Here is a 57671-nt window from a genome sequence, read left to right as displayed (position 1 = left end):
GTGAAGAAATACGAAGTGATTCGACAACAATCATCTACAACAAAGGGCGATTCGAAAAAGCTACGGCATCTCCATTCAATTTCTAAGTTTTTTTCCTCGGCTTTTTTTTCTGTTTCTATTTTTCCCTGTGGTTCCTTTCCTTTGTTTTGACCCCACTCTGAATTTGTGTAAAAGATTATTTTATTTAAATCAGGGTAATCACGTTTAGCTTTTTTAATCGTTTCTATTATGTCATTTTTGTGGTTAGATAATGCAGCATCATAAAATTTAGCTTGCCAACCAACATTAACTCCATTTGAAGAAATTGGATTGGTTTCTATCGCCGATTGGTTTTTATAACGAAAAATTCCGGTTTTCACACTAAATTCATTGCAAAAAAGTAGATAACACATCCACTCAAAAGTATTTTGTGGATTTTCTGAAAATTTTGCTTTAAATATATCCCAGTCAGTTTTAATCAATTTTACTTTTCCTTTTTGACTATTAACTGATATTAAGCGGATAAGATTTGTCAGCAATACCTTAAAATCAGCTTTAGTTCTAAATCTGAGGCCCGCTTGATGCTGCCTAACTACTCTTATGCGGTAGAAGCGACATATAAGACTCCCCCTGCTTCATAAGATACCTATTTTGCTTAAAATAAAACGTGAAAATATTGATTTGTATGGAATTAAAACTACCATGAGCAATATAAGGCGTCAACGATCATAAAATGTCAGACTCCCCCTATCTTCTTGATTTGATGAAGCAGCGAATACGCTAAAAACATAATAGCTATAAACTAAACAGACATAATTTTTACGCTCTGTATCAATTTCACATCAGCTACATTCTTTTCTTGAACTTGGCGATAAGATATAAAATCTCGATTACGTATCGCTGAAAGGATAAAAGATGATGAAAAAAGTACCTGCACTGTGTTTAACGACTGCACTGATCGCATCGTCTTCTCTCTGGGCAGCCGAACCAAATACAACTACAGCGAATGCAAATACTGCAACGGCTGAAAAAACGTTACCTTATGGTGACAACCCTAGTCTCGGTCGAGTATTGCTGTATAAAACAGGGAAAGGGCTACAAAACTTAGGTGATTCAATTCAAGGTGCATCAGAAAACACCTCACAAAAAATGAGTGAGAGATGGAAAAACACCAAAGAATATACCGCTGAACAATCTGAAATCGTTCAGGAACAAACACAAAAAGCCAAACAATACACTGCTAAAAAATGGCAAGACACCAAAGATGCGGTGGTTGGTACAAATGATGGACATGTTCCTATTGAGCGTGCTGAACTTAGTCAGCCATCATCAAACTAAAAATAAAAAACCTCTAATCAAAAGTTAGAGGTTTTTTAATAATAAGAGAGATTTAAGCTGTTTCAGTTTCCAACTTAACCTGATGATCAATCAGATATTCATTTAAATTAAAACGGCTGAGTTTCTGACGCATCTTAAACGTTGTCCACGGCCATACCGTACTATTGCGCCCGTTCCGATCAATGAAATAACTCTGACAACCACCCTTGTTCCAGACAGTGGTTTGCAAAGCTTCTTGTACGCGTTGATTAAAATCAGCCATACGCACAGGATCGGGTTCTATAGTTTTGATATTGTTTTGAATCGCTTGTTTTAACGCATCCATAATATAGGTGAGCTGCGCTTCAATAATGATGAAAGCTGAAGAACTCACCGCAATATTCGGTCCAAACATCAAAAAGCCATTCGGGCAATCTGCCACCATAGTTCCCATATAACCTTCTGGACTGCCCTGCCATACATCAGACATAGTTTGTCCATAACGGTTATAGACACGCTGTGCAATTGGCGGTTCAGCCACCTCAAAACCCGTCCCAAGAATGATCACATCAGCCTCAAAGCTTGAACCATCACTGGCAATCAACTGCTTGCCTTTGACTTCGCTCAACGCACCTGCGACAACATTGACATTGTCTTGGGCTAAGGCTGGATACCATTCATTAGATTGCAGAATGCGTTTACAGCCGATCACATAATTTGGCATCACTTTAGCGCGTAACTCAGGGTTTTTGATACCCTGTTTGATATGAAATTCAGCAATACGCTGTACTTGTCGCATCGCAGCATTGCTTTGTAATCCACCATTTAAGGTTTCAAAGATGCCATAGACTGAACCTCGCATTACCGACTGAGTGACAGGGACATATTTAAATAAAGTTTGAATGGCACTTGGCAGTGGCATATCAGATTTTGGTAATACCCAATGCGGTGTACGTTGAAATACTGTGAGTTGTTTTACCAAAGGCTGGATCTGCGGCACAAACTGAATTGCAGATGCGCCTGTACCAATCACCGCAACACGTTTACCTGCTAAATCTAAGTCATGTCGCCAACGAGATGAATGGAAAATCTCACCTCCAAAATCTTTCAGACCTTTTACATTTGGGATCACAGGTTCATGCATTGGCCCACATGCCATGATCGCAAATTGTGAATGGAATTCACCTTGATTGGTTTTGATAATCCAACACTGTTTAACATCCGACCATGTTGCAGCTAAAGCTTCTTGATTGAAATGAACATGAGGTAAAACTTTATATTTCTGCGCAGTGTTCTGTAAATATTGTTTGATTTCCGCTTGTCCCGCGAACACTCGGCTCCATGTAGGATTCGGCTCAAAAGAATATGAATACAATGCCGACGGCACATCACAGGCACATCCCGGATAGGTATTTTCACGCCATACACCACCCAGTTCATTGGCTTTTTCGAGCAAGATAAAATCATGAATACCCGCTTGTTTGAGTTTAATCGCAGCCCCTAAACCAGCAAAACCACCACCGATTACAATCACTCGATAAAATGGCACAGTCTTCGACTTGGTATTCATGACTCGTTTTCCCTTATTTTCATTCCGCATACAACATGGCATAAACTAAAAATAAGTTCATTAACCGGACTGACCTTTCCGATGGTCATTTTTGATACAAATTGCTCATTATATTTTTATCTTTTCCAAAGAATTCATTATAAATTTACATGGCCATTTCAAAAACTAAATTGAACTTAACTCGCTTTGCCGACACACTGAAATGATTGATATCTATAGAACTGGAATTTCGCATATGAATGTAACGCCGTTAAAAGCACTTTTATTTTCAATCACCACAAGCCTTATCTTTACAGGCTGTTCTTCCTCTCCGATCCAGACAACTACAGCTACTCAAATTTTAGAACAAGTTCAAAATATCGAAGCAACCCCTACGACCGAAAACAATACCGCTCGACTCATCCAACAACCCAAAAATTGCTTCATCGAATTCACAGGCAATTTTGAAGGAGGGCAAGCTGTGGAACATTGGATTTTTAACCGTCAAGGCTTAATTTCAGCGAGCACGAATACAAAACAGTATTCGGATAATCTAAGCTCACCAACTCAAACATCCGCCATATTTAATATTCAAGAACCAGCCATTCAAGCAAATTTTAAGAAGCTGCAAAGTAATTTTAGTGCTGACAATTTAGCTAAATGTCATTAATAATTAAAAAAACTCGTTGCAGATTAAGATCATGCAACGAGTTATGGCACTTTTAAACGTACTCTAGATCAATTTAAACTATAAAAAATTAACCTTAATTGGATGATAAGCCGTTACTTGCAGCCAATACATCAATACGCGGGAAGACCAAACCAGTTCTCGTATCGGTAACTGACTTGCCTGTGACTCTCAAGCGATGAATAGTTTGATCAATGCTTTCCGTTGGACTCACACTATTGGCACGCAACAATGCTATCGCCCCTGCCACATGCGGTGCAGCTTGTGATGTTCCACCTTGTGTCTCACCACCTGCGGTAATCAATGCACCTGGTGCGAGTAAAGTGACCAGTGAACCACCATTGCTGAAACAAGTAACCTTATCCGCATTTGTAGTTCTATCAGTACAATTACTCCACGCTAAACTTCCCAGATTACTATCGTATACAGCACCTACACTCACGGCACCTGCCACACATGCTGGTGAAGATATCCCATCAGCAAATCCATCATTACCAGATGCGACGACAGGAACAACCCCGGCTGCACGTGCATTGGCAAAGGCAGTTGCGTAACTACTGTTTTGGCATTCTGAGGTATATTTCACTCCAGGCACGCCCAAACTCATATTAATCGCTTTAATATTATAGGCTTGAGCATTATTTACTGCCCAATTTACACCTGCGAGAATATCACTATCATAGGCTGTGCTGGCCCATTGTCCTTGGGATCTGACCTTTCTAAATGCATCAATACCAATGATTTTGGTTTTAGTCGCAACTTTAGCAACAATTGCAGCAACATTACTGCCGTGCCCATCATCATCTAGACTCCCATCATCGGGTGCACTATCAAAGGAATACACCACACGACAGGTTGCGCTAGGTGTATTCACTGCAGTACAGCCAAAATCCGAGTGTTTGTAATTCACCCCAGTATCAATCACCACCACACTCGAACCTTCTCCTGTAAAGCCATTAGTGGCAGCTTGAGGTTGATTGATTAAAGGTAAGCTTTGCATCGTGGTCGGTGTATTTTTACGATTCGGATATACCCCTTTGACCGAAGGATCATTTAGAACCTGAGCCAGTGTCTTTCGGTCTTGAATTCGATAGAGCCCCATCGGTATTCCATTGAATTCACGTAACGTCTGGAAACCAGAAGCTTTAGCAAATTTTGCTTTAAACTGGGTTTTTCCCTCAGCAATATAACTCCGCTTTTCCGCACTTGGGGAAATATGAGAAAAATTCGTCTCATATTCAATGAGTAAATCATTTGACTCATTGTTCACCAAAGCGTTAAGGTCAATCTTGCCTTTGGCAACTTTAGCTAAAGCTGTTGAATCCAACTGTTGCTTTAACTGAGTTGCGCTTAGTCCTGCTGCTGCATGGGTACTGTATAAAATACATAAACTTAGTAATAATAAGGTTTTATTTTTCAATTTTTATCTCCATTGTTCTTGGATAAAGAACAGCTATCACTGATGGTCTTGGATAAAGACCATGCAATGATTAAAGTGTTTTAATTTGATTTGCTGGATCTGTTTCTGGATCTATCGGTTGAATCGCTGGATCACTTTTGGTGTTATAAAATTGAGCCTCCTCATCCGATGTATCAGTTTGATTTAAAGTTGTTGTTTTAATCTTTGTTTGGCTCACCTCCTGCTGGTTAAATGGTTTGGAAGAAACTTCAAGATACTCATCTTTTATCTGATGGATATACAGATCATTTGATGAAGTCAGTGGATCAGATGGCTGGAAATAAAGCACGATTACGCCCAATCCAACCAATAAGAGTAAAAATGCTGCAATCATTTTCATTTATAAGCTCCAATGTTTCTTTTACTGCTTATTGCAAGGTTTTGTTTTAATCATCTATTAACCAATAATTATTAACATTAATATTCACATTAATTTTCATATTTTACAAACATTCAAATCAGTTAAATGCAAATTGTTATAACGTTTGGCTTTTAGACGGCGATTACCTCAAAGTAAAAATGGTTTGAGAGATGAAAAGTTTTCTGTCTAGATCAAAATATTTAATAAAAATCCGAAATAAATTTTCCATGTTTTTATACCAAGCAATAAAAATGCCATTTTTTCATCTAATTTAAAGTTGAGTTAAAAGAGCACAACACGCCTCTTATTTTTTAATTTTTCTTATCAAAGTGGCTGAGGATAGGACCTACTCATTTATAAAATATTTCTTCATTTAAATTTTACTTAAAATTATATATTTCACATATTTATGGGTTTAAGCATTCTCCACAATTTATCGCTAAAGTGTGTTTTTGCTGTAACGTGCTTGTAAAGTTTTGCTGAAATCCATAGCTTTCTCCTTTTTGATCGCTATGATGCAATTGCGATTACGAAGTGCCTTGATGTGGCACATCACTAAAGGAAACCGCAATGAAAAAAATGATCAAAACAGCTATCGTGACAACAACTATCCTTGCTTCTGCATCTGTTTTTGCACAAAACGTGGGTGCAAATGCAAGTGGCTCAGCACAAGTTTCTGTACAGCCAAACGGCTTAATTAAAGGCGTTACAGGTGCAGTCAAAAATACAGCACAAGGTGTAGGTCAGGCAGCCAATCATGTTGGTCATGCCGCTGTAAATACTGGGGTTAATGCTACCCAGAAAACAGTGGGAGCTGCTGCAAATGTTGGTTCATCTGTTGTACATACCACTGGCACTGCCGTTAAAAATGGCACCAACTACGCTGTAGATAAAGCAGTGGATGGTCGCGCTTTAGCTGCTGAAAAGACTGCGGATGTTAAACAACGTATCGAAGCAAGAAAATCAGCGCATGAAAATCATGCTGCTGACGGTAAAGCCATTTCTGCTGAAAAGCGTGCAGAAGCAAAACAACGTTATCAAGAGCGTAAAGCTGAGACAAAATCAGTTGGTCTAAATACTCAGGCTGGCGTTCATGTTGGTAACTCTTCTGTACAAGCACAAACAGGTCTAAATGCAGACAAGAAACAAGCACAAGCGGGTGCGAATGTTGGCGTAAAAGTATTAGGTGTAAATGCAAATGTGAACACCAATGCTAAAGTGGGTGCAAACTAAGCTCACCTATTCAACAAAAAAAGCCTTTTGACGATTCAAAAGGCTTTTTTATTGCTTCGGATTTCTCATTTAGACCAAATGTAACTTGGTCTGTTCATCCACATTATTTTCAATAAAATGAGTTAAGCCGTGCCCATCACAAGACAAAGTCAGTTGCTTATAACTCACACTGCAAAATTCAGCATATTGCTTAAAAATCAAGGGAGTTTGATCCAAAGGCAGTGGGTCACCCAAAGCGATCAATTTATGGATACCACGATCATTCATCGTCAATAAATAATGGTCACCATTCAATTCCAACTCGATCAAGGCAGTGCTTTTCCCATTTAAAGGGAGCAAATATTGCGACTGTGCAGCAATCACATCTGCTGTATAGCTTTCGAGTTTTAAGCTCACCAGATTAAAAACCAAGAATTCCTGCTGTCCTGTGCTAATTTTTGGACTGCCCGCCCCATTTTGTTGCACAAAATGGGGTAATGCACCTAATTTTACTAAATTCTGCTCAGTTCCTTGTTTCAATCTAAACAATTGCTGCACGAGTTTTTGTTTCATCGTCGCATCAAAGTAACGTTCATCTAACTGGAGATCATTCTTTTCTAAAATCTTCAATAAAGCATGATGATGTCGAGGCAACAAAGCATCAAGCACATGGCGGTAATAAAACTTGCTTTGCTTCTTAACTTGCCGAACCCGCTTATAGAAATAGGTAATATCAAATGGTTTTTCTACAAAATCATTGAGTAATTCCGAACTCGCCAGAACAGAAAGTGCCTCATGTCCTGTAAAGGGCAAATGAATCACATGCATCTGAGGCAATAATGGTTTAATTTTTAAAAAATGTTCTTTGTCTTCGGCAAAATACGGATCATAGACAATAATATATTCACGAGATGAATCGACTTCATCAGGTTGAATTTCCATATGTTGATGAATTGATCCATCAAAAAATTCTGCATAACGGCGATCTTGTACCACATCAGGATCAATGGTGTATTGCGGTACGAAAGCAACAATTTTTTGCATATTCAATAAATTTGAATATTTAATGGCGGCATAGCCACCCATCGAGCCACCGTAGCCCACTCGCTCTTTAAACTGTGCTAAAAACGGTTGAATCTGTTGCTGCATGTTAAGCATGCTACTTTTAGGAAACCATGTTTTCTGCTTCGGCATGATGCCGATCACGTTATATTGATATTTTATTAATGATTTTTCAGCATTGATGGACATGCCTTTAGCGCGACTAATCAAATCGCCAAACGAAACTACTAAAGTATCACTTGAACCTTTTAAAAAAATAACGCGAATATGATCATCTTCAAATATTATTTGTTTATCCATGCTCACACTAAAAAAAGATCCTTGATGGGAATCAACAAATACTTACTTTGCCAATCCAAAATTGCGGAGTATCTTATTTTATAGAGATCCGGCAGATTAAAAAGCGCAAAAAATGACACAATCCTTACATCCAGCTGCACAGAAGGGCTTTAGTTTAGGGGCTGAACTCTATCAACAAGTGCGCCCCAATTATCCACAAGAAATAGGGGTTTGGCTGCAAGATCGACTCCAAATAGATGAAAATTCCACTGTTATCGACTTGGGTTCTGGGACTGGCAAATTCTTACCTTACCTCTTACAAACTCAAGCAAAAATTATTGCAATCGAACCTGTAACAGAGATGTTACAACAACTACAACAGAGTCATCCTATGGTGATTTCACTGCAAGCATTTAGTGATCAATTGCCGTTGGAGAATGAATCAATAGATGCCATTATTTGTGCACAATCTTTTCACTGGTTTGCAAATTTAGAGACACTGACCGAAATGCATCGTGTGTTGGCACCCTCAGGGCATTTAGGCCTGATTTGGAATCAACGTGATGTTGAAGTCGATTGGGTGAAAGCCCTAGCAAATGAGATTGCACCATTCGAAGGTGATACGCCTCGTTACCATACTGGACAATGGAAACAGGTATTTGAACATCAAGGACTGTTCAAATTCAATGGACTACAGAACTTCCAACTCTATCATCATGGTACGGTTGAACAAGTGGTCAGTAAGCGTTTGCTCTCGACCAGTTTTATTGCAGCCATGCCTCAACAGGAGCAACAACGATTAAAGGCAAAATTTGAGCAAATTGTATTTGATTTTACGGGATTAAATCCGCAAGATCAGATTGATTTTCCTTATCGTACCTTTGCTTATCATTTTCAGAAGATATCAACTTGAGTGTAACTATGTCTAAAATTAAAAAAACGCTGGCGATCACCTGTACTTTAACTGCTGCTCTCATGCTCAGCGCGTGTAACAAAGAACAAGAACCCACTCGATCAAGCGATCAACGCAGTGAGTCTGTGAAGGATGCTATTGGTCAACTCAATCCAGTGGCCATTAAACAATTTCCAGATACTGCAAATGATGCCGCTGATATTGCCCGTTTAGAAGATTATGATCAGCGCTTCACAGAGATGACGGACAGCATGGAAATTGAAGTGGCAAAAATGCGCGAAGAAGGAACCCTTACTCCCGAATTCGAACAACAGCGCCAGAAAGACAATGTTAAATCAGCACTGACCATGCTCAAGGAACTTGATCTAAAAACTGAGCAAGGACGTTATATCCAAGGTCTACTCTATAGTTATTGGGAACATCAAGCGAAAGTTTTGGATCAACCTAATTCTCAAGCTGACTCAGCCCAGCAGGTCGATCAACTCAATCAGTATCTGCATGCACAAAGCCAATTGCATCATTGGAGAAGCAAGCAAACCCCTGAAAACGAATAAATTTAATTAAATCTACGGTATTGAACATTATAAAAAAGCCCCTTGTGATTAACTCGGGGCTTGTCGTCTTTAAAATCTTAGGGTGTAAAATCAGGGTTTTTTAAATTTTCTGTCTTTCGATCCACTCAATCGAACTTACGCGTAATAACTCACATGCACCGTCACCCACACCTCCTGGTGTCAACGAAGATGTCCAAACTAGATCTTTATCGCGCACTTCAACCAACTCTCCTTTTAGGTTGACTAAATCCCCACGCTTAACCTGTTTGATCTGCTTAGCGACTTCAGGATTCGCGGGAATAATGTGCATATTCGATACCATTTTTATGGCTTGATCAGGTGGAACAGGAAGTGTTTTCATATTCCAATTGAGATAGCGATCATACTGACGAACCGAAATCGTCCGAGCAATTTCTGGATCTGCAAATAAATCCAAACTCACGGCATAATCGATCGGTGAAAATTTTGCTTGTTCATCATCATGATAGACTTTAGAACCGAGAATACGAAAGTTCCCATCAAAAGGTTGAAGCACAGAAATCGATTGGTATTTCACGACTGGTGCTAAGCCATTGGCAATATTGTATTCGACGCCATTGCTTGATGCATGTGTTTGTCCAAGTGCTGCAACCATGCATAAACTCATCCATAGACGCTTTTTCATGGCTCAATCATCCTCAAAATATCGCTATAAACTTAAAAATTAACTTTCTTCATAGTATGCTTAGATGGTGAAAAAAAGTGCGTTTTTTAGTAACAATCAAACTCAATTTGGTCATCTTTTTGTGCTGTTGTAAGGGGCTGTATGATTTATCAATTTTATCAACGTCGTATCTTTCCGCATTTACTCAATCAAGTCATGCAAACAGCCAGTCTGATGGACCGTCGTCGTGAGCTATTACTGCCGATTGAAGGTACGGTCTTGGAAATTGGCTTTGGCACAGGCTTGAATATTCCGTTTTATGGCAATATCGACACGCTATATGCTTTAGAACCAAATCCTGATATCTATCAGCTCGCAGTAGAACGACTTCAACATGCACCTTTCTATCTCAAACATATTCAAGCGAGTGCAGAGAAACTGCCTTTTGCTGATGCCTCATTGGATCATGTGGTTTCAACATGGACTCTGTGCAGTATTCCTCAACTCGACCAAGCCCTTGCAGAGGTTTTCCGTGTATTAAAACCTACCGGAACCTTCCACTTGCTTGAACATGTCAAACATCCAGACTCTACCAAAATTCAATCGCTACAAACGTTATTGACGCCGATTCAAAAACGCATTGGCGATGGCTGCCACCTCAACCGAGATATAGAACGCCAGCTGTTACAAGCAAAATTTCAATTTGCCCATAAAGAATATTTTGATGCAGAAGGTATCCCAACGATTGCCCAGAAAATGTTATTGGCAAGAGTTCAAAAAGCACCTAGTCCTCAAAATCAATTCTGAGTGTTTCAAAACGTACCCGTCCCTCTTGCACTGCTTGAGCAATCGCTTGCTGTCCCTTACTCAAGCGTGCACCGCCACTTTTAATATCCAGTAAAATCACTTCAATATCTTCGGCTTCGCCATCCCCATCACGAAAGTCGGTATAGCCATCAAAAACTACATAATCCACTGGATCGCCTAAAAACTTAGCATCACTGGGTAAATATCGAAACTCAGGAAGGATGGGAGCAAACTGCTCTGCCATTTTCCCTTTGAGTACAGCTCGACTGGTATTCACACTGCGTTTCTGTGCATCTAATAATGCTTGTTTATGTTCCAGCTCTAATTCTGCAATGTATTTTTCATACTCTGCTTGGATCCGCCCATTACGACTATTAGATAAAATAATGGTGGTCAAAACCACTCCGATACAAGCCCCTATCAGCATTGCAAGCCAAACCGACATAAAAACGTCCTTATCCTTCAAGATTGCTATTTAACTGCAACATTAAACTTTTGTCATGTGTCACACACTCTGGTAAAAAAGATGCTAAGGTATAGCTGAATATATAAAGTCCTGTTAAATAAATCTAAGTTCATGAAGACAATATTAATCGCAAATCAAAAAGGTGGCTGTGGTAAGACCATGACGGCAATCACCCTTGCTACAGCATTATCACAAAAAGGATATAAGGTTGCTTTAGCAGATGCTGACAACCAGAAATCTTCATTACAATGGTTAAAACAACGGCCTGAAAACGTCGCGCAAATCCAAAGTCTAGACTGGCGACATGAGAAATCAATCGGTGATGCACCCAAAAATCTGGATTATCTAATTATTGATGCGCCAGGTGCACTCTCAGGTGAACATGCTGAACAATTGGTCAGCGAAGCACATGCGATTGTTACACCGATCCAGCCTTCTTTTTTTGATATCGACAGTACTCGTCGCTTTCTTAAACATTTGCAAGAGATTAAACGTATTCGAAAAGGTAAAGTACAGATTTTACTGATTGCCAATCGCGTCAAGCCGAATAGTGCCAGCTCTAAAGATATTCAAAACTTTTTTACTAAAATTGAGCATCCACCTGTGGCATGGATTTCTGAACGAAGTGCCTATGGAACACTCGCCATGCAAGGCTTGAGTATTTTTGATAAATCTCAAAAGAATTTCGTGACGATTCAAAGCCAATGGCAGCCAGTTTTAAATCAATTGGTTGATGACCCAAGTGAGTGGTTTTAAATCACCTTGTTCCATAGTGACTGAATGAAACAAGGTGAATTATTAATATTCATCTTTACGGGCTTAAATTAATTTATTCAGGGGTGATGAACGGCGCAGGATTTGGACTAGGCTCATCATTATCATCGTCCTCATCTTTCAAATTATGCTTCATTTCATCGCTATCGAGGTTTTCAACGGCTTTACGGATTTTCTCATTGCCGTGACTACCATCATTTGTCTTTATGGCGTGTTCACGTTCCGCACCTTGTTCTTGTAAAGCGTTTTCAGGATTTTTAGGAATATCAGCCTTTTTCATTTCTTCCTGTAACTCATCACTATCCGTCAGTCCCTCGACTTGCTGATAACTGAGTTTATCATTGTTCACTAAGTTAGCTACCGCATCAGCTTTTGTAGCATCGGCTTGATTTTGTTTTGAATGAAGATCCTGATCAACTTCTGAAGCTGAATTGTTCTGATTATTTGACTGTTTCATCGAACTGCTCCTTAAATCACTTTATGGATGTATAACGTCCAATATAACAATCCGCTTTGTAACTCTTTATCCACTCCTGTATTAAAGTCGATAGCAAATGTTGCTATGGTTAACAGTTATATTTTAATGACACATTTTCGGTAAAGGTTTTATAAGACCCTAATATTGCTGATATAATTAATTATTCAATCCTATAATAGTGAATTAACGCATATCATTGAGTTTTAATATTCATTCTTTCGAAATATTTAAATGTGAAATTACGGAATGAAATTTTACTGGCTACATTTTTCAGTTAATATGAATCTATTCGATTTCCAGCACTAGAGAAAACTATGGTGCAACCATACGCTCCCATCTTACAACGCGTCTTGCTGTTTGGACTGTTTTTTGTCCTCATTTTTTTGGGATTTAATCTTCTCAAATATTTTATTGTTCCGGTTCTTTGGGCAGCGATTATTGCCTATATGACGTGGCCTGTTTATCTATGGGTGCAAAGTCGTTTTTTTGGGGAAAATCGTCCTACACTGAATGCGACGATTATGATTACTCTGGTCATTTTAGTGATTGGGGTCCCTTTTATTTTTGCGATCTTCTTACTGCAACTCGAGGGTCGTAATCTCTATCTCAATTTACAAAAACAATTATTCTCAGGTCATATTCAAGTACCTGACTTCATCCGAAACTTACCCGTGATCGGTGAAGATATTAGCCATACCCTCAATGAGCTCAGTGGTGATCCGAATAGTATCACCCGTAGTATTGCGGAATGGATTCAAAGTCACTTGAGCTATGGTCGCTTTGTCCTGAGTGAAATTAGTCGTAATTTGGTCAAATTGGCTTTTGCCTTGATGACGCTGTTCTTTTTCTATCGTGATGGACAGACCATCTTGGCACAAGTCAGTCGTGCGCTGGAAATGGTGATTGGACCACGTGTTCATCATTACTTGCAAACGATCTCAGAAACGACACGTGCGGTGGTCTATGGCATTGGTCTAACTGCAGTTGCACAAGCGCTTTTGGCTGGTTTAAGTTATTTTGTGGCAGGTGTACCTAACCCTATGGTACTGACGATTGTCACATTCATCTTGGCTTTGATTCCCTTTGGAACGCCTATTTCATATCTTGGGGTTGGGCTATGGCTATTTTCGCAAGGTCAAACAGTTGAAGCGATTGGCGTCGTAACTTGGGGTGTATTAATTGTAAGTAGTGCCGACAATGTGATCCGCCCATTAGTTATCTCTGGCGCCACCCAAATCCCATTCTTATTGATTATGTTTGGTGTTCTAGGCGGTATCGCGAGTTTCGGTCTCGTTGGTTTATTTATTGGACCTGTAATTTTGGCTGTGTTACTGGCAATCTGGAGAGAATGGCTGCATGAAAATGTCGAACAGCAACCTGTTGCTCAACTCGATGTTCCTCCTGATCCCAAATAAATCGTTGTGGGTATCTAAAAAGATATCCACAACCTTGCTGTTTTTTCAAACAATGTTAAAAAGCTGAGTTGTGACAACTCAGCTTTTTTATTAATACAATCCTTCGGCCTGACGAGCTTGCATCACATGCTTCAATACACGTCTTGGCTGAGCGAACCATAAAGCAATCAAGGTCACACTTGCGAGAGCAAAAGCCCAAATGTGGAAGTAAGTATAAAGTACACGTACCAGTTCAATAATGAGGAAGAAACTCATCATCATCACCATTGAAACTGCAGCTGCGACTGTTCCTTTCGACACTTCCGAGGACATTAATGCAAAACGATACATCACCGAGAAACTAATCCCCTCTCCGAAACTGATCAAGGTCATCCCAATCAATAGACATGGCACTAAATACAGCGGCCAAATGACACCCAAAATCAGAAATAATGTACCGAGGAACATGATCGGTAAACCCACCAATATCGTCTTACCTAGAGCAAAGCGATCCATGACTTTGATCAACACAATATTACCTGCAATCAAACCAAAGAAAATTGGAAATTGGGCTAAGCCATATTGCAAGCTACTGAGCTTCAACTCATCCACCAAAATCACAGGAGACAATGCAATCCATAACATCAATGGCATCGCAACCAAAGGCAAAGCTAAACTTGTACCTAAGAAACGACGATTACTAAATACCTTTTTGAAATCATCAAAGATATAACTAAATGGTTGCTTGGCTCTGCTTTCTTGTACAGATGGCATAAATTTCTTTAAACCAAACCAACTCAAAAAAGAAACTGATGCAATTGCAACAAAGCCCCAATGCCAAGAAATATGTTCAATTAAAAAAGCACCCAGTACAGGGCCTAATAATGGCGCAAGCAAAGAAATATTGGCCATCAATGCCATGACCTTAATGGCATCTCGCTCTTCAAATGTTTCTTGAATAGCCGCGTAACCAACTGCAGAAATGACAGTCAAACCAATGCCTTGCAAGAAACGCAATGCTAAGAATTGTTCAATGTTATGCGTCAATAAAATCAACAAGCAACATATCGTAAAGAAAGCGACACCCGCTAGCAGGACTTTTTTACGTCCAAGTCGATCTGAAAGGGGGCCAAGCAACCACGCAACACTGGCACCACCCAATAAATAAAATGACATAGATGAAGGAGCCCACGTCGCACTGACACCAAATTCTTGGGTAATCGACAGCATTGCAGGCTGTATCAAGTCATTACCAATATAAACCGCAAACTCAAATAGCACCAAAGCTAAAGGAAACATGAGCGTTATACGGTTTAACGTCATATTTTGATTATTCGTCATCATGTTCTATTCACAAAAACAACCAATTCGGATGCGCCCCATTTCCATACAAAGAAAATAGGAACATCACCACACGATTTTATGGTTTAGATTTAAATTAAATTTTGATTTTCATGCTGTGAGAGCGCATGTAATAAATGTGAAAACACCGTATTCACAAGGTGTATATAAGAAAAAATATATTTTCGTGAGATTGATAAAATATTTTATCGTTAGGAAAAATTTCCACGCGCAACTGTAGCACTTTTTAAAAATGACCGCAATTTAGGCAAATGTTTTAATATGTGAATAACCCAAAAGTTATCCACAATATTGTCTATCTTTCAGTCAACTCAAAATCATATCAATGGATCAAGGGCATAACTCAAATTGGAAGTTAGCTGTGTTCTCCCCTCTAGCACATTGATAACTTTGTTTCTTATTCACGATTTTCCACACCGTTTGATCACGTTTTAATTGATATTCTGTACGAATGGCAATCACAGAATCATCGAGTTGAGACTGTTCAACTGTCACTTGTGCTTCACTAGGATTTTCTGCACGATTAAATTGCTGATCTATTTTTAGATTACTGTCTTCATCAAATAAATTCGGCTGATCTGATAATACCGCATGCATCGCTGTGCTCGGTTCAGTATCCATTTGCTGTTGAGACGATTGCGTAGGTTGATTACATGCAGTCAAAAACAACCCTACCCCTAAGATCATACAAAGTTTATGCATTTTTCATTCTCCTCGTAAAAGTATCTATTTATGTTACCCCTTAGAAATAAATCGACTAGTCGTGATATGTATATATGCTGCAAATCCATGTTGTATTTACGATATAAGCGACTGAGAGCGAACTTGGAAGCAGCATTCATCAAGCAATCATTGATTTTTGGTCAATAGTATTTTGCTTATTTATGCGTTTTTACTCAAGAATAGGCGCTCTAGAATGCACTCAAGTTTTAGAAATCTATTTTGAGTTATTCCATGAGCAATATTTTAATTATTAATGGTGCTAAACAATTCGCACACTCAAATGGTGAGTTGAATGACACCCTGACTGACTTTTCAGAATCGCATTTAAAAGCTTTAGGTCATAATGTACAAGTGACACGTACCGACAGTGACTATGACATCCAAGCCGAAATAGCAAAATATCTATGGGCTGATGTGGTGATCTATCAAATGCCGGGTTGGTGGATGGGTGCACCATGGACCATGAAAAAATACATTGATGATATTTTTACGATTGGGCATGGTTCGCTATATGCCAGCGATGGACGTAGCCGTTTTGATGCTTCTAAAAAGTACGGTTCAGGTGGCTTGATTCAAGGTAAAAAGTACATGTTATCGTTGACATGGAATGCACCAATGGAAGCGTTTACTAACCCTGATCAATTCTTTCACGGCGTGGGTGTAGATGGTGTGTATTTACCTTTCCATAAAGCCAATCAATTCTTGGGTATGGAATCACTTCCGACATTTATCGTAAATGATGTAATCAAAATGCCGAATGTGCCAAGCTATATCGAAGATTATAAAGCCCATTTAGATCAGCTTTTTACGAAAACGAATTAAGAGAGAAATGATATGTTGACGATTATTGCTGAAATTCAGACACATGTAGGTGCAGAACACCGCCAAGCCGTTTTAGATGCTTTCCAGAAAATTATTCCAACCGTATTAGCTGAAGAGGGTTGTCATGGTTATGCACCATTGATTGATCATCTACCTACGATTGCCATGCAGACGCAAGATGAAAATAGCATTGTGATGTTAGAGCAATGGGAAAGTACCGCTCATCTTGAGGCACATATGCAAACGGCACATATGCTGAAGCATTTTGAAGCGACCAAAGCGCATGTGGCTGATGTGAAAGTTCGTATCTTGGAAAGTGGTGTTTAAACTACAAGCGCTCAGTAAGGGATACTTACTGATCATCTTCTATTTAATACTGTTGGATTTTGATGCCTTAACATATGGAAGAAACGATACATCTACCATTTTGAAGTATCCATAAAGAACTCATAATTTTTATAATAAAACTTAGCAATTTTATCAAAAGTGTCTTGAGAACTTTTAGGATTAGAGAGAGCAGGTCTTCCCGTGGGAAACCATTTACCATGAGGTTCTTTCAACTCTAGATATGAAGCCAATAATCCTATGCTAGCATTTAAGCAATTTGAATTTAAACGCCCATATGCCCGTTTGATTAGATCAACTGGCATCATATCTTTTTTTAATAAGCCTAACGACTCAGCTTCACCATCATGACCAATAATACGAGCCATCATAACCTCTCTCCAATAATCTTGAGGACTTTCATCTGAAATTATTAAATGCAGGACTGCAACATACGGAAAACCAGCTTCAAGCAATCCATTTGCTTGAGAAAAACCAAAATCATTTGGAGACTTCTGCTGCTTTAGAAATTTAGCCCTAATTACTTTAACCTCGACTGCTAAAGTTTTAGAAATAATGAGTTGATCGTTATCATAAGGAATAATTAGTAAATCAAGATCACCTGGAAAACTTAATGTAGGTAATATTGTTTGAGATTTAATAAATGGACAAATAAGTTCTCCACTTTTTTTACCCATTCCATCAAATAACTCTCTCATAAGTATTCTGTATCCCATACCAAAAAGCTGACGATCACAGATGTACATTAAAGTTAAAGCCATTTCATCTTTTTTATTTACAAGTTTTTGATTTATATAAAATATATCCTCACCATCACCTTTGTACTTTGGTTTTACTTTTAATGGTCTTAAATCATCTTTTAATTTATTATTCATTTTAATTCTCAAAATAAAAAAGCGCATCTTACGATACGCTTTTAGCAGAAATTCTTTTATCTAATCAAGCATTAAAGATCAAATAATTTTCCTGGGTTCATAATTCCTTTCGGGTCAAATGCCAGCTTCAATGCTTTCATATATTCAATTTCTTCAGGCGAACGTGAATATTCCAAATATGGCTTCTTGGTCATGCCCACACCATGCTCAGCAGAGATCGAACCATCATATTTTTTCACGGTATCAAATACGTATTTATTGACCACCTGACACTTGGCAAAGAACTCATCTTTGGTCAAATTTTCAGGTTTTAAAATATTTAAGTGTAAGTTACCGTCACCAATATGACCAAACCAGCAAATCTCAAAATCTGGATAGTTATCAGCAACAATTGCATCAATTTCTTTGATAAATGCAGGTACATGCGTAATCAGCACTGAAATATCATTCTTATACGGAATAAACGGTGCGATTGACTCTGAAATATCTTCGCGTAAACGCCATAAGCTTTGCGCTTGATCAAGGCTTTGGCTCATTACACCATCAATCACCCAACCCTGTTCCATGCAATGCTCAAAAATCTGCATGGCTTTGTCCATGATCGGCTCATATGGCGCTTCAAATTCAAGTAATACATAAAATGGTGCTTGTGTTTCGAACGGGCGTTGGACATGGCCGCGGTCCAAAACTTTCTGCATTGCCACTTCACCAAAAAACTCGAATGCGGTTAAGTCGATTTCTTTTTGGAACGCATGCAATACTGGCATCACTGCCTCAAAATCAGGTGTACCCAAAACCATCACTTGCAAGTTTTGTGGTTGACGCTCTAGCTTAATTTCAGCTTCAGTGATCAGACCTAATGTGCCCTCACCACCGATAAATAAATGCTGTAAGGCATAACCTGTCGCATTTTTAATCATGCCTTTGTTTAAGCGTAAAATGTCACCTTTACCCGTAACAACTGTTAAGCCAAGTACCCAGTTACGAGTCATACCGTATTTGATGACTTTGATCCCGCCTGCATTAGTACCAATGTTCCCACCGATCTGGCTTGAACCCGCTGATGCGAAATCCACTGGATAGTACATGCCTTGTTCTTCGGCATAATTCTGTAGTTGCTCAGTCACCACACCCGCTTGGACGCGTACCATACGATCTGCTGGGAAGAACTCCAAGATCTGATTCATCTTGTCAAAGCTAATCACGATCTCGCCATTGCTTGCCACCGCACCAGCCGAAAGTCCTGTACGACCGCCTGATGGGGTAATTGCGACATTAAATTGGTTGGCAAGTTTGACAACAGACTGAACTTGTTCAGTGCTTGAAGGAAAAACGATGACTGATGGGTTCGGATCAAAATGTTTAGTATGATCTCGTCCCCAATTTTCCAAGCTATCGGCATCGGTTTTTATACGGTTTTCACCCACAATTGCCGTTAATTGGGTCAATAACTCAGGGGTTAAAGCGACTGAAGCATTCATCGTTTATAGGCCTAGCAAGAAGTAAATATAGGGCATTTGAATCACGACATTATTTTTCTAATCTTGAGAAAAATGAAGATGATGTGATAACTCAAATATAGCAACACTACAGAACAGCTCAAACCCGTTTATATTCAGGTGAGCGCATTAGGTCTATCCATTTTACATCGAAGCGCGCATTGGATAAAGCATTGCATCAAGATACTGTATCGTACAAGGTTGAACCTGAAAATCAGTCAACATTTCCATGAAAAATGATCAGTATTTCGATGCCCCAATTTGCAATCAAATCGCCCTCATTTTGATCAAACATGTTATGATACGGCGATTTAAAACCGACCTGATATAGCGTAGAGCCGTTATGAGCCAACATCTATCACTCCCTAAAGATAAAATCCGTTTTCTATTGTTAGAGGGCGTTCATCAAAACGCTATCGATACTTTAAACGCTGCGGGTTATACCAATATCGATTACCACAAAACTGCACTTGAAGGCGACGCATTAAAAGCAGCTGTCAAAGATGCGCACTTTATTGGTATTCGTTCGCGTACTCAATTGACTGAAGAGATCTTTGAATCAGCGAATAAATTGATTGCGGTAGGTTGTTTCTGTATCGGTACAAACCAAGTCGATTTAAAAGCAGCGATGTCGCGTGGTATCCCTGTTTTCAACGCACCATATTCAAATACACGTTCAGTTGCTGAACTCGTTCTAGCTGAAACTATTTTATTACTTCGCCGTGTTCCTGAAAAATCAAAAGTTACACATGCTGGCGGTTGGGATAAATCAGCTGTTGGTTCGTATGAAACTCGTGGCAAAACTTTAGGTATTGTCGGTTACGGTTCAATTGGTTCACAACTTTCTGTTTTAGCTGAAAGCTTGGGTATGAAAGTCATCTATTTTGATGCTGTAACTAAATTACCTTTAGGTAATGCTCGTCAAGTTGGTTCTATGGATGAACTTTTAGCAACTGCTGACGTAGTTTCATTACATGTTCCAGATGTACCATCTACACGTAACTTCTTCAAGAAAGAACAGTTTGCAAAAATGAAACAAGGTTCGATCTTCTTAAATGCAGCACGTGGTACATGTGTTGTTATTGAAGATCTTGCAGATGCGATTAAATCAGGCCACCTTGCAGGTGCAGCGGTTGACGTATTCCCGAAAGAGCCTAAAGCGAATGGTGAAGAGTTTGTTTCACCACTACGTGGTTTAGACAACGTGATCTTGACTCCACACGTTGGTGGTTCAACCATGGAAGCGCAAGCGAACATTGGTTTAGAAGTAGCTGAGAAATTTGTTGCATATTCAGACAAAGGTATGACGCTTTCTGCGGTGAACTTCCCTGAAATCGCATTACCGCTTTCTGATGGTCAACACCGTTTACTTCACATCCACAAAAACGTGCCAGGTGTATTGTCTAAGATCAACACCTTATTCGCTGAACAAGGCATCAATATCTCTGGTCAGTCATTAATGACTAAAGGCGATATCGGTTACTTGGTGATGGATGTAGATGCATCTGCATCTCAAGAAGCTTTGGATACGCTACACAATGTAGAAGGTACAATTCGCGTACGTGTATTGTTCTAAGTCCATTGCCTGCAAAAAAATCACAGCCAATGCTGTGATTTTTTTGCTCAACGATTAAGGACAGTTTGGGATAACAACGCCACTATTATCTTTGGCTTGATCATTACCCCAACGCGATAACATATACGCGGAAACCCATTGATTGGTCGGCCCCACATCTAGATCTGTTTTTAACCACCAATGGTTCCACTGGGTCCCTGTTGCGTTTTGAACCTTCGGTCCCCAAACCTTACAATACACATAATGGGTGCCTTTATATAAAGTTCCCGTCACCGCTCCTCCTGGACTAGAACGTCCACTCGCATCGCCCCACGTATCCACCCAATACTTATTACCACTTGGTGGCGGTGGTGGCGAAGTATTTGGACAGTTCGAACTGGTTCTCATCAATGGTGTATTCGGCACCATATATAACCATTCTCCTTGTAAGACAGGATTCACAATATGCTGGTTGCCTGCATCATTTAAACCGGGTGCATATAATTGCTCATAGTGTAAATGAGGAATACCTGGTGAACCGACATCACCCATATAACCCACGACATCACCTTGTTTCACCTGCGTCCCAACGGGAACATGACTACTCATATGCATATAGGTGGTAAACCAACCGTTACCATGTCGGATCTCTATACCACCGGGGTAAAAGGATTGATGAACTAGCCCATCAGCCGAAGCCGTAATTGGACTGCCTGTAAACATGCCAACGCGGTACATATCAATTTTTTTGTCATCAGGACTATGTCCTTGGTAGGTTTTTAGTTCGATTTGTGCACCACAGGGAAAGGGCAATTTAAACGCAGGACGATTCGGTAATGGATCAGCAGCCGTAGCATGCATCGAAACCGCCATGGCCGTGATTGCTGCAAATATTTTAAAAAATAACTTTGTTTGAGTATGCGGAGCTTGTTCTTTAGATTGTATTTCAGTCATCGTCTTATTCTTTTTATCAATTTTTATTTCTTATCAAGATGCCATCCCTCGGAATGGCACCAATATTAATTCTAAATTTTATTATTTTAATTAAGGACAGTTTGGAATAACGACACCACTGTTATCTTTGGCTTCATCATTACCCCAACGAGATAACATATACGCGGAAACCCATTGATTGGTCGGTCCAACATCTAAGTCCGTTTTTAACCACCAATGGTTCCACTGAGTACCTGTCGAGTTTTGAACCTTCGGCCCCCAAACCTTACAATACACATAATGAGTACCTTTATATAACGTTCCCGTCACGGTACCTCCTGGACTAGAACGCCCATTCGCATCTCCCCAAGTATCCACCCAATACTTATTGCCGCTTGGTGGTGGCGGTGGAGGTGTCGTGCCGCCACAACCATTATCGCTGGTAAGGACTCTTTGCCCATAACTCCCTGGATAAGGGGCAAGCGAGTTTCCATTAATCACAATAGTCTGTGCTGTACTATTTAAGCGTTGCTCATAATGCAGATGTGGTCCTGTACTCTGCCCTGTACTTCCAACAGTGCCGATTTGTTGACCCTGACCAATTGAAGCTCCCGCACTGACATGAATGGCATTTAAATGAAAATAATGAGTTGACCAACCATTTCCATGATTGATCACCACCATATTACCTGCACCACCATTCCAACCGATTGAGCTTACCGATACAGTTCCACCAGCAGAAGCAAGCACAGCTGCTCCTGATGTCGCACCATTATCCCAGCGCACAAAATCTAAAGCATTATAGTTGTGACCTGGGTAAGTGCTATAACTCCAAGTTTGACCACAGGCAAAAGGTGCTTTAAAGGCAGGTGCAGCGTATGCCGCAAAAGGAATAAATGTAACGATACCGATGGCAAAAACTTGTTTTAGTTTCAACATCTTATTATCTCCATAATTATTATTTCATTTATTTAAGTATTGTCAGTTTTACTACTTTTCAGGGTCTATAACGCCCCCAAGTTTTATAGCAGAGATACAGAAAGCTTTGTTTAGTGATCTGACGAACTGCATCGACTCTCACGACTATTCACACGAATTTAGAAGATTAAACACTTCATCAAACTTGGAGTTAGAATCCAATGAATCTGAATATGTATGAGAGTTATTCGTAAAATAGGATCAATAAAATCTGAGCGATAAAATGATATAAATAAATAATTATTAAAAAGAACCTTAAAACTTATTTAATAATTAAAACAGTCATCATCGCAACTTCAAAATCAATAAAATTATGCTCGTTTCACAACCAATCTTGAGATAAAATTAAATTATTATGTGAAAATTACACCAACTTGATTGATGATTAAATGTCCAATTCTTCTCTAAAGTCACCACTCTATGCCATAGCATTATTGATGCTTGCAATGATTTGCGTTCAAGGCAGTGGTTCTTTAGCAAAAATTTTATTCCAAAGTTTCCCAGTTTTGACCGTTTCTGCGATGCGTTTATGTTTAGGTGCAATCATTTTGGCGGTAATTTTCAAAGTTTGGACTATTAACTTTCGTGCAGTCCGCTGGAAAGCGATCTTGAGCTATGGTATTGCTTTGGCTGGAATGAATGGATTGTTCTACTTATCGCTAGAGCGACTTCCTCTCGGGATTGCCGTTGCTTTTGAATTTATTGGACCTTTAAGCGTCGCGCTCTATCATGCGCGCCAAAAATATGACTTTATTTGGGTTGGCTGTGCCATTTTAGGCTTGATTCTCTTATTTCCATTGCAACAGGCTCAGCATAGTCTTGATCTTATTGGCGTATTCTTTGCCGTCAGTGCAGGTGCATGTTGGGCACTCTATATTATTGCAGGACAAAAGCCTTCAGGTATTTCTGGCAATCATACCGTCTGTCTTGGAATGAGCATCGGTATGCTGTGTTTGCTGCCTTTTGCAGTATTTTCTGGTGCAATTGATCGTGTTTTTGAACTGCCAAATCTGTATTATTTTATTGGGCTTGCAATTCTCGCCAGTGCCTTGCCATTCTCCTTAGAAATGATTGCTTTGCGCAATCTAACGCCTTTGAGTTTTGGTACATTAATGAGCTTAGAACCTGCAGTTGCGGCGCTTTCAGGTTTTGTATTTTTAGGTGAAAAATTATTGTGGAATCAATGGCTCGCCTTAACCACCATTATCATCGCCTCCATCGGTTGTACTTTTACCATGCAACGCGCTCGACAACAAAAAGAGGCTAAATGAAAAATCTCCAATTGGTTGCTGTGCTTTACATGGTGTTGTCCATGGTGGCTTATCAAATCAGCGCGTCATTTGCTAAACAGCTGATCACAACACTTGACCCCCTCACTGTGACGATTTTAAGGCTGAGCTTTGCAACGATCATCGTGGCAATCATGTTTCGGTCTTGGACTATCATTTCCAAGCTCAAACACCTGAAATGGCGAGATTTACTGCTTTATACAGCATCCTTAGGCTGTATGAATATTTTATTTTACACTTCTCTGGGCAAGCTTCCTCAAGGCATTGCTGTAGGTTTAGAGTTCATTGGACCGCTAGGGTTAGCATTGCTTTCAATCAAACAACGCAGTGATTATCTTTGGGTCGCATTTGCAATTTTAGGCATTGCCTTAATGGTCCCTTGGCATGATGCCAACCAACATAATTTCTCTTATTTTGGTGCTGCTTGCGCTGTAGGTGCGGGGATTTTTTGGGCATTATATATTTACTACGGACATCGAGTCGCGCAACAAAATATAGGAATGCATGCATTAACGATTGCCATCGCATTATCTGCCTTGACCTTATTGCCATTTGGTTTATGGAATAATGCGCCTGTTCTTCTAGATACCCAATATTGGGGTAAAGCTCTCGTGATTGCGATCCTTGCAACAGCGATTCCGTATGCGCTCGATCTAATGGCATTGAAACGTTTAAGTAAACTGAGTTACGGGACATTGACCAGTCTAGCGCCTGCTTTAGCGGCATTGGCGGGATTGGTCATTCTCCATGAGCAAATCAGCCTGATTCAGTGGGTTGCCTTGTTTTGTATTATGATCGCATCCATTGGTGTGACCTTACGTGGAGAGAAATCTCCAGCCCCGTAAGGTCACAATAGCGTCTTTTTGACCTCAAGCTGTTTCGGTTTTATATTTTTTATACTCCGCAAGATATTGTTTACCTAATTTTTCTTTTTCAGCATCTGCCAAGATTTTTCCAGCTTGCTGGAAAAATTTATGTTCTTCTTCTTTTAAATGATGATGTACCTTTTCACTTAATTGTTTTGCAGTTGCCAACCAGCTTGGACTACTCATATCTGTTTCTTCAAGTGTCTCGACTAATTCATCCATTTCATGATGTTCAGCCAAGGCATGACGCGTAATATCCAAACCTCCATCATCAAACATCAGTGGAATATATAAATAACGATCTTCTGCAACTGAATGCGCATAGAGTTCATTCTTCAACAAATCAAAAAGTTCTTTACGCTCCTCACTATGCCCGCTGGTTTCAACTAATTTTTTTGCAAGTGAACGTTGCTTATCATGACTTTCTCGTAGTGCTTCAAATATATTCATTCTTCACCTCTAAAATTGGCTAACAACCACAATACGAGACATATCTCGATACTGTGGAACTTGGCTAGAATCTCATCTTAGAAAGTGTGCGTTTTTTAGACAGCATCATTTAAGTATGTTTTTGTTGTCCAACTTTATCTTTCGGATTAAACCGCCACAATAATTTGATAACCCAAACGACAAATTAAGATACTCACTAAAATCAAAAATAAGATACGAATAAAACCACTACCATATTTTAACGCCAAACGAACACCGAGTAATGAACCCGCAATATTGGCAACCGCCATCATCAAACCCAATGTAAACAGCACATGACCTGTGGGGACAAAAAAGCTGAGTGCAGCGAGATTGGTCATAAAATTGCCAATCTTCGACAAGGCTGAAGCATGTAAAAAATCGACTTGTAGAAAGCGAATGAAAAAGAAAATAAAGAAGCTACCCGTCCCTGGGCCAAAGATACCGTCATAGAAACCAATTGCTAAGCTTCCGATCGCAGCGAACATAAGCAGCTTCGGTGTAATCCGCTGATCGACATGCACTTGCCCAAATTGCTTTTTCATCAAGGTATAGACTGCAATCACAATCAACATGATCAAAACAAATGGTCTTAGAATATGTGTCGGAATCATTGAGACACATGCCGCCCCTGCAAACGAGCTGACAAATGCAAGGATTGCTATCACCAACAATAGTGGCCATTTCAATTTTACTCGTCGTACAAATGAAAAAGCAGCTGAAGCAGTGCCACAAATCGAAGCGAGTTTATTGGTTCCAAAAATCGTGGCTGGTGCGGTTTGAGGTAGTGCGCCCATCAATGCAGGAATTTGAATCAATCCACCACCACCAACGGCAGCATCAATCGTCCCCGCACAAAAAGCAAAGAAGACTAAGCTGAGAATGAGTTCCCATTCCATGGAGCAAGACCTTATAAGTTGAGTAAGCGTTTTGGTACAAGACGTTTTTTATCAGTAATTTCAGCTAAACCTAAACAACGCTCGCCATCGAAAACTAGCACCTCAGCTACAGCCTCATGATCAATATTGCTTTCTTGACCATTACCAAAATATTTTTCACGTCCTTCTGGTAATTGAACACGTGGAAAATGTTCTACAGGTGCATACACTGGAAGCAATAATGCGTCCCGTTGTTCTTGTGACAAACTTTCTAAATACTCAATGGTATAGTCTGGATTAATTTCAAAATGACCCGTCTGAGTACGATGTAAATACGTCAAATGACCACCGCAACCCAAAGCTTCACCTATATCCTCTCCAAGTACACGGATATAAGTCCCTTTTGAACAGGTCACATCTAAAGTTAAACTATCTTCAGTAAAACTCAGCAAAGTTAGATCATAAATCGTGACAGGACGCGCTGCTCGTTCAATCTCAATACCCTGACGCGCCAACTCATATAAAGGGCGGCCTTCTCGTTTCAATGCAGAATACATCGGAGGCACTTGCTGAATATCACCACGAAATTGAGCCAAAACCTGTTCTATACTTTCACGAGTCAAAAGCGGAACATTTCGCTTTTGCAGAATATCACCTTCGATATCACCTGTGGTTGTGGTTTGTCCAAGCTTTACCGTCGTTTGATAACGTTTGGTTGAATCCAATAAATAATGAGAAAATTTGGTTGCTTCCCCTAAACAAATCGGCAATAAACCTGTTGCTAATGGATCTAAAGCACCTGTATGTCCTGCTTTTTGTGCATTAAAAAGTCGACGTACTTTTTGCAATGCTCCATTTGAACTCATCCCTATTGGCTTATTTAAAAGAAATACACCACTCAAATGACGATAAGCACTTTTTTTCATAAATAAAAAGTCGAAATACAAAGATACATTTTATCAAAACTATTCATTAATTTTTTAAAAATAACTGTTCAAAAAAAAATCAATCATGCTAGACTCTTTTCGCTTTCGAAAACAAAAGAAAAATGGATGCGGTTTTATGAATAAGAAAGGAAACAAAACGATCATCTATGCTGGACTCATACTCAGTTCCATTTTATGTATCGTCGTTATTTATTGGTTCTATCCGAAGTCCGAAAACTATTCAGTAAATATAACATCGTCTTCTGAAAATCAATTTAGTCAACACGTTCAGCAACTCAATTCACACAATAATTTAGCCCAAACATTACTTGGATTTCAAAGCTCAAGCCAGACAGACACAGTAACCAATTGTCAGTTGCAATTTAATGCCTCAAAAAAATTGATCATAAATGAACAAACCCGAAACTGTTTCGAATATTTCCTATCACAGTATGGAGAAAGAAATATCACAGAAATTCGCAAGAATTTTCAACTTTATTTAGAACATCATTTTCAATCAGCACAACAACAGCAAATCTTAGCACTTTGGTCTCGTTATTTAGATTACCGCGAAGCACTGAGCCAGCTACAAATACATGAAACAGCGAAGGAAAACTATCGCTATTTCCAAGCAGCTTTTCACGCCATACAAGATCTAAAACAACGCTTCTTTTCTACCACAGAAATAGAGGGGTTATTCGGCACAGAAGATGAATATCAACAATACACTCTAGATCGTATGCAAATTTTAGAGAATAACTCGCTAGATACGTCAACTAAAGCCAAATTACTCCAAGAGCGTTTTGAACAACTTCCTCAGGACTGGCAAGAAAATATTAAAGATTTATCCAAACTTGATGATTTGCACTCCTTAACTGCACAAATCAAGGCCAGAAATGGTTCAGCGCAGGAACTTCGGGATATGCGGGTCAATCTGGTTGGAGAAGCAGCAACACAACGCTTAGAACAACTTGATCAACAAAGATCAGTATGGAAGCAACAAGTACAATCCTATTTAGAAGAACGTAAAACCATCATCGATAGCAATATGAGTGCGTCTGCCAAGACCCAAGCAATTCAACAGCTCAAACAACAACAATTCAAATCCACACAAGAACAACAACGCCTACAAACATTTGAAACGATCTATGATCAAGGAGGGACACTACCATTTAGTTATTAAAAAACAAACACAAGACATTGAAAGATCATCAAAGGACAACGATGCAATGTCGAATTCAAATAAATCATTAAAGACCCAATTTAGGAATTTTAAAAGAGAATAAAATGCAAAATTTAATTCGTTATCTTGCTTTAACTGTAATGACCATTGGTATCTCAACAAGCTATGCTTCAAATGCGACCCAAGTCAAAAGCAGCTTTGTTATTTCAGACTATGCAAAAACCAAATATCCCATTGTTTTTGTCCATGGTGTCGCGGGCTTTTCCCGTGTAGGTAGTGACCCGATGGGGGTCGATTATTGGCATCAGATCTTACCCAATATTGCAAGAAATGGCGGCAATGTTTGGGCTGCCCGTTTATCCCCATTTAACTCAAATGAAGTTCGTGGTGAGCAACTCTTACAGCAAACTGAAGAGATTTTAGCGATTACAGGCCAATCCAAAGTGAACTTTATCGCTCATAGCCAAGGCGGACCAACTTCCCGCTATGTTGCAGCGATGCTTCCTGAAAAAGTAGCGTCTATAACCAGTGTGAGCGGCACTCATAAAGGCTCACCTGTTGCTAGTATTTTAATGAAAAGTACGGGAACCATGTTTGGTGATGCGAGTATTGCCTTGACTAATTTCTTTTCAGCGGCAACTGTTTGGGCCCAAGGACTTGATCCCCAAAGCTACCCTCATGATGCTGAGGCGGCTGGACAAAGTATTTCTGTGGAAGGTTCAGAAAAGTTCAATGCTCAATATCCAATGGGCGTTCCAACGACTGCTTGTGGAGAAGGTAGCTATCAAGAACAAGGAATTTATATGTATTCCTTTTCTGGCGTTCAAGCCGCGACCAATATTCTTGATCCACTTGACCCAATATTTATCGGTGGCAGTCTGATTGTTGATCCTAAAGGAGATAATGATGGTATGGTCAGCCGTTGCAGTGCAAAATTCGGTCGTACTATACGCGATAATCTGCCATGGAACCACGCGGATGAAGTCAATCATGTAATGGGATTAAAAGCACTGTTTGCACCTGATCCCGTTGATATCTACCGTCAACATGCTAATCGCCTTAAGTTGCAAGGCTTATAAACTCAGCATAAAAAAAATGCGCCTCACGGCGCATTTTTTTATGCTTTACAACAAAGTTAAAATTAACCTTGTTTACGAGCTGGTAACTTTTCACGAATACGTGCAGCTTTACCAGACAACTCGCGTAGGTAGTAAAGTTTAGCGCGACGAACGTCACCACGACGTTTCACTTCGATTTTAGCAACGATTGGAGAGTGAGTTTGGAAAACACGCTCAACACCAACACCGCTAGAAATTTTACGAACTGTGAAAGCTGAGTTTAAACCACGATTTTTCTTCGCGATTACAACACCTTCAAATGCTTGAAGACGCTCACGATCACCCTCTTTTACTTTAACCTGAACAACAACTGTGTCACCAGGAGCAAAAGCAGGGATATCAGTTTTTAACTGTGCATTTTCAACAGCTTGAACTAAAGGATGTTTACCACTCATTGTGGAATCTCCAATATGTGCGGGAGAGAAGAGGTCTCTTACACCGCTGAGGATAGAGGCTAAAGCGCATATCTCTCGTTTAACTTTCCCTTTAAAACAGAATGCTTTAAAGAGCCTATTTATACTTAAATAACTTTAAGTATCTAAACTTTTCAGCCATTTTTTTTGCTGTTTGGTCAGCTCAACTTTTTCCACCAATTCTGGTCGACGATCTAAAGTTCGCTGATAACGCTGCAAAAAACGCCATTTCTCAATATTGGCATGATGTCCTGATTTTAGTACTTCAGGGACATCCAAACCTTCGAAATGGTCTGGCTTTGTATATTGTGGACAATCCAATAAACCATCCACAAAAGAATCTTGAACTGCAGATTGTTCGTCAGACATAACATTCGGCAAACGACGAATAATACTATCCAACAACACCATCGCAGGTAATTCACCGCCCGATAAAACGTAATCTCCAATTGACCATTCTTGATCAACATAATGCTGGATTAAACGCTCATCAACACCCTCATAACGTCCACACAATACAATCAAACCATCATAATCAACGAATTGTTGTACTGCTTGTTCATTTAAGGTTTTGCCTTGTGGTGACATATATACCACTGGAGCATGAACACAGCCTGCTTGCGCTGCAAGTTGTTTAGCATGGGTAATTGCTTTCGCGAGTGGCTCAGCCATCATCACCATACCAGGACCACCACCGAACGGACGTTCATCCACTCGTCTATAGTTGCCCTCTGCAAAATCTCGAGGATTTATACAAGAGACTTGTACAATCTCTTTTTTTACAGCTCGACCGCTAATCCCGTACGCTGTAATCGCTGCAAACATTTCAGGAAATAATGAGATGACTGCAAAAAACACCGCAGACTCCTCTATTTTCCTGCTGCGCTACAACTCTATCAAGAGTTAGTAATCTACGCCCCAATTGACGTAAATGCGACCCGCTTCAAGATCAACACGTTGTACTACATCTTTATGCCAAGGAATCATTCGCTCTTCGGCATCAATACTGTCCGGTGTCGCTTTGACCACCATGACATCATTGGCACCCGTTTCAAAAAGCTCAAAGATTTGACCGAGATTGACTTCCTGTTCATCCTCACCAAGACCAAACACAGTTAAGCCTTTAAGATCAGACCAGTAGTACTCGTCCACATCCGCTTTAGGAAGCTGAGATTTAGCAATCCAGATATTGGCACCGACTAAGTTTTCTGCACCAGTGCGATCAATCACACCTTTGAGCGAAACTACTAGGCCTTTACCATGTGGTTTCCAACGTTTTACATCGATGGTTTGCCAACCTGCCTTGGTCTCAATGTACCAAGGAAGGTAGTCAAACATATTGCTCATAGGCTCAGTATTTGAGTAAACCCAGAGCCACCCATTCAGTCCATATGCTGAACGTAACTGTCCAATCTGAATACGATCTTCGGGTACATTCTGTGTTGCTGTCATGGGTTACCTACTACAAACTTATGCAGTAGCTGCAGCTTTTTTAGCTTGAGCAGCTAAAGAAGCAACACGCTCAGAAGGTTGAGCACCTTGTGAAATCCAGTGTGCAAAACGGTCAGCATCTAAACGAACTTTTTCAGCTTTACCTTGTGCAGTTGGGTTAAAGAAACCAATACGCTCGATGAAACGACCATCACGTGCATTACGGCTATCAGTAACAACGATTTGATAGAATGGACGTTTTTTTGCACCACCGCGCGCTAAACGAATAACAACCATGAGAACAACCTTATAGTTTTTACGGATTATCCCTGCGCCGACCATCGACAGCATTTCAAACCCCTTTAATAGAGGGCGATATTCTACGTTAAATTTACACTGAATGAAAGATTAAATATTAAGTTATCCGCAGCTTTGAATTTAAATCGCTGAAATCTAAATTTATTACCACTCTTCAGAAGCTAAACCACAACTTTGATTGGTGATATTGGCTGGTGTTTTGGTCTTACATTTTAGACCAGTACTGGTCATAAGTAAGGAGTAATTACGTGGATTTTGGCTTTCAGCCTTAAGTGACCAAGTCTGTGAATCAACCGTTAAAATCAAGGTAAATTTTTGCTTACCACTCGATGCATTTAAAGGTAAAAGCAACATGGTCTTGGTTGCATTATCCACATCTGCATAGGGTCCTTCATTGCGCACAGGATCTCTTAATATGAAGCCCTCATAACTGAAGTTACGCGTTCGATGTTGTTCTAATAATGCAGCAATTTTATGCATCTCTTGTTGAGCTGTTGATAAGTCTGCTTTACGAATATAAATGTCATAACTCGGGATGGCGATCACTGCTAGGATAGCAATGATCGCCACTGTGATCATCAGCTCAATCAGAGTAAATCCAGATCGCCTATTCATTACTTTCATACCATTTTAGTGGCACAATTTGACGGCGCATGGTATTGATTGGCATGCCATTGGCTTTGTTAATCGTACTAGTTAAACCAGGATTTAAAATTTGACGTTTTACTCCATTCTCCGATGTACCAACACCCGCACCAACCATGACATCAACAATGCCACGTCCTGCACCAAAACGCATTGTTGCTGGATCGGTTTCTTGCTCACAGACACCAAAAGGTAAACAATATCGTTGTACTGTAGTAATTCCTTGTGCTTGAACTTTACAGCTATCAGTCGTTGCATTTGGGTTATAGACACTGGCGTACAAACTTTTGTTCATCACCACCATTTCGCCTAAGACCTTACTCGCAGTGGTATTGGTTATTGTTGTTTCATTACCATTTGGATCTAGCTGCTTACCAATAACTGTCTCAGCAGAAATATACCAACCATTCGGGATATCCTTTCTCACATCAGTCAAGGTTTTACCCTTTAAATCAGTTGGCATAGGTTTTAGATCCACCAATGTAAGTTTTGTCTCACCAATATTGCTTGTGTCAAAATGCCCTCCTACAACTTCTCGATCAAAAATATTGTAAATTCTACTTGTTGAAACTTTATCGCTAAATGGAAGACTGCGGTTTCCAGAGGCAATACTTATAACTGCCAAAGGTTGTTCATAACCATATACACTAAAGTTTGGGGCTTCATAAAAACGTTCACCAGCTACTTGTAAAAGCATACTGTAATGTCCACAACCACTTATACCCAAGTCGTTACTTAAATCAATACGCCACACTTGTCCCTTCAAATCACCAAAATAAAGATGGTCGGCTATACCATCACCATTACGGTCAACTGTATTGATTCGACTGACCACACTTCCTAGGTTTTGAATTTTTAATCCACGTTTGGTATCACTGGTACCACATGAGGTACTTTGATTGTCACCACTCGCATGCCAAAGTAAATCACCATTATCGGCATCGAACATATAAACTCCCGCACCTTCAGTATTGTTTTGGGGGTTATAGTCTCTATTTTCATATCCTTTATTATAGCCACCACCAACTAACATCACTCGTCTTGGTGTGCTTTTATACATCACAGTAGTAATGGTCGGCTTTGACCAACTTTGCCCCATGTTTTTAATTGCATCGAAAGATTTACCCTCTGGATTGTCTTTTGAGTAAACCTTGCCAGAAATTGGATCGATACGGAATTTCAATTTAGGCTGATTAATATTACTTAAATCGAGCGAGTAATAACTCCGCCCACCCATACGTAAGCCGCCATAAACAATTTGTTTGCCTTTTGCGAGAACCTTACCATCTTTCGTAATTTCACTAACGGTTGCAATCACTTCACTACTTGTACTACCACTGCTTACTTCTTTCATGCCATAGACATATTCACTATCTAATGTCCAAGCCCCATCTATACCGTATGCCATATTGTCAGGAAAACGAATATGTCCTGTTACAGGTGTGGTGAAAGCATCTTGTTGTTTAGGGTTCTCAAGCATTTCATTCGGTATAAAAGCAAAAGTTTCTTCGCCAGTGTTAGCCTTGACCACATGCAATACACCTTGGGTCGTACCAAAGAGCATATAATCATTGCGTTCTTTTATACTGTTATCTGCATTAAAGACCGCATCCTGAGTCAATTTAATCGGAATTGAATGTAGATTCATCCCTACTCGCCAATTTGTACGATTTTCCTCAGTTAAATCATCTGTTATCGCGTCATTGCTCACGTTATAGCCCAGCAGGTTCATCAAGAAATGACCATTGCCATCTTTTTTAGCTGTGGGGCCTGTGCCACAAACCTCGTCTAAATATTTATTATTAATTTTTTTAAGCTGCCCCACTTCTGTAAATTCAGAAGCACTTGCAGTCGATACACAACCACGATTTGTGAATAAACTACGCTCTGTAACGGCAGGATTCTCTGGATCGTCATCATTGGTTTTCGTTGGCAAATCTTGAAGTTGTTTTAACAACCCACCTTTGTTCCAGTCTTTTACATCATACTCTTTTGCAGCCGCATCCCAAGAATCTTTGAGTTTATTAATGGAGTTATTAGTTTCTAGACCATATTTTTTAAAGTTCCCAAACCAACTGGCTTTTTCCGTTGGCTCAAACATACTTTTATAGACTTCATTGCTCATACGATATGGCGTAAGTGGGTCAGAAGGCAATGCTTGTAAACCAATTGGGTCACCAGCTTCTACACCTAAACCATCATGGAAATTTTTAATACTTTGAGCAATATTATGGCTATTGGCAGCGTTGTACCATCCACCGCCACCTATTACTCCCCAACGTGCCATATTTTTTATGTCATCTGAACTTGGCGGAAGTAATTGGTCGAGTAAATTGACAACACTATTGGTCAATGCACTACCAATAATACTGTCTTTTAACGCAATATCTAACAATCCACCGACATTACCTAAAGTATCTCTTAATACTTTCGGCACAATACCTGTTAATAATTGGTCCTTAGATACTGCGGTACTGTTAATTTGAGTTAAACCTACAGTATCTGTTGCACTACTTTGCCCTGCAATATAGCTTGGTAATTGTAAAAATGAACGATCCAACCCCACAACGGCGGTTTTAATCGGATTCTTTTGTAAAGCTCTAATATCTCGTGCATAAGCTCCGATACATTGCCATGTCGCAAAATCGGAATTGCCTTTTCTGGTTGACACTAAATCTGTAGAATTACACTGGAAATTCCATTCTTTACGAGCTGCATTACCACCGTCTTTATATTGAATGGCAAGCGGTGCGGTATTGCTTAATGAACGCCCCATCAGTCGCTCAATACTCGCTTGGGTCGAATCGGTCGTACTTAAAGGTGCTAAAAGTGCATCAGACAATGTCGGTGCAATACTCGGTACACTCCCCGTAATTACCATTAAGCCATTGGCATCGCATTGTGGCGCTGTAGAAGGTGCTTGATAAAAATCAGCATTTTTTACCAAGGTATTTGTGGTTGTACTATTTGATGCACTATCTCTAAAACCACTATATTTCGCATCTACACTTGGATGATATTCATAATAAAACTCTGAATGACCGACTTGTGCTAAACCCAAAGCATTGACTAAGTTTATATTAACCTTCTTCAACTGGTTCGCTTTGCTGTTAACTTTATCGCCAAAGCCTATTTTTAGTCCTAGTAAACCTAGCAACTGCCAATATTTTTTATCCCATTGGGTACATTTACCATCAACCGCCCAAGCCAAACATTCATAATGTGTTTCAAAAAGATCAAGAATCCCTAAAGCACTTCCAAGGCTTTCAATACGGTACATTTGCCGAGCTGCCGTGCCTTTTGTGGTATTCCCTTGTAAATAGGCACCTGTTTCGGCATAAGTACTGGCAAGCGGACTGTTTCCACCTAAACCCAACATGACTAAAACGTCATTAATCGCATTGTTGGTATTGTGCATTTCTAATAATTGATTAAGTGCTGCACCTAAATCTCCACCAAGTACTCCTTTTACAGTTCCAACCAGAGCGTTGACAACATCAGTCACTAATCCTGTCACAAGTTTAGGGATCACTTGAGTGACTAAAGTGCTGATATTAAACTCGCCTTTCGAATCCATTGCTGGGCTCGCAATATAATCAATAATATGCTGGCGATGGGTTTTTTTAACACCCGCTGCATTTAGATATTCTTGATCTAAAGGTTTTGGTTCAAATACAATCGCCCCTGCACGGTCATTCGCTGTATGGTTATACGGTGAAACTGATAATCCAACCATTGCTGTATCAGGCAATTGCTCTATGGCAGGTAAACCTTTACTCGCATCACCATCATTCCCCTTTAATATATCGGTCAGCGCCATACGTACACGAGAATTTTTATCATAACAACGATAAACCCCCACAGTTGATGAACCCGTAATCGGTTTTAATAATGAAATATCAATCATTGGGTCGCAAGTTTCACGAATATATTGCTCCGCAGATAAACCTGTGCCTACACCTAATACCCCATTGAGTAATTTATCTAAGTTTTCGATTACTAAAGGTGTCGTCACCACCGTACAACCATGCCGTTTAAATGGATATTCTATACTTGGTTGATCTGTTTTAATTTCAGCGACTGAATCTAAAATTCCACCACCTTTGCCATCACCTAGCAATCCTTTTAGAGCAATATCATTCGCTAAATCGGCTGCTTCTTTGGTAATTTCAGCTAAATCAGATTTACCCAGCAATTTAATACCTAAGCCTAATTGACTTAAATCACCCAATATATCCGTTGTACCAGAACCCACACAGATTGGATAATCTTTTACCAATCCTAATAGCCCAGCCCCTCCCATGCTGCGAGACTGATCGACCATCAGCATAATTCGTTTTTTGTTTCCTACTGCTGGTTGATAAACCTCAATATCACTTGCCGAAGCAACAGAAGACAGTACAAAGCAACTCGACAACACTGCGCAACTAAACAACAATCCTTTTTTTCTATTCTGTTGCTTACGCTCACGTTTGGTAGGTTTTTTGATTTTATTATTATTCATGATCATTTCTCCCTTATGAACCTGATGGCTCAAAGTCCGATAAGAAGCGATATTCTGCGACTTGCATGTTATATAGAGGATTCTCTTTATTTTGTTTTAGGCACTCAGCCACTTCATTTTTCCCAGCATTGTCGATGCTTTTCACCAAGCAACCTTCATCAGCTGCAGTACTTTTTTTAAATAATATTTTATCAGTATCCGATAATAAGCCTTGCATCACCGATACCACGAAAACTTGTAAACGAATGCTTTCTTCAGTTTTTGCACCCAAAACTTCTGTGCCACGCGCTAAATCAGCAAACGGAGCTGTCGGTGTTGTTGCTCGTTTAATATAAACTTGAGTCACAACTTGTTTTCGTCCGCCAGATTTTGACGCTGTATCCTCATCGGGATTATCACTGGCTTTACACGCCCCTCCTCCTAAACTCTCCCAATTCGGGCTATTTAAGAGGTATGCCCCTTTACTCAATGTAAAAGGGCTGCTCTCCGAAAAACAAAATACCAATTCAGCTTCTTTATGATTTTCATTTTTAAAGAAACCGACAATGCCATTGGCTGCTGCAATATCAGGTGTATTATTGGGATTTTGTAAAGCCAACAAAGCAGCATCAGAACTCTGTAACAACAATGTTTGTATCTGATTATTGGTGACCAATTTCAATGAGCTGATACTTTGACGAATTGCCAATGTTCCTACAATCATAATCAGTAACAAGACCATCAATACAACGATGAGGGTTGAACCTCGTTCAGATCGAATCATGTCTCATTCCCCCCAGTACAATCATCAACATCTGCCTTACACCCTTCCGAAACCCACCCCATTGCATTTCTCAATGAAATCGTTTGATTGACCGCTTGGCGTAAATGACCATTTTGATATTTTTTATCTAATTCAACCTCACTTCCCAAAACCTGAAATGCTCTACTATTTCTTTCCTTCACAATCGATTGATTACCTGCCGTATCTGTAGATTGAACCAATACCCCGATTTGAATCGCATGAATATGAGGCCGTACCTCCTGCATGACGCCATCAATATTTTTCTTTATAGACTGTTTTGAATAATCATCTAAAGTTCCGTATTGAATCTTGCCGTTTTTATCATTCAGTCCACCATCCATCCAACCATAGCGCACCGCAAAATAGTCAACATTGGGTAAGATCACTTGACTTGCTTGCTTCTCAATACCCAACTCTAACGACTTGTTTTCTTTTTTTGCATACTCAAGTTCAGCCTGTGTATATTGCACTGCTTGACAACGCAAGGAACGGCGCACATTGGTTTCAGCTGGGTCAACATAATAACGTTGCACCACAAAATCATCTTTTTTGAGTTTATTACCTGAACAATCAAAACCCGATTGTGGTGCTTGATAACGAATCAACAACTGATCATTTTCAGTTATATTATTTAGATTGGCACGCTGATAACGCTTTAAAGGCTGATCTTCATCCTCCTCTTCATCAAAACATGCTGTGCAATTTAAATTGATTTTCTCTCCCACATTTTTCGGTGTGAGAATAATCCCAGTATATTCAATTTGATCATTCACGGCAGGGATAGGCGCACTCAAATTTGCCTTACGAATATCCTCCACAATAAAATTCAAACCCAAACTTGCACTGTCTTGGATATGTGACATCGCTTTCTGTAATTTGTAACTGGTCACTCCAGCGATAAATAGTTGTATTGCAGCAGCAACAATAATTAAGCCCAAGGCTAATGAAATCATTAACTCGATAAGCGTGAAGCCTGAGACCCGATGAAACCGAGCAACGCTCGGTCGGGTCGTAAGATGAGAGGTTAAGCTTCGAGTACGAGGGTTTCTAGCGCAAGACGAAGAACTGTGCTTAAAGCAATTTGTAAGACTTTTTTTCATGTTAATAAGCCTCCAAAAATAGACAATGTGATCCTTTTACATACACGCCATCTTTAATGCATGCTTCTACATCATCCTTACCACTACCCTTGCTACTAGATAAAGACGTACTCCCCCATGCCACATAAATGCATTGGCGATGTTCACCAATAGGACAATCAGTAACCGCTAGATTCATACCATTTTTATTTGCTTGAAAAGATGCATTTTGAAGGTCTTGTTCCGCGACTTCCTTAGCACTTCCTGCTGTAGTTTCTACTTCTGTGGGGACAACTACCGCCCCAATTTTATATTCACCCTCTCTTAATCCTTGTGGATTCGCTCGCATACGCTCTGCCAAATCACGAGCAATGGTTAATGCTAATACTTGTTGATTTGCTTCGGCACTTGCATCTACTGCTTTTAACTGTAGAGCAGCAAACCCCAATACGGCGATAGCTAGAAGTAGCAATGCAACTAAAACCTCTACTAAACCCACACCTTTTTGATTGTTATAATTCATGTGCAAGCTCCTTCTTTTATTGTTGTATCACTCGTTATCCCGACCCCAATACAATAGGAAATACCATTTCGCTCTAACAGAAAATTTGTTGAAGCAGCAACACTGCCATTTTTTCTAAATATAAGACTAGTTTTATAAGGGCTACTAGTAACGGCAGTTATCCCATTTTTCAATTGAGCCACAAAAGTTCTTTGAGTTTCAGTTTTAGGAATTTCAATCGCTGTTGCGCAATCATCTGCTGATAAAGATCCTAAACACACTCCTGTCGTTTGACGGAGTAGAACTGCCTGACTTCGGGCCTCAGATACTTTCATCACCACTTCTCGGGCAGCACTTTCTAGTTTTTTACGTGTTATCATGTCGGCAAATGAAGGCGCAGCTATCACTGCAATAATGGCAAGAATTGCAATCGTAACAATGAGCTCTATCAGCGTGAATGCTTTATACTTTGCTAGTTGCATACAGCCCTCCCATATGCACAATTTTTATAATTTTGAATAATGTTCTAATGTTTAATTATCAATTTCCTACCAAAACAGCTGGAAATCTATTTTTTGCGGATAAAAGGTAGATATTGTCAGATAATCGACAAATTATTTAAATAGAATCAACTTATGTTATAAAAATGATAAATAAATCACACACCAGCGAGATTAAATAAAGAGTTTAAGTAAATAAAAAAGCAAATACCTTTCGATATTTGCTTTGGTTAAATATTAATAGTTTATGATGAAATTAACGACCATCCCAATTTGAAGTTGCTGAAAGTGTACATATAGAAGCACCTTTAACCCAACACTTTTGTCCCTCACTATTTAGTATCAGTATTCCATCGCCATTTTGTGCCGATGTTGTTATTGGCATGGCCGTCAATGTCCACGTTGAAGGTGTAACAATTAAATCTAAGCTATATAAAGCTGTTCCACTTTTAGGTGTAACATTAATCCCATAAATATCGTTAATTGTGGCGCTAGAATAATTATGATTCACCACTTTATATTGACTTAAACGGTGAGCAATATCCATCATTTCAGCTTGTGCATCAGTGCGCTTGGTTTTACGCACATAATCTTGATAAGATGGGTATGCAATCGCAGCTAAAATCGCAACAATCGCCACCACAATCATTAACTCAATAAGCGTGAATCCTCGTCCTTTTTTTTTAGGCATTATCAATCCTCTTCACCTCCATCATCCTCGTCATCGTGCTTATAATCACATCCTACGCCTTTTGCTGGATCTATCTCTATATTCGCTGGAGTGATTGTTTCACATTTAACACCTGTGCTGGTCAGCAAAAAAGAACTATTTCGCACATTATGACTTACAGCTTTAATCGCCCATCTTTGTCCAATCGCGTCTGAAGAAGTCAATAATGGATTACCAGCACTACCGTCTACAATCGTAAGTGTATATTTAGGATTAGAACTCTCCAACGGCAAGGTTAATTCTTGCTTAGTTTCATCAAAACTATCAACTCGCGGACCAGGCGGTGCCGGATACAAATAACGCGGATTAAATCCTCGATAAGTAAAGTTTCTTGATTTATGCCGCTCTAATTGCTCAGCAAGTTTATGCATTTCTTGCTGAGCCTGAGCTGCTATCGCACGACGAGTAAAGTGCTCATAACTTGGTATAGCGATTGCAGCGATAATTGCAACAAGCACAAGCACAATCATCAGCTCAATTAAAGTGAAACCTCTATCATTCATAATTCGATCTCACTTATCTCTTTGCATAACGTTCATACCAACGATTTGGGATAAAACGCATTGAACCACCAGCTTCAATGAACTTTTTACCAGCCTTACAGTCAGTTCCCACACAACCTTTACCAACGTCTTCAGGGTCAGGTACAACAATTGATTTAGTATTACCTCCACTCACAGAACCAACATTCAGGCTCACAATACCTGCGCCTAAGTTATAACTATAGTTAGCATTTTCAGCACAAACACCTGTCGGTAAACATAGGCGCTGTGCAAAACTTTTCCCCTTTACCCCTGCCCCACAGTTTGAAGATGTCCCATCTTCTGAAGCATCATACATCGTGACATATAAATTACCTTCCATCGCAATCAATGGTGTTAAACCTTTAATTACACTCTCATCTGCATCAATATGATTTTCACCTGTTGCGCTAAATTTCTTATCGAATCTGAAGTACCATCCTCCCCAGCCTGTTGTGGAATTCGCTAGAGCGCCTGTTACTCTGACTCGATTATTCCCATCTGCCTGATCTTTACGCACCAAGTTCTCATAACCAATATACATAAGCTTTGTTGTCGCTGCGGTTGTATCCGTTGTTGTAGCTATGGTCCGAGCAGTAATATTAGAATCAGGGTAAAACTGACCATTCGGATGAATATCATAATCATAGATTGCATAGACGGCATCATATTGCAATCCTGTTGAATTTCGCTTCCCTGTTGCCTCTGGAGAATCACTCGTTGCTAAGAGCGGTGAACTTTTATTACCTGAAACAAAGCTTACAACCACAACATTTGCACCTTCCAAACGATCTGAACTATGGTGAGCGGTGAAAACAGGAGCCAAATAAAAACGGGGGCTCGTACCATCCGTTTGATGTACATCTAGAATTTTAGTAATTTGACTATCAAACTTTGTAGTACTTCTTGCAAAATCAACACGGAATGCTTGACCAGCCAAGTCACCAAAATAGATATGATCAACCATACCATCATTATTACGGTCTACCGTTTTAATTTCACTCACAACACTATATTTTAAGTCGTTATTGACCAAGTGAGGAATCGCTTCACCTGTAGATGGATCACCACCATCGTTGGGGTCAGTTGGTGTTGTGGAGCCATTTGCATCTGCATACCACAGTAAATCGCCATTATCAGCATCAAACATGTATACACCTGCACCACGTCTATTTTCCTGCTGATAATCATAATGCTCATAGCCAGCGTAACCTGTACGGACACCGTCTACCCAGAGACCATCGCCATCACCACCACCAGCATCGTATCCACCACCAACAAACATGACGAGTTTACGCTGCCCTTTCCAATTAACATAGTCAAGCTTAGGTTTAGACCAACTCTGTCCCATGTTTTCAATCACAGAGAATGCTTTACCCTCTGGATGATCTTTGGAATACACCTTGCCAGTGCTTGGGTCAATATGGAATTTAAGCGCTGGATTATCAATGTCTGTCAAATCTAATGCATAATAACTGCGCCCCCCCATTCGCATACCACCATAAACCCATTGTTTACCCTTAAAGTTCTCTTTGTCTTCTTCTGTGCCAATTACATTACGGATAGCTTCTTTGACCGTTAATGTCCCATCTGGTTTGGTAACATAAACTGTATGTGCAGCCCACTCCCCATCCATGCCATAGTACAATGCATTTTTACCGCCTGCTAAAGTACCTGCATTTGATCTAAAAGTCTCAGCCTGTTTCTCAATCATTTCTTTTGGTACAAAACTAAACCTCTCTATGCCAGTATCTGCATCAACAACACTAAGTAGACCTTGTGTAGTCCCAAACATGACATAGTCTTCACGTCCTGTAGTCCCAATGTGGATTACCCCAGAAGCATCCCGAGTTGCAATAGCTTTACCCTGTTGTGTCAATAACACAGGCAATGAGTGATAAACACTACCCATTTGGCGTAATGTAGCAGTCATTGTTGCCAAATCTAAACCATTAGTGTCAGTTGTTGTAGGGATGCTATATCCTAGCAATGACATCATTCCCCGAACACGAGATGCGTCATCAGTTTTGGTTTTCTCATTCGTAGTGTAAGTATAATCAATACGGTTTAAATCAAAATTTCTGCTAACTTGTTGGTTTTCACTTTTGGTACCATCAAAGACATAGTCCGTAAGAACTTTACGCCCAGCGATTGTCGTTGACTCTTCACCATCTGTAAAAGTTTCCGTACCTAGTTTTAATTTACTTAAAGCACCATATTTTTCATAAATTGGTGTATCTGTTGGATAAGAAGTACTCTCAGAACCCCATATATCTCGTAAATCTTGTAATGTACTTTTTAAAACAACGGTACTCGCATCACCACTCGCACTTGCATATACACCATTATTGACAACATAATATTTTTTAACATTTCCAAACCAAAGTTGTTGTTTATCTTCGGATTTAACTTTAGGCTCAAACTGTGGAAAATAAGCATAAGGTTGAATAATTTCAGGATTTAATGCATCCATTGGAATTGTTGATGAACCTGTACTAATACTCGGAACAGAACCACCTACCTTATCAATAAATGCGTTGAGACTATTGACAACATCCTCTGCTTCAGTACCAACAATAAACCCACCTAAACCATATTCTCCCCCATCTTCTTCTAATTGTCCCCATGCTGTTGCATTACGACCATCGACACTGCTCCCTTGAAACACAGAACCAAAGCCCACGACTGCCGTCAGAACTTTACGTTTTTCATCCTGCACACCTAAGGCGGTTTTAATGATACTTGGATCATTAAGCGATTTTGCAAAAGAGCCTATTGCTCGCCAATCAGATTTAGCAGTACCTCCATAATCACCTAAATTCCCCCCTTCATTCGTACCACCAGATAAACCCTCACTAAAACTATAACTTACTCTACCCAATGCTTTTGCCATTAGATTACTAGTATCCGTAGCGCCTGGCGTTTGTGGTTCACCATCTGTTAAAAAATAAATCCCTTGTCCACTGCATTCTGCGACATCAGAAGACCTATTTAATGGTGTAACATATTTTGTACTTGTTCCAGAACCTGTCACTAAACTTGCATCTGCTGTCCGAGAATGTTCGATACCACTGTAAGTTCCCCCACCTGTGGTTGTTCCCAACAAATATGCAGCTGCTTCCGCATAAGCAGCAGAAGTTGGTGTACCACCATTTCCCTTAAAGTTTGGATCTTTAATTAAATTTAAAACTTTGGTACGTTGTGCTGAACCAACTTCTCCCCATGGTGCCGCTGGAATACGCATATAGCCTTTTCGATTAATATCATAACCACTACCAATATATGGATAAGTTCCTATCCCAATTTGTACATCTTTTTTAATACCATCTGGGTTTGTATTTTCATTATGAACTGGCATCATTGCCAATATGTACAAAGCTTCTTTTAACTTACTAATACGGTCATAATATTTCGTACCACCATCATAACGATAGTAATAATTATTACTATTTTTGACATGACCTACCAAATCTGCATTACTTGGGGAACCAGTCATTTTAGTACAACGACTAGTACTTGGGGTATTAGTTATTCCGTTGCATTTGTACCATGCTCTTGTACTAGAAAAAGAACTATTTGTATTATCCCAATAGTAATATTTGATTGTTCCACCAACTTGACAGTAGTTTTTAGTATAGCCACCAATGGTTATTTCATTATATTCAGCCGTATGTGCAGGATTGTTACCATTACTTAATTTTGGCATATCACAAGCATCTGCAGATGAATTTCTATCCATACTACCTGATGTATCCAGCATCATTACCACTGTACCTGTAGTGGTAGTTTGTTGTCCTGGAATATAAATCTCTATATCTGCTGCGTAACTCGGGACACTTGCACAGATCAATGAAGTCATTGCTGCTGCTATTGCACTGACTTTAAAACGATTTGACCAGTCAACCTGTTGCACATCTGCCAATGCATCATTTTGGCGAACTTGTTTCATTTTTAATTCTTTCATGATTTATTCTCCTAAGATGCACGCACAGTTTTAATGGTGTATTCCATTTCTTGTGTACTGTATGGAACATTATTTTTAGATAAACAGTCTGTTACGGTATCTTCATCCGCATTTTCATCCCAAAAACTGGTGTAATTAGTTAAACAGGTGTCAATACTTGATCTTGGGCGATCACTTAAATTAGGTAAAATTGACGTTGCAGTGATCACAACTTTTTGAATCCCTGTACTCTTTGAGCTTTCTTTATCATCACCTTCCATCATGTGCTCCCAATCTCGACTATTATCCGCAGCACGCACTGATACTTGCGTCATAACCGCATTACGACCACTCAAAAAGTCAGTCATTCGACTCACTTTGCAGAAACCATTTTGTCCCATTTCAGTATTTTTAATTGTCGAGCCTTCCCAATAGACCACACTCGCTAGACGACTTCCCGCAAAGTTATCAGTCGATGTCCCACGAATACAGAACACCAATTCTTTACCTTTATTTTCCGGACGTAAGGTATAGTTCAGCATTCCATCACCTATCCGCATATTGGCGAAATCCAACTCATCATCAGTTTTATTTTCAAGTGTAAAAAAGACCGAGTCGCTGGTCTGTTTAAGTAAAGCCTGAGCTTGTGCATTCGTTGCTATTTTTAAAGAGATGATACTGCCACGTATAGCCCATGTCCCAACGATAGTGAGCAAAACCAACATGATGAGGACTACAATCAAGACTGACCCTGTTTGCGCTTTTTTTTGTATTCGATTATTCATATCAGTGCTCACTCAATTCCAAAACCATTTCGAATTGCGATGGTCTGCGTTACAACTGTGCGTAAATACAACTTATTACGGGCATGGTCTACTAAAGGGCCTTCAACATTTAGGACCTTATATTTATGTTCCGCATCGAAAAACTGATTATTCCCTATCGTATCGGTAGAGCGAACCAATAAACCAAACTGTACAGAAACAATTTGGGGTTTTTCACCTGTTAAAGCACGATAATCTTCGATACTCATGTAACTAAAACAATCTAGACGAGTATCTGCCTCAAGATTTTCAGTTGTTGTAGTTGGAGGCGTTCCACTAGTTGTAGAAGCTGTAACACTATTACAGGCTGCATTTGCTCCATCATAAGCAACACCCAATCGAATACTTAGATGATCAACCCGAGGAATAATGATTTCTCCATTTCCTGCTAAATTTAAAGTAGTATTGGTTTTAGCTGATGCTTCGGTATAACGAGCAGCTTTGCAAGCTAAAGCAAGTGGCTGATTCGGATCACTGCGATTGGTATCTGCGCGTAAAAAATAACGCTCCACCACATAATCACTCACTGTTACTCCCTTTCCCTCACAATCAAACTGGTTTGGGGTATGAACACGATACTGGATCACAAGCTGATCACTACCCAAAGCATTGTCATCAGAATCTGTAATATCTAGATTCGTTTCTCCTCTTGCACCACGCGTCAATAAATCATCACTTATACTAAAAGCTGAATTATCATCAGAAATATTCTCTTTAGATAAAACAACACCTCCATATAAGGTCTTATCATTTATAATAGGCTTGGAAGAGTTGAGATTCGCTAGACGAATATTATTAATTACAGTACCCAAACCGAATAACGTTGAATTCTGTAGATTCATCATGCCTTGTTGAGCTGTTACACTTCTTTGGCTCGTTAAAAAAAGCTGTATAGCAATTGCACTCACCAATAATCCCAAAGCTAATGCAATCATTAATTCAATTAAGGTAAATCCCTTCTGTTTAGTTAAATGACGATTCATTTTAGAATGCCTCCATGACTAAACATTTGGTATCAGTAAGATAAGCACCTGTTGTAGTATCTACACATTGATTAATATTGTTTGCGGCAATAATTGTTTTCCCCCATGCGACATAAATACAGTTCAAATCACTCCCCACACAATCCTCAATAACAATGGTTTGTCCATGTTCATTGGCTTTTGCAAGAATCTCTGTAGCATCATGCTGTGCCATTGTTGCTGGATTACACTTTGGCAAATCAACTTTTACTGTAGATGGAACAGCATTACGGCTGCTGGTCCCTACACAGCTAGAGACATTTGTTGTTTTTGCATTAATGGCTGTTTTGTAGTTAGTTAAGGCTGTACGATTCACCCTAATACGCTCAGCTAAGTCTCGTGCAGTATTCATTGCAACTGTTTGCTCTGTTGCTTCTTGTGCTGCATCTAAAGCCCTAAGTTGCAATGCTGAGAAACCTAGGACACCAAGAGCAAGGATCACCAAAGCAACTAAAACCTCAATCAAACCAACACCATGTTCTTTATTTTTACTAATCATCAACATGTCCCCGAGGTAATACTATCAACCGTTCCCATTTTCGATACTAAAATGGTCCGACTCTCTTCCAGCGTTGCATTACATAGCGTAAAGCTCAAAGGTACAATTTCAGGAATCTTAGGTGGATTATTTGTAGGATCAGACTCACAAGGGTTTGGAGACGGATCATCGCACACAGGATTATCTATTTCTTTTGTTCTCTGTTTAGCTGTCCCTAAGTTTGAAAAAACCACATCAATTGCATCACTTGTCAGTACAATTCCCTCTTTCGGAGATACCCAATACAATGTTGTAGAGCTATTGACGGGGCAAACCACTTTCGTTTCACCGCTATTGGGATCTGTTTCAGTCGGACAAGTCAACTTGATCGTAATATCTTTACGTAATGAAATTGCTTGCCCTCTAGCTTCACCAAAAATGAGCGCTAAATCTCGTGCAGTGGTATCCAACTCTTTCTTTGCAATAATGTTTCCAAAAGATGGAGCAGCCAACATCGCGACAACTGCCATTACAGCAATCACCACCATCAACTCAATTAAGGTGAATCCCCAATTTTTCCCCATCGCCTTTACCAATATTTTTTAAATTTATGAGGCTATAATAGATTTTATTTTTACAGAACCAATACAAAGCAGATAAGAACCAAAAAAAAACAGATGGAATGCAATCCATCTGCTTCTAGTTCACATTTTTCTAGTAAAATTAGGCTTGTATCACCTGTATACGTAACTCTTTTGGTAGACTAAAAGTAATGTTTTCTTCCGTACCTTGTAATTCTTGAGGTGGCGTTGCCCCCCAATCTTGCAACCGTTGAATTACTTGTTTAATTAAAATCTCAGGTGCAGATGCGCCTGCCGTCACCCCTATTTTACTGTCCGATTTAAACCATTTTTGCTCAAGCTGATCTGCATTATCGACTAAATAAGCTGACTTTCCCATACGCTCAGCAAGTTCTCGTAATCGATTTGAATTAGATGAATTTGGAGACCCTACCACCAACACGACATCACATTGTTCTGCTAAATCGCGTACTGCATCTTGACGATTTTGTGTTGCATAACAAATATCATCCTTGCGCGGCCCTTGGATCTCTGGGAACTTACGTCGTAATGCATCAATCACTTTTGCTGTATCATCGATTGATAGAGTCGTTTGCGTCACAAAGGCAACTTTATCTGGGTGTTTCACCACCAAGTCATCAACATCTTGTTCATCTTCAACTAAATAAATCGCACCACCGCGAGACATATCATATTGTCCCATCGTGCCTTCTACTTCAGGGTGACCTTCATGACCGATTAAAATGGCCTCAGTTCCTTCACGCGCGTATTTGGTAACTTCGATATGAACCTTGGTCACCAAAGGACAGGTTGCATCAAATACTTTTAATCCACGTCGTTCAGCCTCTTGTTGTACTGCTTTTGATACGCCATGTGCGCTAAAAATCACAATAGAGTCATCAGGCACCTGATCAAGCTCATCAACAAAAACCGCGCCACGCTGACGCAAATCATCTACCACAAATTTGTTGTGTACGACCTCATGTCGCACATAAATTGGCGGATTAAAACATTCGAGTGCTCGATTGACGATCGCTATAGCACGGTCAACACCAGCACAAAAACCTCGTGGATTGGCCAACACGATTTCCATAACATCCTCTCTCATCATCTGAATATTTCAATCAAACTATTTCGTTTAGCAGCTCGCTACACTACAATAGCCAAGATATTTTATCATATCAGGAAAAATATCATGTCGGGTCTATTGTTTGTCGTTTCTGCTGCCTCAGGAACAGGCAAAACATCTTTGGTAAAAGCCCTACTCGATCGCGTCAGCAACCTTCATGTCTCAGTATCGCATACGACTCGCAATCAACGCCCAGGTGAACTAGACGGCGTTCATTATCATTTTACCAATAAAGAATCCTTCTTGTCTCAAGTCGAGGAAGGCGGTTTTATCGAGTATGCAGAAGTCTTTGGTAACTATTACGGCACATCGCAAGCTAAGGTAAAAGAGCAACTTCAACAAGGTCATGATGTTTTACTTGAAATCGATTGGCAAGGTGCTGAACAGGTTCGTCGACTATTTCCAGAATCAAAACAAATATTTATCCTACCACCAACACAGTACGATCTAAGACAACGTCTTTCAAACCGTGGTACTGACTCAGTTGAAGTAATTGAACACCGCCTCAGTTGTGCTGTTGAAGATATGCGTCATTTCGCAAGCTTTGACTATGTGATTATCAATGATGACTTTAATAAAGCCGTACATGATTTAGAAGCAATTATCACTGCAAATCGTCTAGAAACATTGCAGCAAAGTAGCCGACATCAGCAATTAATTGAAAACCTGATTACACTCAATCGCGAATGACTTGAGTCTTTGACAAAAGCCTTTTATACTATTTAGTCTTTCAGATGTATTGTTCAAACGAGACAACTTATGGCACGTGTAACCGTTGAAGATTGTTTAGACCATGTCGATAACCGCTTTGAGTTAGTACTGGTAGCGAGTAAACGTGCACGCCAAATAGCACGTCAAGGCATGGAACCTACTGTAGAATGGGACAATGACAAACCAACAGTTGTCGCTTTACGTGAGATTGCAGTGGGTCATGTCACCAAAGAAATTTTGAAACAACGCGACCAAGATTATCAAACTTCAAATCTAGATATGGTGTTATCTACAAATTCATTAAATTTAGAAGGCTTTTCTTTCTAAGTCGAATTTGCTATACATCGAAGCCCATTGTGAAGACACTGGGCTTTTTTGTTTGTTGATCTTATTGTGAAATTTTCTCCATATTGAGAAAAGCAATATACTTCATTGAAAAAATTTACGAGTTTTTATAATGAACAAATTGACAAGTTTAGCAATATGCTTTTCATTAGAAGATAAGCAAAGTATCAACAAAGATTATCCTTACTGAATCCAAGTTATTAAAGGTGTTTTCTATGCCAGGCGAAGAGGTCAGCCAAGCCAAGCAACAGCTAAAAGTAATTATTGATGCCTATCTGAAAGATAGTGACGTCCAGCGTGTGCTTGCTGCCTGTGATTTTGCCGACTTAGCGCATAGCGGTATTACCCGTAAAAGTGGTGAACCATATGTCTTACACCCGATTGCTGTCAGTTGCATATTGGCCCATATGCGTCTCGATGCAGATACGCTCATGGCAGCACTATTACATGATGTCATCGAAGATACTGATTTTAGCAAAGATGAAATTGGCGAAAAATTCGGACTGGTCGTTGCCGAGCTAGTCGATGGCGTAACCAAACTCAGCCATTCCAGCGATAAGGAATACAATAAAGCGGCCTCCTTCCGGAAAATTCTGCAAGCGACTTTACAAGACCCACGTGTCATTATTATTAAACTTGCCGATCGTTATCATAATATGACCACTCTAGGCGCACTTCGTCCAGACAAACGTGCACGAATCGCCCAAGAAACGCTAGATATTTTTGTACCAATGGCGCGTCTGGTTGGTATGAATGAAATGGCAGACAACTTAGAACATCTATGTTACCAAAATCTCGATTTGGATATGTTCAATGATGTACAAGCTGCTCTTTTAGAAACCAAGCCAAAACGTTGTGAATATCAGGCCATTTGGGAGCAGAAACTATCAGACCTCTTAGAAAATCATAAAATTAAAGGTCGAATTAAAAAGAAAAATAATAATATCGAGTTGCTGCGCCATTTTGTAAAAAATGAAATTGATTTAAATGAACTTAGCCACAGTCATGCCTTCGAGATTATTCTGCAAAGCATCGCGGACTGTGATCGTCTTGTGACTGCATTAAAAGATAATTTCCAAGTCTTACAATACAAAGACTATATTCGTCGCCCGTTGCCAGGTGGCAATCAATCATTAATGATCAAATTAAAAGGGGAAAAAACCACCCTTTCTCTCACCATTCAAACTGAGCTTATGCGCAAAGCCGCTCGTTTTGGTGTCGTACTGGGTGAAAATGCGCCTCAAGCATGTCGATCTGCCATCCAAGCATCCATGCAAAACCTGAATACTTTAATCGATAGTGACTGTGCGAAAACCACTTTTAGCGATTTATTGGATTATTTACACCAAGAGAAAATTTGGGTGTATACCCCACACGGGCAATTGCATGAACTTCCTCAAGGCGCAACTGTTGTTGATTTTGCTTACTCAGCTAGTTTATTTCTAGGTAACCACGCTGTTGGTGCCAAAGTTGATGGAGAAATTCGTCCTCTCTCAACGCCATTGAATAGCGGTCAAGTAGTAGAAATCATTACTGATGTACTCGCCACACCTAATCCAGACTGGCTCAGCTTTATCAATACGCAAAAAGCACGACGTGCTTTGCAAAATATACTCAGAGAACAGGATATTGATGAGCAACGCCTTGTTGGACAACAAGCCTTGAATCGAGCATTGAAACTCTTTCACCGCTCTATTAACGACCTCTCGCAACAAGACTGGATTAATGTCTTAGAGTGGCGACATCTCACTGACAAAGACACTTTATTTGAACAGATTGCTGTTGGAGACTTATTACCTCAATTGGTTGCAAACCATCTCTTTGCTCAAGATCATCAACCTCATCCACAAGACAGTTCCGATCGTTTGATTGTTGGTACTGAAGGGGTTGATGTTAAATATGCACATTGCTGCAATCCTGTTTTGGGTGACCCAATTCAAGGACATTTATCTCGTCGCGGATTAATCGTCCACCGCGCACGTTGCCGCAACCTCTTGCATGAGCAACATTTACATCCAGAAAACATCATGCCTTTACATTGGCAATCTGAAGAAATCGAAGATGTTCGCTTTAGCGCCTATCTTTGCATTCACATGGCAATGAATGATGAGCAAATCTCTGACTTGATTTATCAATGTCGTAAGGCCAAAACAGGGGTTGAAATGGTGCATTCACAAGAGCAAAAGACGTATGTGAATATCGTGGTCAATAATCGAAAACAATTAGCCCAAATTATTCGAGATTTGCGTATGCATCTTGGCTTCCCTCGAATTGAGCGTTTAAATATGCCTGTAGCACAGCCAGAAATGGCAAAAATAGGTTAAAACCAATCGCAACGACTACTCAGTATTCAATTGCTCCCATACTAGATTTTTGTGTTAAAGTCGCTGTGCTTAAGATAGGAAAATGACATAGGAGAGCTTAATGTCACGTCAAGTTATTCATACTGAACACGCGCCTGCAGCGATTGGAACATATTCTCAAGCAATTCTTGTTGGCAATACGCTCTATCTTTCAGGTCAAATCGGCTTAGACCCATATAGTATGGAACTTGTAGACGGTATAGAAGCTCAAATTCGCCGCGTTTTTGATAACCTTAAAGCAGTATGTACCGCAGCGGGTGGCAGCTTAGCTGATATCGCTAAATTGAACATCTTCCTTACTGATTTATCTCACTTTCAACTCGTCAATCAGATCATGGGTGAATACTTTGCCCAACCTTATCCAGCACGCGCTGCACTCGGTGTTGCTAGCCTACCAAAGGGTGCATTGGTTGAAATGGATGGAATTGTGATTATTCCATAATATTTAACTCATACTTTTCAGTCAGATATATAATTATAAAAATAATCGGTCTTAAATATTTAGCTCTAAATGATGAATCAATCTTGCGCGGAAATCCGAGTTTAACTCGGATTTCCGCTCATGTTTAACTTTTTTATCCAAATTCCCAATAACCAAGACAAACCGTTTAGAATGAAATTCATTGACAAACGATAACAATTATCAATAATATCAATTATCGCATTTGTATTTGTGGATACAACTCCCATGTATGTTTGTTTATGTCGCGGAATCACCGATCAGGATATTAAAGATGCTGTTGCGAACGGCACCGAAAGCTATCGTGAAATCCGTGAACAACTCGGCTTAGGCACTTGCTGCGGACGTTGCGCTCCAGAAGCCAAAGCCATTATCAGTGAAGAACTTGCAGAAATTGCTGCACGGATTTCCGTGGCTGCATAATTTTGAATTAAATCCGTAGTGTTTACGACTCCACCGCTTTTTGTAGAACTTTAACCACTCTTCATCCAAGCGGTTTTTTTATGACAAATCACATCCCTATAAAAATTTAATCCTGCAAACAATAAGGCACGATACTCATTCATCATGATTGTGATTTTCATTTGCCGTTCTATAAATTACTCGCCAGATTCTTATTTGTTGATTAAGATAATATAAATTGCCGAAAAGGCATTTTGTTGGTGTTTATGGAGCAAGTGCAATGAAAGGCAATCGTGAAGTGATTAATCAGCTGAATCAGGTGCTTTATCACCATCTGACTGCAATCAATCAATATTTTTTACACTCTCGTATGTTTAATGATTGGGGTATTGAGCAACTCGGTAGCGCTGAATACAAAGAATCGATTCGCCAAATGAAACATGCAGACAAAATTATTGAACGTGTTTTATTTCTAGAAGGTCTACCTAACCTACAACATCTCGGAAAACTATACATCGGACAACATACTGAAGAAGTGTTGAATTGTGATATTCGTAAAGTCAAAGAAAATATCGCAACACTCAAACAAGCCGTTGAATTGTCTGAAGCTGAACAAGATTACGTGACCCGTGATCTGGTCCAAGAAATCTTAGAGAAAGAAGAAGAATATTGGGATTGGCTCGATACACAGCTCGATCTAATCGAAAATGTAGGCATTGAAAACTATATTCAAAGCCAAATTTAATGTTTAAAAAAGCCCTTTCAGGTTATCACTTGAAAGGGCTTTTTTATTAACTTTAGCTTTTAGGCTGACCCACCACCTGCTCAAAAGTAAATTGCTTTCGATATAAACGATTCCACACCGCAATATATTGTTTCGCTTCAGTTTCCTTACCGTTATACGCTAATAATTGCGCATATTTCTTAAGATTATACGGTGTAGCACGATTTTTCACGATTTTAGCCAACTGCTGTAACTCAGCATCAGACATTTTGGTATTCGGAGATAATCCTATCCAATTTAAACGCCACTTAAATTGCGTCAATAAGAAAATCTCTGAACTCCCTAGGATACTGACGGTAGGTTGCTTATTTGCAAACACTAAACGGCTATTCTCTTGATAAAGCTTATAATCTCGCCAAATGAGTAGCATGACCACAATTGCAATTACCCATACACAACGCACAATATTTTTATGAACTTCGATCCCTTTTAAATTCGGCGTTTGCGCCTGTATCAAGCCGAGCAAGAAGCCCATAGGCAACAAGAAATAGGCATAGCGCTGAGGAAACTCTAACATGGTATGAATCAGGATCGCCGAAACCATGAGCATCGCCACAATTGAAACGGTTTCTTTACTCTGTAAATTCAACCACAACAGCCATAATCCCACATATCCGATAATTAACAATCCGAGTGGAATACCATTCCAAACCAACACATCCAAAAGAATATTATGTGAGCTGTTAAACCAAACTTGTACTGTATTGAATTCAAGGCTTTCCACAACCGCAATACTGGTTTGGTTCCAACCATAGCCCCACCAAGGTTGTTCTGCGATCGCATGTAGGATTTGCATCCACATACCTAAACGTTCGTGCCCACGGCTAGCTCGATCAACAATAGAAGCCGTTTGTGTCACGCTTGAACTTAGCTGTTCACTACTGATCCACTGTGTTAACCACGGCAATAGATAACTCGAAAGCAATACAAATACAGCGCACCATAAAACAAGTTTCGGGAAGTTTAATCTTGGGCTATGACGGTATTGCTTATAAATCCAATAAATAAATGTAAAGATCAATACAATCCAAGAAGTTCTCGACTGTCCCAAACTGATCGCAAATAAGATCAATAAACTGGATGGGATCAACAACCATAATGCTGCTTTTTGTTTTTCATACAAATACAACGCACCAAATAACCCGACAATCAAGAAGGTTGCCATATTATTGGGTTGTCCAAAATTGGCAAAGGGACGACTCCCTCTCAATTGATTGATAAAGCTAAAATGCGATTCCAACTTTAACCATTGCAGAATTGCCATCAAACTCGTTAGTACTGCGGTTACTAGAACGAGATAGCTAAATCCTTGCATCAATTGTTCACGGCGGTTTGGGTGCTGTAGCGATAAGTTAAAGCCCTGCACGACCATCAACCAAAACGTAAATAAGTAGAACACACTTAATAATGCGATACTTAAATCACCAATTAAACCGAAACCCCACTGAATGAGTGGAATCGACATCATCGGCAGCATCCACAGTTGTGCTCTAGGGATTTTTATATTTTGGTTGAATGCCAAAGTAAAAAGTGCAATTGCAGCTGCAAATCCAGCGAGATCACTGGAGAAAGTCACCCATGGATAGGTATGGAATGGCGAAAGCCATGCAAAGCCAAGCAAAATGCTGGCGAGGATAAAACATAAAGCTTGCATAGGATGTAGAAAAATAAGGCTTCGCTGTAGTATATAACGAAGCCTTTTGTTGATCTCAATTTGGTGTCAAAAACTACAATTTTATGTGCAAACTGATTACAGTTAATTAAACCAGTAATACCATTTGCTAGAACTATTTGAAAAATAAATACTTTTATTCCCAAGGCCGCAAATCTACAATCTTTACAACTTCACCTTTTTCTTTATTAATCAATACCGTCATATCGACTGCTGTTGCTTTAAGTGGAACAAATGCATCGGCTTGAGGATATTTGGCTAAAACCTTGTGTACAGACTGCTGATCATTAAATTGCTTAAGCAATTCCAATTTTTGTGCACGTTGTTGAATCTGGTTTTTTACTTTATCTAATGGGACATAACGTTCAGGCTTTTGAGCCAGTGAAATTCCACCTAATACCTCAGCAAACATATCATCACTGCGGATTTTTTTATCTGTGGCAAATTCAACACCGACAAATTGAGGTTTCAACCAAGAAGGCTGCTGATATTGAGGTAAAGCCTTTTCAATATCCTGATCAAGAATTTCATTATTACGTACCACTTGAAAATTATCTACATAATAAGCAAGCCATGCTGGACGACCTTGCGCAATGCTATATACACCATAGCCTAATGCGCTAATTTGAATAAGAATAATAATTCCTAAATCCATTTTTAGAGTCTTTTTTCCTTCTTTATAAATTAGTAGTCCTAATAAGGGTCCAATAATCACATCAATGGCTAACATCATTAAAAAGATATGCGTCACCCCGACAGCTTTTGCTAATGGGGATGGATACCAGATAAAGAAAACCAACCCGACCACAATTAAAGCAAGCAAGAAAGAAATTGCTAAATGGCTAAGAAAAAATTTAAGGCGTTTAGACATTTTAATACTCAAACATATTATCTTTTGCTGACTATCTCAGAGAACTTCGATTCAATTTCAGATTTTGCAATCCTATATAGAGTAGCCTCTAACTCAATGTTATTTTGAGTTTTAAAATCTCCAACTGTTTCAGAATGCGCATAATAAAACTCTAACAATTCCCCATTAAACTTTATAGCAACCACTAAATCTGTATATTCAAATGAATCAGCTTCTGAAATCGTTTTAATTTCAAAATTTAGCTCCTGATGCTTATAGAACTCGTTTCGCATCATTTTCTCCTTATTTTGAAAATCTAATTATAAAAAAAGACTGGCGAACCAGTCTTTTTAAGTACTAATCTAAGATTAGTAAGTACCCTTACAAGAACCAGGAAGATACTTAGCAGGCATTGGATTTGTTTCACCAGGGCCACACATCCAACCTTGAACAGTCGTACCTCCAGCTGTTGCTGGATCAATAATATTATCGGCTCCAGTTGCAGCTGACATAGGCGTTAAATCAATAGTATCTTTTTCATCAGCTGTCACTTCGCCTTTCAATGTATCAGCATTGCCTTGAACAGTAATGATACCAGTTGCAGCAACACCACTCTTCCCTGCTGCCCAACCTTCTTCAGGAGTACCTATAACATATTTTGTTGCTTCAATTTTACAAGAGTCTAATAACACATTTCCAGTTTCTAGATCTTCAATAGGTGAATTTTGGATAGTATCCGTTACACTTGAACGGCACGATGATGCAGCTAAGACAACTTCAGATACTTTTGCACGAATTGTATAATCTTGATACGCTGGAAGTGCAACCGCAGCCAAAATACCGATAATCGCGACCACGATCATTAATTCAATAAGAGTAAAACCCTTTTGCATTGTGTTCATAACATTCTCCAATGTATAAATTT

60 protein-coding genes (1 of these 60 only partly in view) are annotated in these 57671 nt (G+C 39.6%); 21 read left to right on the top strand and 39 right to left on the bottom strand.

What is annotated here, in order from left to right:
* On the bottom strand, positions 1 to 461 hold the beginning of the coding sequence (avs4, locus tag DK207_RS10270; RefSeq protein ID WP_171293664.1) for an AVAST type 4 anti-phage nuclease Avs4. 4255 nt of this gene lie to the left of the window's left edge; only the first 461 of its 4716 coding nucleotides appear in the window; its start codon is at positions 459 to 461; its stop codon lies off the left edge, out of view.
* Between the two features lie 436 nt (positions 462 to 897).
* On the opposite strand from avs4, the gene DK207_RS10265 reads away from it, so the two are divergent.
* Complete coding sequence (locus DK207_RS10265) at positions 898 to 1317, top strand: hypothetical protein (protein ID WP_109441076.1); 420 nt, start codon at positions 898 to 900, stop codon at positions 1315 to 1317.
* 52 nt (positions 1318 to 1369) lie between these two features.
* On the opposite strand, the gene DK207_RS10260 is transcribed toward DK207_RS10265, so the two are convergent.
* Entirely contained in the window at positions 1370 to 2866 is a 1497-nt protein-coding gene (locus tag DK207_RS10260) for a flavin-containing monooxygenase (RefSeq protein WP_109441064.1), read from the bottom strand.
* A gap of 235 nt (positions 2867 to 3101) precedes the next feature.
* On the opposite strand from DK207_RS10260, the gene DK207_RS10255 reads away from it, so the two are divergent.
* Entirely contained in the window at positions 3102 to 3515 is a 414-nt protein-coding gene (locus DK207_RS10255; protein ID WP_109441063.1) for a hypothetical protein, read from the top strand.
* A 94-nt stretch (positions 3516 to 3609) separates the two neighbouring features.
* On the opposite strand, the gene DK207_RS10250 is transcribed toward DK207_RS10255, so the two are convergent.
* Positions 3610 to 4953, bottom strand: coding sequence for a S8 family peptidase (locus DK207_RS10250; RefSeq protein ID WP_109441062.1), 1344 nt, complete (start codon positions 4951 to 4953; stop codon positions 3610 to 3612).
* Between the two features lie 70 nt (positions 4954 to 5023).
* Positions 5024 to 5332 (bottom strand): hypothetical protein, encoded by a 309-nt coding sequence (locus DK207_RS10245; RefSeq protein WP_109441061.1) that lies wholly within the window; start codon positions 5330 to 5332, stop codon positions 5024 to 5026.
* 591 nt (positions 5333 to 5923) lie between these two features.
* On the opposite strand from DK207_RS10245, the gene DK207_RS10240 reads away from it, so the two are divergent.
* The gene (locus tag DK207_RS10240) at positions 5924 to 6586 is read left to right on the top strand and encodes a hypothetical protein (protein WP_109441060.1); all 663 of its coding nucleotides are present in this window, start codon (positions 5924 to 5926) and stop codon (positions 6584 to 6586) included.
* Between the two features lie 69 nt (positions 6587 to 6655).
* Here DK207_RS10240 and DK207_RS10235 read toward each other — a convergent pair whose 3' ends face one another.
* Positions 6656 to 7927 carry a hypothetical protein gene (locus DK207_RS10235; protein ID WP_109441059.1) on the bottom strand — a complete coding sequence of 424 codons (1272 nt, stop codon included), beginning with the start codon at positions 7925 to 7927 and terminating at the stop codon, positions 6656 to 6658.
* 112 nt (positions 7928 to 8039) lie between these two features.
* On the opposite strand from DK207_RS10235, the gene DK207_RS10230 reads away from it, so the two are divergent.
* The gene (locus DK207_RS10230; protein ID WP_109441058.1) at positions 8040 to 8819 is read left to right on the top strand and encodes a class I SAM-dependent methyltransferase; all 780 of its coding nucleotides are present in this window, start codon (positions 8040 to 8042) and stop codon (positions 8817 to 8819) included.
* An 8-nt stretch (positions 8820 to 8827) separates the two neighbouring features.
* Positions 8828 to 9373, top strand: a complete 546-nt coding sequence (locus tag DK207_RS10225) for a hypothetical protein (RefSeq protein ID WP_109441057.1) — start codon at positions 8828 to 8830, stop codon at positions 9371 to 9373.
* 100 nt (positions 9374 to 9473) lie between these two features.
* On the opposite strand, the gene DK207_RS10220 is transcribed toward DK207_RS10225, so the two are convergent.
* Positions 9474 to 10037 carry a hypothetical protein gene (locus DK207_RS10220; RefSeq protein ID WP_109441056.1) on the bottom strand — a complete coding sequence of 188 codons (564 nt, stop codon included), beginning with the start codon at positions 10035 to 10037 and terminating at the stop codon, positions 9474 to 9476.
* A gap of 141 nt (positions 10038 to 10178) precedes the next feature.
* Here DK207_RS10220 and DK207_RS10215 point away from each other — a divergent pair, with 141 nt between their 5' ends.
* The gene (locus DK207_RS10215) at positions 10179 to 10823 is read left to right on the top strand and encodes a class I SAM-dependent methyltransferase (protein ID WP_109441055.1); all 645 of its coding nucleotides are present in this window, start codon (positions 10179 to 10181) and stop codon (positions 10821 to 10823) included.
* Here DK207_RS10215 and DK207_RS10210 read toward each other — a convergent pair.
* Positions 10801 to 11268, bottom strand: a complete 468-nt coding sequence (locus tag DK207_RS10210; protein WP_109441054.1) for a Holliday junction resolvase-like protein — start codon at positions 11266 to 11268, stop codon at positions 10801 to 10803. The genes DK207_RS10215 and DK207_RS10210 overlap by 23 nt on opposite strands.
* Positions 11269 to 11400: 132 nt before the next feature.
* On the opposite strand from DK207_RS10210, the gene DK207_RS10205 reads away from it, so the two are divergent.
* Positions 11401 to 12045, top strand: a complete 645-nt coding sequence (locus DK207_RS10205; RefSeq protein WP_109441053.1) for a ParA family protein — start codon at positions 11401 to 11403, stop codon at positions 12043 to 12045.
* Between the two features lie 73 nt (positions 12046 to 12118).
* Here the strand turns inward: DK207_RS10205 and DK207_RS10200 are convergent, their stop codons facing one another.
* Positions 12119 to 12520, bottom strand: a complete 402-nt coding sequence (locus DK207_RS10200; RefSeq protein WP_109441052.1) for a hypothetical protein — start codon at positions 12518 to 12520, stop codon at positions 12119 to 12121.
* Between the two features lie 338 nt (positions 12521 to 12858).
* Between DK207_RS10200 and DK207_RS10195 the strand changes: the two genes are divergently transcribed.
* On the top strand, positions 12859 to 13956 hold the full coding sequence (locus DK207_RS10195; protein ID WP_162540220.1) for an AI-2E family transporter: 1098 nt from the start codon (positions 12859 to 12861) through the stop codon (positions 13954 to 13956).
* 90 nt (positions 13957 to 14046) lie between these two features.
* Here DK207_RS10195 and DK207_RS10190 read toward each other — a convergent pair whose 3' ends face one another.
* Both DK207_RS10190 and DK207_RS10185 read right to left on the bottom strand, forming a co-directional pair.
* Positions 14047 to 15276, bottom strand: a complete 1230-nt coding sequence (locus DK207_RS10190; protein ID WP_416224673.1) for an MFS transporter — start codon at positions 15274 to 15276, stop codon at positions 14047 to 14049.
* Between the two features lie 351 nt (positions 15277 to 15627).
* Entirely contained in the window at positions 15628 to 15999 is a 372-nt protein-coding gene (locus tag DK207_RS10185) for a hypothetical protein (RefSeq protein WP_109441049.1), read from the bottom strand.
* A 252-nt stretch (positions 16000 to 16251) separates the two neighbouring features.
* Here DK207_RS10185 and DK207_RS10180 point away from each other — a divergent pair, with 252 nt between their 5' ends.
* Both DK207_RS10180 and DK207_RS10175 read left to right on the top strand, forming a co-directional pair.
* Entirely contained in the window at positions 16252 to 16842 is a 591-nt protein-coding gene (locus tag DK207_RS10180) for an NAD(P)H-dependent oxidoreductase (RefSeq protein WP_109441048.1), read from the top strand.
* 12 nt (positions 16843 to 16854) lie between these two features.
* Positions 16855 to 17169, top strand: coding sequence for a putative quinol monooxygenase (locus DK207_RS10175; RefSeq protein WP_109441047.1), 315 nt, complete (start codon positions 16855 to 16857; stop codon positions 17167 to 17169).
* Between the two features lie 92 nt (positions 17170 to 17261).
* On the opposite strand, the gene DK207_RS15880 is transcribed toward DK207_RS10175, so the two are convergent.
* On the bottom strand, positions 17262 to 18062 hold the full coding sequence (locus DK207_RS15880; RefSeq protein WP_213066238.1) for a hypothetical protein: 801 nt from the start codon (positions 18060 to 18062) through the stop codon (positions 17262 to 17264).
* A gap of 71 nt (positions 18063 to 18133) precedes the next feature.
* Positions 18134 to 19543 carry an FAD-binding oxidoreductase gene (locus DK207_RS10165; protein WP_109441046.1) on the bottom strand — a complete coding sequence of 470 codons (1410 nt, stop codon included), beginning with the start codon at positions 19541 to 19543 and terminating at the stop codon, positions 18134 to 18136.
* Positions 19544 to 19904: 361 nt separating this feature from the next.
* Here DK207_RS10165 and serA point away from each other — a divergent pair, with 361 nt between their 5' ends.
* Positions 19905 to 21137, top strand: coding sequence for a phosphoglycerate dehydrogenase (gene serA, locus DK207_RS10160; protein WP_005086963.1), 1233 nt, complete (start codon positions 19905 to 19907; stop codon positions 21135 to 21137).
* A gap of 54 nt (positions 21138 to 21191) precedes the next feature.
* Here serA and DK207_RS10155 read toward each other — a convergent pair whose 3' ends face one another.
* Both DK207_RS10155 and DK207_RS10150 read right to left on the bottom strand, forming a co-directional pair.
* Positions 21192 to 22070: a M23 family metallopeptidase gene (locus DK207_RS10155; RefSeq protein WP_228247941.1), complete on the bottom strand. Its 879-nt coding sequence runs from the start codon at positions 22068 to 22070 to the stop codon at positions 21192 to 21194.
* A 90-nt stretch (positions 22071 to 22160) separates the two neighbouring features.
* Positions 22161 to 22988 (bottom strand): M23 family metallopeptidase, encoded by an 828-nt coding sequence (locus DK207_RS10150; protein ID WP_109441045.1) that lies wholly within the window; start codon positions 22986 to 22988, stop codon positions 22161 to 22163.
* 428 nt (positions 22989 to 23416) lie between these two features.
* Between DK207_RS10150 and DK207_RS10145 the strand changes: the two genes are divergently transcribed.
* Entirely contained in the window at positions 23417 to 24298 is an 882-nt protein-coding gene (locus tag DK207_RS10145) for an EamA family transporter (protein WP_005086966.1), read from the top strand.
* A complete protein-coding gene (locus tag DK207_RS10140; RefSeq protein WP_005086968.1) occupies positions 24295 to 25161 on the top strand; it encodes an EamA family transporter in 867 nt (288 codons plus the stop codon). Before DK207_RS10145 ends, DK207_RS10140 begins: the two co-directional genes overlap by 4 nt.
* Positions 25162 to 25185: 24 nt before the next feature.
* Here DK207_RS10140 and DK207_RS10135 read toward each other — a convergent pair whose 3' ends face one another.
* The 3 genes from DK207_RS10135 to truB all read right to left on the bottom strand — a co-directional run bounded on the left by DK207_RS10135 (position 25186) and on the right by truB (position 27454).
* Positions 25186 to 25632 carry a hemerythrin domain-containing protein gene (locus DK207_RS10135; protein ID WP_008941172.1) on the bottom strand — a complete coding sequence of 149 codons (447 nt, stop codon included), beginning with the start codon at positions 25630 to 25632 and terminating at the stop codon, positions 25186 to 25188.
* Positions 25633 to 25778: 146 nt separating this feature from the next.
* Positions 25779 to 26549 (bottom strand): TSUP family transporter, encoded by a 771-nt coding sequence (locus tag DK207_RS10130; RefSeq protein ID WP_109441044.1) that lies wholly within the window; start codon positions 26547 to 26549, stop codon positions 25779 to 25781.
* An 11-nt stretch (positions 26550 to 26560) separates the two neighbouring features.
* Entirely contained in the window at positions 26561 to 27454 is an 894-nt protein-coding gene (gene truB / locus DK207_RS10125; RefSeq protein WP_109441043.1) for a tRNA pseudouridine(55) synthase TruB, read from the bottom strand.
* A gap of 136 nt (positions 27455 to 27590) precedes the next feature.
* Here truB and DK207_RS10120 point away from each other — a divergent pair, with 136 nt between their 5' ends.
* Together DK207_RS10120 and DK207_RS10115 are read left to right on the top strand one after the other, a co-directional pair.
* Complete coding sequence (locus DK207_RS10120) at positions 27591 to 28637, top strand: lipase secretion chaperone (RefSeq protein ID WP_109441042.1); 1047 nt, start codon at positions 27591 to 27593, stop codon at positions 28635 to 28637.
* Between the two features lie 104 nt (positions 28638 to 28741).
* Positions 28742 to 29716, top strand: a complete 975-nt coding sequence (locus DK207_RS10115; protein ID WP_109441041.1) for an esterase/lipase family protein — start codon at positions 28742 to 28744, stop codon at positions 29714 to 29716.
* 62 nt (positions 29717 to 29778) lie between these two features.
* Here DK207_RS10115 and rplS read toward each other — a convergent pair whose 3' ends face one another.
* The 18 genes from rplS to ispH all read right to left on the bottom strand — a co-directional run bounded on the left by rplS (position 29779) and on the right by ispH (position 49123).
* Positions 29779 to 30150 (bottom strand): 50S ribosomal protein L19, encoded by a 372-nt coding sequence (rplS, locus tag DK207_RS10110; RefSeq protein ID WP_004641247.1) that lies wholly within the window; start codon positions 30148 to 30150, stop codon positions 29779 to 29781.
* A gap of 135 nt (positions 30151 to 30285) precedes the next feature.
* The gene (gene trmD / locus DK207_RS10105) at positions 30286 to 31026 is read right to left on the bottom strand and encodes a tRNA (guanosine(37)-N1)-methyltransferase TrmD (protein WP_109441040.1); all 741 of its coding nucleotides are present in this window, start codon (positions 31024 to 31026) and stop codon (positions 30286 to 30288) included.
* Positions 31027 to 31071: 45 nt separating this feature from the next.
* A complete protein-coding gene (rimM, locus tag DK207_RS10100) occupies positions 31072 to 31620 on the bottom strand; it encodes a ribosome maturation factor RimM (protein WP_004641251.1) in 549 nt (182 codons plus the stop codon).
* Positions 31621 to 31638: 18 nt separating this feature from the next.
* On the bottom strand, positions 31639 to 31896 hold the full coding sequence (rpsP, locus tag DK207_RS10095) for a 30S ribosomal protein S16 (protein ID WP_004641253.1): 258 nt from the start codon (positions 31894 to 31896) through the stop codon (positions 31639 to 31641).
* A gap of 165 nt (positions 31897 to 32061) precedes the next feature.
* Complete coding sequence (locus tag DK207_RS10090; RefSeq protein WP_026057290.1) at positions 32062 to 32541, bottom strand: type IV pilin protein; 480 nt, start codon at positions 32539 to 32541, stop codon at positions 32062 to 32064.
* Entirely contained in the window at positions 32525 to 37066 is a 4542-nt protein-coding gene (locus DK207_RS10085) for a pilus assembly protein (RefSeq protein WP_109441039.1), read from the bottom strand. Before DK207_RS10085 ends, DK207_RS10090 begins: the two co-directional genes overlap by 17 nt.
* A gap of 13 nt (positions 37067 to 37079) precedes the next feature.
* The gene (locus DK207_RS10080; RefSeq protein ID WP_109441038.1) at positions 37080 to 37829 is read right to left on the bottom strand and encodes a PilX N-terminal domain-containing pilus assembly protein; all 750 of its coding nucleotides are present in this window, start codon (positions 37827 to 37829) and stop codon (positions 37080 to 37082) included.
* The gene (locus DK207_RS10075) at positions 37826 to 38950 is read right to left on the bottom strand and encodes a PilW family protein (RefSeq protein ID WP_109441037.1); all 1125 of its coding nucleotides are present in this window, start codon (positions 38948 to 38950) and stop codon (positions 37826 to 37828) included. Before DK207_RS10075 ends, DK207_RS10080 begins: the two co-directional genes overlap by 4 nt.
* 1 nt (position 38951) lies before the next feature.
* A complete protein-coding gene (pilV, locus tag DK207_RS10070; RefSeq protein WP_109441036.1) occupies positions 38952 to 39452 on the bottom strand; it encodes a type IV pilus modification protein PilV in 501 nt (166 codons plus the stop codon).
* Positions 39449 to 39913: a GspH/FimT family pseudopilin gene (locus DK207_RS10065; protein ID WP_109441035.1), complete on the bottom strand. Its 465-nt coding sequence runs from the start codon at positions 39911 to 39913 to the stop codon at positions 39449 to 39451. Before DK207_RS10065 ends, pilV (DK207_RS10070) begins: the two co-directional genes overlap by 4 nt.
* 274 nt (positions 39914 to 40187) lie before the next feature.
* Positions 40188 to 40622 carry a type IV pilin protein gene (locus DK207_RS10060; RefSeq protein ID WP_109441034.1) on the bottom strand — a complete coding sequence of 145 codons (435 nt, stop codon included), beginning with the start codon at positions 40620 to 40622 and terminating at the stop codon, positions 40188 to 40190.
* A 2-nt stretch (positions 40623 to 40624) separates the two neighbouring features.
* Positions 40625 to 41164, bottom strand: a complete 540-nt coding sequence (locus tag DK207_RS10055; protein WP_109441033.1) for a type IV pilin protein — start codon at positions 41162 to 41164, stop codon at positions 40625 to 40627.
* Between the two features lie 13 nt (positions 41165 to 41177).
* The gene (locus DK207_RS10050) at positions 41178 to 45146 is read right to left on the bottom strand and encodes a hypothetical protein (protein ID WP_109441032.1); all 3969 of its coding nucleotides are present in this window, start codon (positions 45144 to 45146) and stop codon (positions 41178 to 41180) included.
* A gap of 11 nt (positions 45147 to 45157) precedes the next feature.
* Positions 45158 to 45910 (bottom strand): pilus assembly PilX family protein, encoded by a 753-nt coding sequence (locus DK207_RS10045; protein WP_109441031.1) that lies wholly within the window; start codon positions 45908 to 45910, stop codon positions 45158 to 45160.
* Between the two features lie 8 nt (positions 45911 to 45918).
* A complete protein-coding gene (locus DK207_RS10040) occupies positions 45919 to 46932 on the bottom strand; it encodes a PilW family protein (protein WP_109441030.1) in 1014 nt (337 codons plus the stop codon).
* A gap of 1 nt (position 46933) precedes the next feature.
* A complete protein-coding gene (pilV, locus tag DK207_RS10035) occupies positions 46934 to 47470 on the bottom strand; it encodes a type IV pilus modification protein PilV (RefSeq protein ID WP_109441074.1) in 537 nt (178 codons plus the stop codon).
* Positions 47470 to 48033, bottom strand: a complete 564-nt coding sequence (locus DK207_RS10030; RefSeq protein ID WP_109441029.1) for a pilus assembly FimT family protein — start codon at positions 48031 to 48033, stop codon at positions 47470 to 47472. Before DK207_RS10030 ends, pilV (DK207_RS10035) begins: the two co-directional genes overlap by 1 nt.
* A 139-nt stretch (positions 48034 to 48172) precedes the next feature.
* On the bottom strand, positions 48173 to 49123 hold the full coding sequence (gene ispH / locus DK207_RS10025) for a 4-hydroxy-3-methylbut-2-enyl diphosphate reductase (RefSeq protein WP_109441028.1): 951 nt from the start codon (positions 49121 to 49123) through the stop codon (positions 48173 to 48175).
* Positions 49124 to 49225: 102 nt separating this feature from the next.
* Here ispH and gmk point away from each other — a divergent pair, with 102 nt between their 5' ends.
* The 6 genes from gmk to bfr all read left to right on the top strand — a co-directional run bounded on the left by gmk (position 49226) and on the right by bfr (position 54185).
* A complete protein-coding gene (gene gmk / locus DK207_RS10020) occupies positions 49226 to 49849 on the top strand; it encodes a guanylate kinase (protein WP_004641280.1) in 624 nt (207 codons plus the stop codon).
* A gap of 69 nt (positions 49850 to 49918) precedes the next feature.
* Positions 49919 to 50197, top strand: a complete 279-nt coding sequence (gene rpoZ, locus DK207_RS10015; protein WP_004641282.1) for a DNA-directed RNA polymerase subunit omega — start codon at positions 49919 to 49921, stop codon at positions 50195 to 50197.
* Positions 50198 to 50430: 233 nt separating this feature from the next.
* Entirely contained in the window at positions 50431 to 52539 is a 2109-nt protein-coding gene (locus tag DK207_RS10010; protein ID WP_109441027.1) for a RelA/SpoT family protein, read from the top strand.
* Positions 52540 to 52639: 100 nt separating this feature from the next.
* Complete coding sequence (locus DK207_RS10005) at positions 52640 to 53020, top strand: RidA family protein (RefSeq protein ID WP_004641286.1); 381 nt, start codon at positions 52640 to 52642, stop codon at positions 53018 to 53020.
* Between the two features lie 246 nt (positions 53021 to 53266).
* Positions 53267 to 53461 carry a bacterioferritin-associated ferredoxin gene (locus tag DK207_RS10000; protein WP_004641287.1) on the top strand — a complete coding sequence of 65 codons (195 nt, stop codon included), beginning with the start codon at positions 53267 to 53269 and terminating at the stop codon, positions 53459 to 53461.
* Positions 53462 to 53720: 259 nt separating this feature from the next.
* Complete coding sequence (bfr, locus tag DK207_RS09995) at positions 53721 to 54185, top strand: heteropolymeric bacterioferritin subunit Bfr (protein WP_005087000.1); 465 nt, start codon at positions 53721 to 53723, stop codon at positions 54183 to 54185.
* A 52-nt stretch (positions 54186 to 54237) separates the two neighbouring features.
* Here the strand turns inward: bfr and DK207_RS09990 are convergent, their stop codons facing one another.
* The 4 genes from DK207_RS09990 to DK207_RS09975 all read right to left on the bottom strand — a co-directional run bounded on the left by DK207_RS09990 (position 54238) and on the right by DK207_RS09975 (position 57648).
* Positions 54238 to 55878 carry a PglL family O-oligosaccharyltransferase gene (locus DK207_RS09990; RefSeq protein ID WP_109441026.1) on the bottom strand — a complete coding sequence of 547 codons (1641 nt, stop codon included), beginning with the start codon at positions 55876 to 55878 and terminating at the stop codon, positions 54238 to 54240.
* Positions 55879 to 56032: 154 nt separating this feature from the next.
* Complete coding sequence (gene tfpZ / locus DK207_RS09985; protein ID WP_109441025.1) at positions 56033 to 56767, bottom strand: TfpX/TfpZ family type IV pilin accessory protein; 735 nt, start codon at positions 56765 to 56767, stop codon at positions 56033 to 56035.
* 17 nt (positions 56768 to 56784) lie between these two features.
* Entirely contained in the window at positions 56785 to 57042 is a 258-nt protein-coding gene (locus tag DK207_RS09980) for a hypothetical protein (RefSeq protein ID WP_228247940.1), read from the bottom strand.
* Positions 57043 to 57114: 72 nt separating this feature from the next.
* Complete coding sequence (locus tag DK207_RS09975; RefSeq protein WP_109441024.1) at positions 57115 to 57648, bottom strand: pilin; 534 nt, start codon at positions 57646 to 57648, stop codon at positions 57115 to 57117.
* Positions 57649 to 57671: the final 23 nt, after the last annotated feature.

It is taken from the genome of Acinetobacter haemolyticus (assembly GCF_900406815.1).
Classification (GTDB): Bacteria; Pseudomonadota; Gammaproteobacteria; order Pseudomonadales; family Moraxellaceae; genus Acinetobacter; species Acinetobacter haemolyticus_A.
The sequence above is the reverse complement of the archived record's forward strand: the minus strand, read 5'-3'. Positions and strand labels throughout refer to the sequence as shown.

Excerpts from the sequence above, each read along its gene's own strand:
- DK207_RS10030 (WP_109441029.1), bottom strand. The coding sequence starts at position 48,033 with ATGGGGAAAAATTGGGGATTCACCTTAATTGAGTTGATGGTGGTGATT.
- DK207_RS09980 (WP_228247940.1), bottom strand. The coding sequence starts at position 57,042 with ATGATGCGAAACGAGTTCTATAAGCATCAGGAGCTAAATTTTGAAATT.
- DK207_RS10260 (WP_109441064.1), bottom strand. The coding sequence starts at position 2,866 with ATGAATACCAAGTCGAAGACTGTGCCATTTTATCGAGTGATTGTAATC.
- bfr (WP_005087000.1), top strand. The coding sequence starts at position 53,721 with ATGAAAGGCAATCGTGAAGTGATTAATCAGCTGAATCAGGTGCTTTAT.
- DK207_RS10200 (WP_109441052.1), bottom strand. The coding sequence starts at position 12,520 with ATGAAACAGTCAAATAATCAGAACAATTCAGCTTCAGAAGTTGATCAG.
- DK207_RS10085 (WP_109441039.1), bottom strand. The coding sequence starts at position 37,066 with ATGAATAATAATAAAATCAAAAAACCTACCAAACGTGAGCGTAAGCAA.
- DK207_RS10140 (WP_005086968.1), top strand. The coding sequence starts at position 24,295 with ATGAAAAATCTCCAATTGGTTGCTGTGCTTTACATGGTGTTGTCCATG.
- rimM (WP_004641251.1), bottom strand. The coding sequence starts at position 31,620 with ATGACAGCAACACAGAATGTACCCGAAGATCGTATTCAGATTGGACAG.
- serA (WP_005086963.1), top strand. The coding sequence starts at position 19,905 with ATGAGCCAACATCTATCACTCCCTAAAGATAAAATCCGTTTTCTATTG.
- DK207_RS15880 (WP_213066238.1), bottom strand. The coding sequence starts at position 18,062 with ATGAATAATAAATTAAAAGATGATTTAAGACCATTAAAAGTAAAACCA.
- DK207_RS10265 (WP_109441076.1), top strand. The coding sequence starts at position 898 with ATGAAAAAAGTACCTGCACTGTGTTTAACGACTGCACTGATCGCATCG.
- DK207_RS10205 (WP_109441053.1), top strand. The coding sequence starts at position 11,401 with ATGAAGACAATATTAATCGCAAATCAAAAAGGTGGCTGTGGTAAGACC.
- DK207_RS10065 (WP_109441035.1), bottom strand. The coding sequence starts at position 39,913 with ATGCAACTAGCAAAGTATAAAGCATTCACGCTGATAGAGCTCATTGTT.
- DK207_RS10045 (WP_109441031.1), bottom strand. The coding sequence starts at position 45,910 with ATGAATAATCGAATACAAAAAAAAGCGCAAACAGGGTCAGTCTTGATT.
- DK207_RS10155 (WP_228247941.1), bottom strand. The coding sequence starts at position 22,070 with ATGACTGAAATACAATCTAAAGAACAAGCTCCGCATACTCAAACAAAG.
- DK207_RS10185 (WP_109441049.1), bottom strand. The coding sequence starts at position 15,999 with ATGCATAAACTTTGTATGATCTTAGGGGTAGGGTTGTTTTTGACTGCA.
- DK207_RS10180 (WP_109441048.1), top strand. The coding sequence starts at position 16,252 with ATGAGCAATATTTTAATTATTAATGGTGCTAAACAATTCGCACACTCA.
- DK207_RS10130 (WP_109441044.1), bottom strand. The coding sequence starts at position 26,549 with ATGGAATGGGAACTCATTCTCAGCTTAGTCTTCTTTGCTTTTTGTGCG.
- DK207_RS10080 (WP_109441038.1), bottom strand. The coding sequence starts at position 37,829 with ATGATTCGATCTGAACGAGGTTCAACCCTCATCGTTGTATTGATGGTC.
- DK207_RS10050 (WP_109441032.1), bottom strand. The coding sequence starts at position 45,146 with ATGAAAGAATTAAAAATGAAACAAGTTCGCCAAAATGATGCATTGGCA.
- rpoZ (WP_004641282.1), top strand. The coding sequence starts at position 49,919 with ATGGCACGTGTAACCGTTGAAGATTGTTTAGACCATGTCGATAACCGC.
- ispH (WP_109441028.1), bottom strand. The coding sequence starts at position 49,123 with ATGGAAATCGTGTTGGCCAATCCACGAGGTTTTTGTGCTGGTGTTGAC.
- DK207_RS10040 (WP_109441030.1), bottom strand. The coding sequence starts at position 46,932 with ATGAATCGTCATTTAACTAAACAGAAGGGATTTACCTTAATTGAATTA.
- DK207_RS10150 (WP_109441045.1), bottom strand. The coding sequence starts at position 22,988 with ATGTTGAAACTAAAACAAGTTTTTGCCATCGGTATCGTTACATTTATT.
- DK207_RS10230 (WP_109441058.1), top strand. The coding sequence starts at position 8,040 with ATGACACAATCCTTACATCCAGCTGCACAGAAGGGCTTTAGTTTAGGG.
- DK207_RS10225 (WP_109441057.1), top strand. The coding sequence starts at position 8,828 with ATGTCTAAAATTAAAAAAACGCTGGCGATCACCTGTACTTTAACTGCT.
- pilV (WP_109441074.1), bottom strand. The coding sequence starts at position 47,470 with ATGATTAGTAAAAATAAAGAACATGGTGTTGGTTTGATTGAGGTTTTA.
- DK207_RS10235 (WP_109441059.1), bottom strand. The coding sequence starts at position 7,927 with ATGGATAAACAAATAATATTTGAAGATGATCATATTCGCGTTATTTTT.
- DK207_RS10240 (WP_109441060.1), top strand. The coding sequence starts at position 5,924 with ATGAAAAAAATGATCAAAACAGCTATCGTGACAACAACTATCCTTGCT.
- DK207_RS10010 (WP_109441027.1), top strand. The coding sequence starts at position 50,431 with ATGCCAGGCGAAGAGGTCAGCCAAGCCAAGCAACAGCTAAAAGTAATT.
- DK207_RS10175 (WP_109441047.1), top strand. The coding sequence starts at position 16,855 with ATGTTGACGATTATTGCTGAAATTCAGACACATGTAGGTGCAGAACAC.
- DK207_RS10145 (WP_005086966.1), top strand. The coding sequence starts at position 23,417 with ATGTCCAATTCTTCTCTAAAGTCACCACTCTATGCCATAGCATTATTG.
- truB (WP_109441043.1), bottom strand. The coding sequence starts at position 27,454 with ATGAAAAAAAGTGCTTATCGTCATTTGAGTGGTGTATTTCTTTTAAAT.
- rpsP (WP_004641253.1), bottom strand. The coding sequence starts at position 31,896 with ATGGTTGTTATTCGTTTAGCGCGCGGTGGTGCAAAAAAACGTCCATTC.
- tfpZ (WP_109441025.1), bottom strand. The coding sequence starts at position 56,767 with ATGTCTAAACGCCTTAAATTTTTTCTTAGCCATTTAGCAATTTCTTTC.
- DK207_RS10055 (WP_109441033.1), bottom strand. The coding sequence starts at position 41,164 with ATGAATGATAGAGGTTTCACTTTAATTGAGCTGATGATTGTGCTTGTG.
- DK207_RS10215 (WP_109441055.1), top strand. The coding sequence starts at position 10,179 with ATGATTTATCAATTTTATCAACGTCGTATCTTTCCGCATTTACTCAAT.
- DK207_RS10000 (WP_004641287.1), top strand. The coding sequence starts at position 53,267 with ATGTATGTTTGTTTATGTCGCGGAATCACCGATCAGGATATTAAAGAT.
- DK207_RS10120 (WP_109441042.1), top strand. The coding sequence starts at position 27,591 with ATGAATAAGAAAGGAAACAAAACGATCATCTATGCTGGACTCATACTC.
- DK207_RS10190 (WP_416224673.1), bottom strand. The coding sequence starts at position 15,276 with ATGACGAATAATCAAAATATGACGTTAAACCGTATAACGCTCATGTTT.
- DK207_RS10135 (WP_008941172.1), bottom strand. The coding sequence starts at position 25,632 with ATGAATATATTTGAAGCACTACGAGAAAGTCATGATAAGCAACGTTCA.
- DK207_RS10060 (WP_109441034.1), bottom strand. The coding sequence starts at position 40,622 with ATGCCTAAAAAAAAAGGACGAGGATTCACGCTTATTGAGTTAATGATT.
- DK207_RS10165 (WP_109441046.1), bottom strand. The coding sequence starts at position 19,543 with ATGAATGCTTCAGTCGCTTTAACCCCTGAGTTATTGACCCAATTAACG.
- DK207_RS10210 (WP_109441054.1), bottom strand. The coding sequence starts at position 11,268 with ATGTCGGTTTGGCTTGCAATGCTGATAGGGGCTTGTATCGGAGTGGTT.
- DK207_RS10245 (WP_109441061.1), bottom strand. The coding sequence starts at position 5,332 with ATGAAAATGATTGCAGCATTTTTACTCTTATTGGTTGGATTGGGCGTA.
- DK207_RS10005 (WP_004641286.1), top strand. The coding sequence starts at position 52,640 with ATGTCACGTCAAGTTATTCATACTGAACACGCGCCTGCAGCGATTGGA.
- DK207_RS10255 (WP_109441063.1), top strand. The coding sequence starts at position 3,102 with ATGAATGTAACGCCGTTAAAAGCACTTTTATTTTCAATCACCACAAGC.
- DK207_RS10115 (WP_109441041.1), top strand. The coding sequence starts at position 28,742 with ATGCAAAATTTAATTCGTTATCTTGCTTTAACTGTAATGACCATTGGT.
- rplS (WP_004641247.1), bottom strand. The coding sequence starts at position 30,150 with ATGAGTGGTAAACATCCTTTAGTTCAAGCTGTTGAAAATGCACAGTTA.
- DK207_RS09975 (WP_109441024.1), bottom strand. The coding sequence starts at position 57,648 with ATGAACACAATGCAAAAGGGTTTTACTCTTATTGAATTAATGATCGTG.
- DK207_RS10220 (WP_109441056.1), bottom strand. The coding sequence starts at position 10,037 with ATGAAAAAGCGTCTATGGATGAGTTTATGCATGGTTGCAGCACTTGGA.
- DK207_RS09990 (WP_109441026.1), bottom strand. The coding sequence starts at position 55,878 with ATGCAAGCTTTATGTTTTATCCTCGCCAGCATTTTGCTTGGCTTTGCA.
- DK207_RS10075 (WP_109441037.1), bottom strand. The coding sequence starts at position 38,950 with ATGAAAAAAAGTCTTACAAATTGCTTTAAGCACAGTTCTTCGTCTTGC.
- pilV (WP_109441036.1), bottom strand. The coding sequence starts at position 39,452 with ATGAATTATAACAATCAAAAAGGTGTGGGTTTAGTAGAGGTTTTAGTT.
- DK207_RS10090 (WP_026057290.1), bottom strand. The coding sequence starts at position 32,541 with ATGAAAGTAATGAATAGGCGATCTGGATTTACTCTGATTGAGCTGATG.
- gmk (WP_004641280.1), top strand. The coding sequence starts at position 49,226 with ATGTCGGGTCTATTGTTTGTCGTTTCTGCTGCCTCAGGAACAGGCAAA.